General features: G+C 41.5%; 49 protein-coding genes, 2 tRNA genes and 1 pseudogene (1 of these 52 running past the window's edge). 14 read left to right on the plus strand and 38 right to left on the minus strand.

From position 1 onward, the window contains the following. Positions 1–4: 4 nt before the first annotated feature. Positions 5–81: transfer RNA gene (locus tag AN394_RS12985), tRNA-Pro, on the minus strand. A gap of 341 nt (positions 82–422) precedes the next feature. Between AN394_RS12985 and folD the strand changes: the two genes are divergently transcribed. Next, the gene (folD, locus tag AN394_RS12990; RefSeq protein ID WP_054553151.1) at positions 423–1,277 is read left to right on the plus strand and encodes a bifunctional methylenetetrahydrofolate dehydrogenase/methenyltetrahydrofolate cyclohydrolase FolD; all 855 of its coding nucleotides are present in this window, start codon (positions 423–425) and stop codon (positions 1,275–1,277) included. Positions 1,278–1,327: 50 nt separating this feature from the next. Here the strand turns inward: folD and AN394_RS12995 are convergent, their stop codons facing one another. Then, positions 1,328–2,212: a DMT family transporter gene (locus tag AN394_RS12995; protein ID WP_055021713.1), complete on the minus strand. Its 885-nt coding sequence runs from the start codon at positions 2,210–2,212 to the stop codon at positions 1,328–1,330. Positions 2,213–2,348: 136 nt separating this feature from the next. Further along, positions 2,349–3,728 carry a cysteine--tRNA ligase gene (gene cysS, locus AN394_RS13000; protein ID WP_055021714.1) on the minus strand — a complete coding sequence of 460 codons (1,380 nt, stop codon included), beginning with the start codon at positions 3,726–3,728 and terminating at the stop codon, positions 2,349–2,351. Between the two features lie 177 nt (positions 3,729–3,905). On the opposite strand from cysS, the gene AN394_RS13005 reads away from it, so the two are divergent. From AN394_RS13005 to AN394_RS13015, 3 genes are read left to right on the plus strand one after another with little or no spacing between them, the layout of a single operon-like run. Beyond that, on the plus strand, positions 3,906–4,397 hold the full coding sequence (locus tag AN394_RS13005) for a peptidylprolyl isomerase (RefSeq protein ID WP_054562080.1): 492 nt from the start codon (positions 3,906–3,908) through the stop codon (positions 4,395–4,397). Positions 4,398–4,451: 54 nt separating this feature from the next. After that, positions 4,452–5,186 (plus strand): UDP-2,3-diacylglucosamine diphosphatase, encoded by a 735-nt coding sequence (locus tag AN394_RS13010; protein ID WP_054562081.1) that lies wholly within the window; start codon positions 4,452–4,454, stop codon positions 5,184–5,186. Between the two features lie 50 nt (positions 5,187–5,236). Beyond that, positions 5,237–6,034 (plus strand): transporter substrate-binding domain-containing protein, encoded by a 798-nt coding sequence (locus tag AN394_RS13015; RefSeq protein WP_054562082.1) that lies wholly within the window; start codon positions 5,237–5,239, stop codon positions 6,032–6,034. On the opposite strand, the gene AN394_RS13020 is transcribed toward AN394_RS13015, so the two are convergent. From AN394_RS13020 to miaE, 3 genes are all read right to left on the minus strand, one after another. After that, on the minus strand, positions 6,027–7,928 hold the full coding sequence (locus AN394_RS13020) for a sensor histidine kinase (RefSeq protein WP_055021715.1): 1,902 nt from the start codon (positions 7,926–7,928) through the stop codon (positions 6,027–6,029). The genes AN394_RS13015 and AN394_RS13020 overlap by 8 nt on opposite strands. A 5-nt stretch (positions 7,929–7,933) precedes the next feature. Then, on the minus strand, positions 7,934–10,156 hold the full coding sequence (locus AN394_RS13025; RefSeq protein ID WP_055021716.1) for an EAL domain-containing protein: 2,223 nt from the start codon (positions 10,154–10,156) through the stop codon (positions 7,934–7,936). A 223-nt stretch (positions 10,157–10,379) separates the two neighbouring features. Next, positions 10,380–11,138 (minus strand): tRNA isopentenyl-2-thiomethyl-A-37 hydroxylase MiaE, encoded by a 759-nt coding sequence (miaE, locus tag AN394_RS13030; RefSeq protein ID WP_055021736.1) that lies wholly within the window; start codon positions 11,136–11,138, stop codon positions 10,380–10,382. 230 nt (positions 11,139–11,368) lie between these two features. Between miaE and AN394_RS13035 the strand changes: the two genes are divergently transcribed. Next, positions 11,369–11,968 carry a Yip1 family protein gene (locus AN394_RS13035; protein WP_054553157.1) on the plus strand — a complete coding sequence of 200 codons (600 nt, stop codon included), beginning with the start codon at positions 11,369–11,371 and terminating at the stop codon, positions 11,966–11,968. Positions 11,969–12,050: 82 nt separating this feature from the next. Here the strand turns inward: AN394_RS13035 and purF are convergent, their stop codons facing one another. From purF to AN394_RS13145, 22 genes are all read right to left on the minus strand, one after another. Continuing rightward, complete coding sequence (purF, locus tag AN394_RS13040; RefSeq protein ID WP_054562087.1) at positions 12,051–13,577, minus strand: amidophosphoribosyltransferase; 1,527 nt, start codon at positions 13,575–13,577, stop codon at positions 12,051–12,053. Between the two features lie 18 nt (positions 13,578–13,595). Further along, positions 13,596–14,090 (minus strand): CvpA family protein, encoded by a 495-nt coding sequence (locus AN394_RS13045; RefSeq protein ID WP_036969851.1) that lies wholly within the window; start codon positions 14,088–14,090, stop codon positions 13,596–13,598. 311 nt (positions 14,091–14,401) lie between these two features. After that, positions 14,402–15,055, minus strand: coding sequence for an SPOR domain-containing protein (locus AN394_RS13050; protein WP_055021717.1), 654 nt, complete (start codon positions 15,053–15,055; stop codon positions 14,402–14,404). An 11-nt stretch (positions 15,056–15,066) separates the two neighbouring features. After that, the gene (gene folC / locus AN394_RS13055; RefSeq protein WP_055021718.1) at positions 15,067–16,332 is read right to left on the minus strand and encodes a bifunctional tetrahydrofolate synthase/dihydrofolate synthase; all 1,266 of its coding nucleotides are present in this window, start codon (positions 16,330–16,332) and stop codon (positions 15,067–15,069) included. 25 nt (positions 16,333–16,357) lie between these two features. Next, positions 16,358–17,233 carry an acetyl-CoA carboxylase, carboxyltransferase subunit beta gene (gene accD / locus AN394_RS13060; RefSeq protein WP_055021719.1) on the minus strand — a complete coding sequence of 292 codons (876 nt, stop codon included), beginning with the start codon at positions 17,231–17,233 and terminating at the stop codon, positions 16,358–16,360. A 158-nt stretch (positions 17,234–17,391) separates the two neighbouring features. After that, entirely contained in the window at positions 17,392–18,186 is a 795-nt protein-coding gene (truA, locus tag AN394_RS13065) for a tRNA pseudouridine(38-40) synthase TruA (protein WP_054553162.1), read from the minus strand. Positions 18,187–18,327: 141 nt separating this feature from the next. Then, positions 18,328–18,660, minus strand: coding sequence for a Na+/H+ antiporter subunit G (locus tag AN394_RS13070; protein WP_054553163.1), 333 nt, complete (start codon positions 18,658–18,660; stop codon positions 18,328–18,330). An 8-nt stretch (positions 18,661–18,668) separates the two neighbouring features. Next, positions 18,669–18,938, minus strand: a complete 270-nt coding sequence (locus tag AN394_RS13075) for a K+/H+ antiporter subunit F (RefSeq protein ID WP_054553164.1) — start codon at positions 18,936–18,938, stop codon at positions 18,669–18,671. Beyond that, positions 18,932–19,468, minus strand: coding sequence for a Na+/H+ antiporter subunit E (locus AN394_RS13080; RefSeq protein ID WP_055021720.1), 537 nt, complete (start codon positions 19,466–19,468; stop codon positions 18,932–18,934). Before AN394_RS13080 ends, AN394_RS13075 begins: the two co-directional genes overlap by 7 nt. Then, a complete protein-coding gene (locus tag AN394_RS13085) occupies positions 19,468–20,985 on the minus strand; it encodes a monovalent cation/H+ antiporter subunit D (protein WP_055021721.1) in 1,518 nt (505 codons plus the stop codon). Before AN394_RS13085 ends, AN394_RS13080 begins: the two co-directional genes overlap by 1 nt. Further along, positions 20,982–21,326 carry a Na+/H+ antiporter subunit C gene (locus AN394_RS13090; RefSeq protein ID WP_054553167.1) on the minus strand — a complete coding sequence of 115 codons (345 nt, stop codon included), beginning with the start codon at positions 21,324–21,326 and terminating at the stop codon, positions 20,982–20,984. Before AN394_RS13090 ends, AN394_RS13085 begins: the two co-directional genes overlap by 4 nt. Beyond that, positions 21,326–24,118 carry a monovalent cation/H+ antiporter subunit A gene (locus tag AN394_RS13095; RefSeq protein WP_055021722.1) on the minus strand — a complete coding sequence of 931 codons (2,793 nt, stop codon included), beginning with the start codon at positions 24,116–24,118 and terminating at the stop codon, positions 21,326–21,328. The genes AN394_RS13090 and AN394_RS13095 overlap by 1 nt, the downstream gene beginning before the upstream one ends. A 211-nt stretch (positions 24,119–24,329) precedes the next feature. Continuing rightward, positions 24,330–25,532, minus strand: coding sequence for a hypothetical protein (locus tag AN394_RS13100; RefSeq protein ID WP_055021723.1), 1,203 nt, complete (start codon positions 25,530–25,532; stop codon positions 24,330–24,332). Then, on the minus strand, positions 25,516–26,394 hold the full coding sequence (nlpI, locus tag AN394_RS13105; protein ID WP_055021724.1) for a lipoprotein NlpI: 879 nt from the start codon (positions 26,392–26,394) through the stop codon (positions 25,516–25,518). The genes AN394_RS13100 and nlpI overlap by 17 nt, the downstream gene beginning before the upstream one ends. A gap of 128 nt (positions 26,395–26,522) precedes the next feature. Further along, complete coding sequence (gene pnp, locus AN394_RS13110) at positions 26,523–28,652, minus strand: polyribonucleotide nucleotidyltransferase (RefSeq protein WP_054562096.1); 2,130 nt, start codon at positions 28,650–28,652, stop codon at positions 26,523–26,525. 242 nt (positions 28,653–28,894) lie between these two features. After that, positions 28,895–29,164 carry a 30S ribosomal protein S15 gene (gene rpsO, locus AN394_RS13115; protein WP_054553172.1) on the minus strand — a complete coding sequence of 90 codons (270 nt, stop codon included), beginning with the start codon at positions 29,162–29,164 and terminating at the stop codon, positions 28,895–28,897. A gap of 110 nt (positions 29,165–29,274) precedes the next feature. Then, positions 29,275–30,219: a tRNA pseudouridine(55) synthase TruB gene (gene truB, locus AN394_RS13120; protein WP_054553173.1), complete on the minus strand. Its 945-nt coding sequence runs from the start codon at positions 30,217–30,219 to the stop codon at positions 29,275–29,277. After that, a complete protein-coding gene (gene rbfA / locus AN394_RS13125; RefSeq protein WP_054553174.1) occupies positions 30,219–30,623 on the minus strand; it encodes a 30S ribosome-binding factor RbfA in 405 nt (134 codons plus the stop codon). The genes truB and rbfA overlap by 1 nt, the downstream gene beginning before the upstream one ends. 110 nt (positions 30,624–30,733) lie before the next feature. After that, the gene (gene infB, locus AN394_RS13130; RefSeq protein WP_054562097.1) at positions 30,734–33,391 is read right to left on the minus strand and encodes a translation initiation factor IF-2; all 2,658 of its coding nucleotides are present in this window, start codon (positions 33,389–33,391) and stop codon (positions 30,734–30,736) included. A gap of 25 nt (positions 33,392–33,416) precedes the next feature. Further along, complete coding sequence (gene nusA / locus AN394_RS13135) at positions 33,417–34,916, minus strand: transcription termination factor NusA (protein WP_054553176.1); 1,500 nt, start codon at positions 34,914–34,916, stop codon at positions 33,417–33,419. Between the two features lie 38 nt (positions 34,917–34,954). Then, the gene (gene rimP, locus AN394_RS13140; protein WP_054562099.1) at positions 34,955–35,410 is read right to left on the minus strand and encodes a ribosome maturation factor RimP; all 456 of its coding nucleotides are present in this window, start codon (positions 35,408–35,410) and stop codon (positions 34,955–34,957) included. Positions 35,411–35,699: 289 nt separating this feature from the next. Further along, positions 35,700–35,776 (minus strand) — tRNA-Met (locus AN394_RS13145). Positions 35,777–36,019: 243 nt separating this feature from the next. On the opposite strand from AN394_RS13145, the gene AN394_RS13150 reads away from it, so the two are divergent. Then, positions 36,020–36,481, plus strand: a complete 462-nt coding sequence (locus AN394_RS13150) for a globin (protein WP_055021725.1) — start codon at positions 36,020–36,022, stop codon at positions 36,479–36,481. On the opposite strand, the gene AN394_RS13155 is transcribed toward AN394_RS13150, so the two are convergent. Beyond that, positions 36,476–37,249, minus strand: a complete 774-nt coding sequence (locus AN394_RS13155; RefSeq protein WP_055021726.1) for a DUF4124 domain-containing protein — start codon at positions 37,247–37,249, stop codon at positions 36,476–36,478. The genes AN394_RS13150 and AN394_RS13155 overlap by 6 nt on opposite strands. Positions 37,250–37,377: 128 nt before the next feature. Here AN394_RS13155 and AN394_RS13160 point away from each other — a divergent pair, with 128 nt between their 5' ends. The 4 genes from AN394_RS13160 to AN394_RS13175 all read left to right on the plus strand — a co-directional run bounded on the left by AN394_RS13160 (position 37,378) and on the right by AN394_RS13175 (position 41,764). Further along, positions 37,378–38,928 (plus strand): cryptochrome/photolyase family protein, encoded by a 1,551-nt coding sequence (locus AN394_RS13160; RefSeq protein ID WP_200910013.1) that lies wholly within the window; start codon positions 37,378–37,380, stop codon positions 38,926–38,928. 117 nt (positions 38,929–39,045) lie between these two features. Beyond that, complete coding sequence (locus AN394_RS13165; RefSeq protein WP_055021727.1) at positions 39,046–40,059, plus strand: hypothetical protein; 1,014 nt, start codon at positions 39,046–39,048, stop codon at positions 40,057–40,059. Positions 40,060–40,076: 17 nt separating this feature from the next. Beyond that, positions 40,077–41,243, plus strand: a complete 1,167-nt coding sequence (locus AN394_RS13170) for a peptidyl-prolyl cis-trans isomerase (protein ID WP_235576264.1) — start codon at positions 40,077–40,079, stop codon at positions 41,241–41,243. Next, complete coding sequence (locus AN394_RS13175; protein ID WP_055021728.1) at positions 41,240–41,764, plus strand: hypothetical protein; 525 nt, start codon at positions 41,240–41,242, stop codon at positions 41,762–41,764. The genes AN394_RS13170 and AN394_RS13175 overlap by 4 nt, the downstream gene beginning before the upstream one ends. A 39-nt stretch (positions 41,765–41,803) precedes the next feature. Here AN394_RS13175 and AN394_RS13180 read toward each other — a convergent pair whose 3' ends face one another. Then, positions 41,804–42,250, minus strand: a complete 447-nt coding sequence (locus AN394_RS13180) for an Hsp20 family protein (protein ID WP_054562102.1) — start codon at positions 42,248–42,250, stop codon at positions 41,804–41,806. A gap of 329 nt (positions 42,251–42,579) precedes the next feature. On the opposite strand from AN394_RS13180, the gene AN394_RS13185 reads away from it, so the two are divergent. The 3 genes from AN394_RS13185 to AN394_RS13195 all read left to right on the plus strand — a co-directional run bounded on the left by AN394_RS13185 (position 42,580) and on the right by AN394_RS13195 (position 45,365). Next, positions 42,580–43,038, plus strand: coding sequence for a TlpA disulfide reductase family protein (locus AN394_RS13185; RefSeq protein WP_235576265.1), 459 nt, complete (start codon positions 42,580–42,582; stop codon positions 43,036–43,038). A gap of 110 nt (positions 43,039–43,148) precedes the next feature. Continuing rightward, on the plus strand, positions 43,149–43,412 hold the full coding sequence (locus tag AN394_RS13190) for a GrxA family glutaredoxin (protein WP_054553185.1): 264 nt from the start codon (positions 43,149–43,151) through the stop codon (positions 43,410–43,412). Between the two features lie 147 nt (positions 43,413–43,559). Further along, positions 43,560–45,365, plus strand: coding sequence for a DEAD/DEAH box helicase (locus tag AN394_RS13195; protein ID WP_055021730.1), 1,806 nt, complete (start codon positions 43,560–43,562; stop codon positions 45,363–45,365). Between the two features lie 184 nt (positions 45,366–45,549). Here AN394_RS13195 and AN394_RS13200 read toward each other — a convergent pair whose 3' ends face one another. From AN394_RS13200 to AN394_RS13235, 8 genes and pseudogenes are all read right to left on the minus strand, one after another. Then, positions 45,550–47,109, minus strand: coding sequence for an AbgT family transporter (locus AN394_RS13200; RefSeq protein WP_054562105.1), 1,560 nt, complete (start codon positions 47,107–47,109; stop codon positions 45,550–45,552). Positions 47,110–47,257: 148 nt separating this feature from the next. Next, positions 47,258–47,536: a YfcL family protein gene (locus AN394_RS13205; protein WP_054553188.1), complete on the minus strand. Its 279-nt coding sequence runs from the start codon at positions 47,534–47,536 to the stop codon at positions 47,258–47,260. A 2-nt stretch (positions 47,537–47,538) separates the two neighbouring features. Further along, the gene (locus AN394_RS13210) at positions 47,539–48,681 is read right to left on the minus strand and encodes an ATP-NAD kinase family protein (protein WP_054562106.1); all 1,143 of its coding nucleotides are present in this window, start codon (positions 48,679–48,681) and stop codon (positions 47,539–47,541) included. Continuing rightward, positions 48,671–49,240, minus strand: a complete 570-nt coding sequence (locus AN394_RS13215) for an elongation factor P hydroxylase (protein WP_054562343.1) — start codon at positions 49,238–49,240, stop codon at positions 48,671–48,673. The genes AN394_RS13210 and AN394_RS13215 overlap by 11 nt, the downstream gene beginning before the upstream one ends. Before the next feature lie 90 nt (positions 49,241–49,330). Next, complete coding sequence (locus AN394_RS13220) at positions 49,331–52,507, minus strand: HD domain-containing phosphohydrolase (RefSeq protein ID WP_055021731.1); 3,177 nt, start codon at positions 52,505–52,507, stop codon at positions 49,331–49,333. A gap of 122 nt (positions 52,508–52,629) precedes the next feature. Next, positions 52,630–54,222 (minus strand): annotated as a pseudogene (locus tag AN394_RS13225) (HD-GYP domain-containing protein); the annotation flags it as partial. 944 nt (positions 54,223–55,166) lie between these two features. Further along, complete coding sequence (locus AN394_RS13230) at positions 55,167–56,330, minus strand: GGDEF domain-containing protein (RefSeq protein WP_054562109.1); 1,164 nt, start codon at positions 56,328–56,330, stop codon at positions 55,167–55,169. Between the two features lie 169 nt (positions 56,331–56,499). Then, on the minus strand, positions 56,500–57,150 hold the full coding sequence (locus tag AN394_RS13235) for a glutathione S-transferase family protein (protein ID WP_054562110.1): 651 nt from the start codon (positions 57,148–57,150) through the stop codon (positions 56,500–56,502). A gap of 101 nt (positions 57,151–57,251) precedes the next feature. On the opposite strand from AN394_RS13235, the gene AN394_RS13240 reads away from it, so the two are divergent. Beyond that, positions 57,252–57,671, plus strand: the 5' portion of a protein-coding gene (locus tag AN394_RS13240) for a LysR family transcriptional regulator (RefSeq protein WP_054562111.1). The gene runs 420 nt beyond the window's last position; only the first 420 of its 840 coding nucleotides appear in the window; the start codon lies at positions 57,252–57,254; its stop codon lies off the right edge, out of view.

Here is a 57,671-nt window from a genome sequence, read left to right on the forward strand (position 1 = left end):
AAAGTGGTCGGCGATGCAGGATTTGAACCTGCGACCCCTTGGACCCAAACCAAGTGCGCTACCAAACTGCGCTAATCGCCGATGCTTACCGTTGTTTGCGAGTGACCTCGTTAACAACGGGGTGCATAATAGTGATTTGACCGAGTCAGGTCAAACATTTTTTTAAGAAAATAATTCAATCGGTCACTTTTAGTTCATAATGGTTAAATATTGCAAATATAAGCTAAAATTTGAACTCTTTTTTATAAAGTAGCGCTTTATATAAGATTGCATCTTGGCGCTATGATGCTTTTCTGCGAAAATACGCAACATAAATAAATATGATCAAACAAACATGATTTGTGTATCCACGCCCCCTTTATTGGATAATCATATTTAGATGTATCAGTATCAAGTTAACTAACCCCAATTAAAGGTCACCCATGACGGCAAACATCATCGATGGTAAGGCAATAGCTAAACAAGTACGCAGCAATGTAGCAGAGCGAGTTGCAGAGCGTGTAGCGAATGGATTACGCGCTCCAGGACTAGCAGTAGTGTTAGTTGGTCAAGATCCAGCTAGCCAAGTGTATGTTGGTTCTAAACGTAAAGCATGTGAAGAAGTCGGCTTTGTATCTAAGTCTTACGATTTACCTGGCGACACAACTGAGCAAGATTTACTTGCATTAATAGATCAACTAAACGAAGACAAAGAAGTAGACGGTATTCTAGTACAGTTACCTTTACCTCAGGGTCTTGATGCTGAAAAAATTCTTGAACGCATCACACCACATAAAGATGTTGATGGTTTCCACCCTTATAATATTGGTCGTTTAGCTCAGCGTATGCCGGCACTTCGTCCTTGTACACCGAAGGGTATTATCACCCTACTCGACTCTACCGGTGTCCGCTACAAAGGTATGCACGCAGTTGTTGTTGGTGCGTCAAACATTGTTGGTCGTCCTATGTCACTTGAGCTTTTACTTGCAGGCTGTACAACAACGGTGTGTCATAAGTTTACTCAAGATTTAGAAACGCATGTTCGCCGCGCTGATTTATTAGTTGTTGCGGTTGGTAAACCTGAGTTCATTCCGGGTGATTGGGTTAAAGAAGGTGCTATCGTAATTGATGTAGGCATTAACCGCCTTGAATCTGGCAAGCTTGTTGGTGATGTTGAATACGATATCGCTGAACAAAAAGCACATTTCATTACACCAGTACCAGGTGGTGTTGGCCCAATGACTGTGGCAAGCTTAATCGAAAACACCCTTGAAGCGTGTGAAAAGTACCACAGCTAAGAAGAGCTAAATTATTGCAAAAGGCTGCCAATTGGCAGCCTTTTTTGCTTTTAATTGTTTTGTAGTTTGAACTGCCTAAGCTTTAGCATCTGGGGGAGCACTGAAAACACAATCATCAAAAACATTAATAGGTATTGCCAGTCTTGATATTGTTCGTTTATGAGTAAAACAGCGCATACTATTCCTGCGATTGGATTAGCAATAGTGCCGAATGAAAACTCAGCCACAGTCATGCGTCCTAATAACCAAACATACAGAATATAGGCGATAGCGGTATTGGGCACGATTAACCAAAATAGCGCAGAATATTGCAGCGCTGAGATAGGCTCAAATATCACTTGGTATTGTTCTGGGTGAAGTAAACTGCCATCAATAAACGCAGCCAATAATAAAATAGTGCCACCAATGATTAACTGCCAGGTAAGCACAACCCACCAATGTATATGCACCGACAAACTTTGTACTAAGGTGCTACCAATCACAATAGTCAGTAAGGCCCCAAATAAAGCGGCCACTCCCAATACATTTAATGACACATGTGCTGGGTCGAACAACAGCCAAGCCAATACCACCAGCGCTATAGCGCAAATTGCTTGAATTTTTGCAGGTCGCTGTCCTTTAGTAAGCCAAGCATATAACAAAGCCACAACTGGCACAGACACCATCCCTACCCCTGCTATAGCTGCAGGAAGATTCACTGCCATGATAAAAATAAAGGCAAAAAATAGCGCGATATTCACCGCACCTAAAGTCAATAAACTTGGCCACTGCGAACGGGTCGGCAAACTAGGTTTAAGTAATAAAAGTAATAACCCTGCAGGTAATGCACGTAATGCGCCTAATAAAAGTGGCGGCCAATCAGGTGTGGCATATTTGGTCACTGCATAGGTGGTGCCCCATAAAAAGGCGGGGATCATGGCAAGTAAAATATTCAATGTCTGTCCTTGTTAATACGAAGAGATGGCAAGGTAAAAGCTCAAGTACAGTTGAGGTCAATAGCTATATTGATTAAAAACAAAAAAGGTTGCCTCGTTGGCAACCTTTTTTATTGAGTTATGCTTCGATGAATAGTTAGGCTTTACGCCATGTTGTTTTTCCAGCTGAATCTTCAAGTACCACACCAAGCGCATTCAATGCATCGCGTGCTTCATCAGCTGCCGCCCAATCTTTGCTTGCGCGGGCTTCGTTACGTTTTGCTATTAACGCTTCGATATGTGCTACTTCGTCGTCAGCTTGGCCACCTTGTAAAAAGGCTTCTGGGTCTTGTTGTGCTACCCCTAATACCTCAGCAACACTGCGTAGTACATAAGCTAGCTTACCTGCTTGCTCTGCATCGCTATCTTTAACACGGTTTAGCTCTTTTGCTAATTCAAATAATACTGGTAGTGCTTCAGGTGTGTTAAAGTCATCATCCATCGCTTTTCTGAATTTAGCCACATATTCATTGCTAGCTAAATCGCACTCGATTGGCGTTACGCCACGCAATGCAGTGTAAATACGTTCAAGTGACGAACGTGCTTGCTCAAGGTTTTCTTGCGAATAGTTAAGCTGGCTACGGTAATGACCTGAAATTAAGAAATAACGAACTGATTCAGCATCGTATTCTTTTAAAACGTCACGTACGGTAAAGAAGTTGTTTAAAGACTTAGACATCTTCTCTTTATTAACCTGAACCATACCTGTGTGGATCCACGTATTAACGTACTTGCCGTTATTTGCACAGCATGACTGAGCAATTTCGTTTTCATGGTGCGGGAACTGTAAATCTGAACCACCACCGTGAATATCAAAATGTTCGCCTAAGTGCTTAGAACTCATTGCCGAACATTCAATATGCCAACCAGGACGACCCTCACCCCATGGTGAAGACCATGACGGCTCACCTGGCTTGGCTTTTTTCCAAAGCACGAAATCAAGTGGATCTTGCTTATCTTGTGCAACTTCAACACGAGAGCCAGCTTGTAGCATGGTTAGGTCTTGTTGTGATAAAGCACCGTACTGCTCAAAGGTTGATACATCAAACAATACATCACCGTCTGCAGCAACATACGCATGGCCTTTGGCAATTAAACGCTCAACCATAGCGATTATTTCATCCATGTGGTTTGTTACTGTTGGCTCAACATCCGGACGCAGCATATTTAAGCTGTCGAAATCTTCATGCATGGCTTTGGTCATACGAGTCGTTAAATCATTAATTGACTCACCATTTTCGTTAGCACGTTTAATGATTTTGTCGTCAACATCAGTGATGTTACGAACGTATTTTAAATCGTAACCGATGTGGCGTAGGTAACGCACAATCACGTCAAAACCAACGAAAGTACGAGCATGACCAATGTGACAGTAATCATAAATGGTGATACCACACACGTACATGTCGATTTTGCCATCAACAAGGGGTTTAAACTGCTCTTTTTGTCGCGTAAGTGTGTTGTAAATTTGTACCATTTATAAAATGTCCTTAACGGTGTTTCGAGATTCTCTATGGTAACACTTGCAAAGCCGCTGCTCTAGCGCTTTATCAATTGAATAAGCACTTTGTTAATCGTTTTAAACAAGCTCTTTGTTAATCAAAGACAACTACTATAAAATAGCCCCATTATTAAACCTGATATAGGAAACCTCATGGTTGTACTACACACAAACTTTGGTGACATCACTATCAAGATGCACGAAAGCGATGCACCAAACACAGTTAAAAACTTCTTAGAGTATGCGAATGCTGGCTTTTACAACGGTACTATCTTTCACCGTGTAATTGATGGCTTCATGGTACAAGGCGGTGGTTTTGAGCCGGGTATGGTTCAAAAAGAAGTAAACAACCCAATCGAAAACGAAGCAAACAACGGCCTTGCAAATAAAGTGGGCACATTAGCAATGGCACGTACGCCGGATCCACATTCAGCAACTGCGCAGTTCTTCATTAACGTTAACGACAATGACTTCTTAAACTTCAGCAGTGAAACATCACAAGGCTGGGGCTACTGCGTGTTCGCAGAAGTTGTTGAAGGTATGGACGTGGTAAACAAAATCAAAGGTGTTGCTACTGGCAGCGCTGGCTTCCACCAAGACGTACCTCTTGAAGATGTAATCATCGAAAAAGTAACGGTTAGCTAATTTAATCGTTTAGTCTTTTTAAGCGGGCCTTTGCCCGCTTTTTTGCGAGTAACCATGAAACAAAGTTATTTTATTGCCGACCTCCATTTAACAGAAAACCGCCCAGACATCACTGCGGCATTTTTTGATTTTCTTGATAGCAAGATTATTAATGATGACGTTGATGCACTGTATATTTTGGGTGACTTTTTTGAAGTATGGGTAGGTGATGACTATCAAACTGACCTTTCAAAGAGTGTTGCCGCACGTTTAAGCCAAGTCAGTGAAAGTGGTACTGAGGTGTTTTTTATTCATGGTAATCGCGATTTCATTATGCGAGAAGACTATGCAAAAAGCGCAAGTATGACTTTACTACCTGAACAAGTTGTTATTGATTTATACGGTACTCCAACAGTTATCTTGCACGGTGATGAAATGTGCACTCAAGATATTGAATATCAAAAGTTTCGTAAAAAAAGCCGTGGTTGGTGGTGGCCAAAACTAATGCTTGCTATGCCGCTTTGGTATCGTAAGAAGATTGCCCGCAACGCCCGCGAAAAATCAAAACAAAGCCAAGCTGGCAAAGCCTTAGAGATTTTAGATGTTACCGAAGATGCGGTTTTAGCCATGTTTGAAAAGCATCAGGTTGCTAATATGATCCACGGTCATACTCACCGCCCTAATGTGCATCACTATAAGCAAAATGGAAAAACACTAACCCGCACTGTACTGGGTGACTGGTATGAGCAAGGTTCATACTTAAGAGCTACTCCAGAGCAGCAAAAACTAGTCCATACGCCCTTTAAATAGCCGATATTTTAACTATGCTTTAACCAGTATTGTCAAAAAATGCATTATCTATGATGAGTCGGTTAAGCCTTTTATGTTGTTGTTTACTATTTAGCTTTTCAATCAATTGCCAAACTTGGCAACTGGTCACAGAGCCGTTTCCTCCTTATTTTATTGATAAGCCAAACAAGCCGGGCTGGCTGCACGAAGTCATCATCGCAGCACTGAAAACACAAAAACATCAAGCCACCATTGAATACACCCACTGGGGACGTGCTCTAAAGCTTGCCAAACGCCATAAACGTGTTGCAGTGCTAGGTGCTTTTTATACCAAGCAAAGAGCAAAAAATTTTACATATTCACCTTCATTAGCTACCGCACATACCGTGTTATTCAAGCGTGTTGATAGCAAAATTACCTACACAGGCTCTTTGTATTCATTAAAGCCATATACAATTAGCAAGGGTGAAGACTATGTGGTTAGTGAGCAATTTGAGCACCACCCAAACCTTAGCGTAGTAACAACGGGTAGCTTGGTTGAGAGCTTATTGCTATTAAAGCATGGTCGTGTTGATTTAGTTGCAGGCACAAAAGAGGTTGCCTTGTATTGGCTCGATAATAGCGAGCGCTTACAGCAAGCAAAGCAAACAGAATTAGAAATAGTTACCCCCTATCTTGCTACTCAACACTTACATGTGATTACTGATAAAAATCACCCTCAGGCTGAGTATTTCCAACAAAATTTATCTTTAGGTCTTAAAGCAATTACGGCGTCAGGCAAGCTTTTAGAGATACTGAAGCATTATGAACTGAATGAAAAAGAAATTAGTCACATTACGCAACTATATGAAAAAACCTATGCTAACTAATTTTGTTCTTTTTCAAGCGTGGCAAGGTTATCTTAAACTGCGTTGCGATTCCTTCAGGTAGGTCTTTGCTTGCAACTAGCTGGATTTTTCCGTTAAGAACACTCGTAACCCATTCATGCACAAGGTACAAACCTAACCCTGTATGACCATGGTTTCTAGATGTAGTCACGAAGGGGTCAAATAAGTTACTACGCAAAGAGTCATCAATCCCACAACCATTATCAGAAACGCTAATACAAAGGTCACCTTGTTGATTTAAATGTACATGCAATTGAATTTGTTTGTTATCAAGCTCGTCAAAGGCGTGAGAAATTGCATTAACGATTAAACTCTCAATAACCTGAGAGATAATCCCAGGGCGACTAACAATGTCTTTTTTGACATCGATTTTAGTTTCTATGGTTACTTTTGAAGCTTTAAAGCGGGATTTTAAACCAAGTAGTAGATCATCGATGACTTTTTCGATATTAAAGCTAATATATTGATCGTTTGACCGATCATGGGCCATTTCTTTAAAGCTCTTCACATGATCAATAGCCTTCTCTAAATTTACTCTTGAAAGCCTTAAATTATCGGCAACTTTTTCTACGCTTGATTCTAAAAACTGCTTAGTAAAGCCTTCATCTATTTTATCTTTGAGTTGTTGATTAATTAATTGTGCATTCGATAGTGAAATAGCAGCACCACCCAGTGGCGTATTCATTTCGTGGGCTACACCAGACACCATTAAACCGAGTGATGACAACCTTTGTGCTTCAATGAGTTCACCTTGTAGTTGATGCTGCTGTTTTATGTAGCGTTGTAACTTACTATTGGCTGTAAGCAGCTCCTGCTGTTCGTGTTCTAAGTGCGCTCTGGCTTTAATAATCTTACGTTGATCTCGATAACTGCGTTTCAGATATAAACCAGAAATTAATATCAAACTAATAGCACAAGCTAAAGCGATAATAAAAGATCGTAAGATAATCTCGTTTTGTACAGAATCATCCGCCTTTACCAGTACAATAATATCGTTTGTACCATTTGCGCTATTATTACCTAAGGTCATTTTTAAAAAACTAGTTGCATGACTGTGCGATGCAATAAGATCCTGATATTTCGGCAGTTGGGCGATTACTTGCCATAATGAGCTATCTTCATTTCTGAGTGTCAGCATAGGTTGCTCCAGCATAAACCCCCACTCTTTATCTTTGTGTGGATGTAACAACCAATAACCTTCGCCATTAATTAATTGTATTTGTGCTTGTAAGGTGCTGAGTGACTTTATTTGCTGTAAAGTTTTCGACAGGTCAAAATTGACAACCACTAACCCATCTAGAATAAAATCATCGCTTGTGGTTCGGTAAGATGCTCTTAATGTTGGTTCATACGGTGTAACAACTGCGCCACGCTCTACATTTAAATCTATTGGCGTGATATAAACTTCACCCTTCCTGTGCTCCATCCCCTCGGTAAAATAATAACGGCTACTTTTATTTTGTAACTGTTTTGTTGGTACTCGCTCCGCTTGCCCTGCTTTAAAGTTAACCCGATACCTTTCTTGGCCTTCACTATCTAGCCAACGTATTTGAGAAATGTTTTCTGCGGCTAAACCAAAGTTCACAAAATGGGTTTGTATTTGATGCTCAAGTAATGCGCTTTCACCACTTTGCTTTAATATATCATCGGCCACCAGCAACTTAACAACTTTACGTACATCACCAAGCTCCCTGCTTAGGGTATTGTGAGCGGCAAGTAAGGTATTATCTTGCAAAAGCATGACACTACTTTTTTGTATTTGGTATTGAATCACATAAACCATCAAGCTAATTAATAAGCTAACAGCAACCATGACCATAAATTTAAAAAGTAGACTTTTTTTCAGTGGCTTATATTGGCTTGTTACTTCTACCATAAAAGTTAATTAGACCTGCCCTTTAGCCACTGCAATGCATCATCATAAAACATGGGTTTTGCGTAATAGTAGCCCTGGCCTATATTACACCCCGCCTCAATAAGCCAGTTGTGTTCGGCTTCTGTTTCAATACCCTCTGCTGTTACTGCAAAGCCAAATTTTTCTGCCAGCAACATTATCATTTCGATAATGTGTTGGTTAGATTTTGACTCTTGAATATCGGTTACAAAGCAGCGATCTATTTTTATTATCTGCGCAGGAATTTCACTAATATGGGCAAGTGACGAATAGCCAGTACCAAAGTCATCAATACTAATTTTTATACCCAAGCCCGCAAAACGACATAAACATGTATTGATCTTTTCATAGTTAAAAATTGCTTGGGTCTCTGTTACTTCAAGCTCAAGTAACGAAGGTGAAATGCCATATTCCTCAATACGTGCCGCAATCTCAACAAAGTAATCATCGGCTAACAAATCAAACGTAGAGGCATTAAACGCGATTGGCAAACTAACGCCCTGCTCTGCAAATTGCTTAATCGTCTGCATTATTTTATCGAAAATAAGTTTATCTAACTCACTAATAAGTCCTGCAGTTTCGGCAAGTTCAATAAACTCATCGGGTCTGACAAATGTTCCATCATCTCTTTGCCATCGCGCCAATGCTTCAAAACCAATCACTTCATTTGTTGTTAAATTAACCTTGGGTTGTAGGGCTACTTGGAGCTCTTTGTTGCGTATTGCGGTGCGCAGCTCTTGCATCAATTCATAGCGCCGTGTAATCGCTTTGGTATTATCTAACGTATAATAGAGAAGCTCAGCTCTTTGTGTGTTTTCATCATTAAGAGTAGACTCTGCTAAATTGAATATTTGCTCTGCGTTATGATCTTCAAAGGCGATTAATTGCATAACTAAAATACGCACATCTAAATACTGTTTTACCCCATCAATTTCAAAAGATTGACGTTTTAAAGAGTCAACAACGCTTTCATCTTCAAATGCATGGCTTGACACTAAAACACCTAAACAATCACTTTTAAAAACAGCGATACGAGGGTGATACGGCGCTAAGGCTTGCAAAATATTCTCGCGCATTTTTAGATGTGTTTTTTTACAAAATTCATGACCAAACCGAAAAGACTTTTCGTCAAACTGAAGTATCTCAAACACCACTAACTGAGTTTCAGCTTGTTCGTATTTGTTCATGTTATCGATTTCGCGCTGGAGCCAGTTCCTGTTGGGCATGTTTAGCGTTATATCGGTGTAAGCAAGCTCAGTAAGGCGGTTCATCAGTGCAATATTCGAAAAGCCTGTACTGACATTTTCACTAAATACCTTTAGTAAAAATACATTATGCTCGTCGATGGGAACATCTGATTTAACAATCGTGATGTAATAGCTAACATCAACATCAGCGGTATCAAAATAAAAAACACTGTAATGCTCAGAAAACACATGCTCTTTTTTATCTCTTGCTAAAATATACGATTGCTGTGCTTCTTCACTGAGCACATCAGTGCTGAGCTCTTTACCATCAAGCCCTCTGTAACAACCGACACTAGTAAGAACTTTTGGGTGTTTATCAACGTGCTTTTCATTGCCAACGCATAATACGCCGCCTCCCTTAGATAGATGCAAAATTTTACCTATTTCATCTAGCACCGCATGAGAAAATGCACGTATGTCGTGTTTACTATTAATGCTTCTTGCCGCATCAAGTACTAACTGCAGTCCTTGTTTGGCATTTGAGATTTGCGAAATATATTGATACGTACGAAGATGGCTACTAACGATAGATTTAAGTTTATCTACCGTCATGTCAGACTTATTCCAATATTCGTCAATATCAAGCGATTGCATTACTTGTGGTTCGGGGGCAAAGCTTGGCTGCCCTGTTAATAGCACTATGCGTATATCGTTGTTGCCTAATACGTGGCGAATAGTATTCACAAGTCGTAGGCCTGAATCATCTTCTTCCATTACCACATCAAGAAATACAATAGCGATGTCTTTGTGACGCGATAACACAGACGATGCCTCTGACACTGAATTTGCCGTTAATACCTCAAGAGACTCATTGTTATCTAGAGATATGGCATTAAAACTGTTTAGTAATGCTTGTTGATAATTTAAGTCGTCTTCAACCGTTAAAACTTTCCATGTTTTTTGAGTATGCGATTGTTCAGAAGCATCTTCTTTAAACTCGAAAGGCACATTAGAATCACGCATGACTTCTCCTTTTAACAACTTATGATTCTATCTTACGAATGTTAATAGCAACCTAGGTCAAAGGTAGTGCAAGATTTTAAAAGATACAAATTATTTACTAAAACAATAAATGAATAAGTATTAGAAAAGTAATGAGAATTAGTTAATTTGAATAGGGGTAAAACCCACTAATTTGGCAAGATAAATGAACTAGAGCGCCAAACAGGCGCTCTGATTTAATATATTATGCAGGCACACCGCTGTGAAATTTAAAGTCTTCATCTGGGGTTGAAATAAGCTCAGCTTCAAGTTGACCAAAAAATTCAACACGCTCAGTAATATCAAACTCACTGATTTCTTGCGCAAGAGTTAAATAATCTTGGTAATGACGCGCTTCAGAGCGCAGTAGTGAGATATAAAAATCACCTAAGCGTTTATCAACATGTGGGGCTAATTTAGCAAAGCGCTCACATGAACGAGCTTCGATGTAAGCACCGATAATTAACTTATCTACCAAGGCATCAGGCTCGTAAGTTTTCACGTGGCGCAGCATCCCTTTGGCATAACGGCATGGGGTAATGCTTTTATATTCAATACCGTATTCATCCATGATCTCAAGGACTTGATAAAAGTGATGTAACTCTTCTTTGATTAGCATCACCATTTTATCAATGAGATCTTGCCCATAAGGTGAGTTAGATTTTGGGATCATTGATTTAGTCAGCTTGTTTTTATCTGCAAGCTCACGCCAATCTCCTTCTCGCTTATATACAAGCGTCTCAAATGGTTTTAACCACTCAAGCAACGCATCACTACTTTCTTTATCAACCGCGTACTTACGAATTAAAAACATGGCAGACTGAGCTGCTTTTAATTCACAGATAAGATGGTCGATTAAAACCACATCTAAGTTTTCTTTTTTGGTTGCCGCAGCAATCCACTCATCAGGCGTTTCGCACTTTAAAAAAGAATGAATGGGCGCTAATAAATCAGAATAAGGCACTGAATAACTTCTCATCAAAAATCTTAATTCGATTTTATCACATAAATTAGCCCGCGTTCCATGACCCACATCAGTGCAAAGTAATTTTCTATATGCACTAAAGAGTTACATTTAATCGGCTATATCGATTATTTCAGCTTCTTGACAAGATTTAATTACTGAACCATAACTTAATCAAAGCTGTACAAAAATAAAACAGCTCATATTCCTTTTTTACAGGGGCAATGATTATGATTCTAAACCACTTATGGGGCTTATACGCTCACCCACTCGAAGAATGGCAAACAATTGATAACCGTCACGAAAGCTTGCGCTATAGCTTATCGCACATTTTATTAATCGCCTGTATTCCTTCATTAATGGGCTACTATTCATCAGTTTATTTGGGCTGGAGTATTGGCGCAGGTGAGGCTGTATATTTAACCCATGATAGTGCATTACTTATCGCGGTTGCGATGTACTTTGCACTAATTGCGGGCGTTTTTGCACTGGCATATTTAGCTCATTGGATGGCAGTGACCTTTGGCGCAAAACCCACCTTTACACAAACCCTAGAGCTTGCAGCTTATACTGCAACGCCGGTATTTATGTCTTCATTTGCGGCATTCTTACCTGAACTATGGTTTGTGGTATGTGTAGGCCTTGTAGCACTGGCCTACTCAGTTTACTTACTCTACACAGGGGTGCCAATTTTAATGCACATTCCTGAAGAGCGAGGATTTATCTATGCCAGTTCAGTAGTCACCTGTGGGCTGATCTTACTGGTAATTATTTTAGCTGCGACAGCTATTTTATGGACTAACGGAATTGTCCACCCTATGTTTACTTAAGTTCATTGTTATTTTCCTTTCTTTCCATAAACAAAAAAGGAGCTGTGAAGCTCCTTTTTTATACCAATCAAATCAAGGCTGATTAATCAGCGCTGTTTTCTTCTTGGTTATGTAACTCTAAACTTGCTGACATCGCATTTTCACGAGTTGATTTCGCTGAATCATTACGTAAACGGTCAATGTGGTTTAGGTAATCTTGGTCGATATCACCTGTGATGTATTGACCATCAAATACTGATGTTTCAAAACGGGTGATTTCTGGGTTTTCTTGGCTTACTGCTGAGATTAAATCATCTAGCGATTGATAGATAAGACCATCTGCACCAATGCTGGCGTTGATATCTTCAACTTCACGGCCATGAGCAATTAGCTCAGCTGCCGATGGCATATCAATACCGTAAACGTTCGGGAAACGAATCTCTGGCGCTGCTGATGCGAAGTAAACGTTCTTCGCACCTGACTCACGAGCCATCTCAACGATTTGCGCTGACGTTGTACCACGAACAATTGAGTCATCAACAAGTAATACGTTTTTACCTTTGAACTCACGGTCAATGGCATTCAGTTTTTGACGAACTGACTTCTTACGCATTTCTTGGCCTGGCATGATAAACGTACGGCCAATGTAGCGGTTTTTAACAAAACCTTGGCGGTATGGCAGGTTAAGAGCTGATGCAATCTCAAGTGCTACGTCACATGATGTTTCTGGGATTGGAATAACCACATCGATGTCTTTGTCAGCCCATTCACGTGCGATTTTCTCACCTAACTTAGTACCCATGTTTACACGTGTTGCATAAACAGACATACGGTCAATTGTTGAGTCTGGGCGCGCAAAGTAAACAAACTCAAAGATACACGGCGAGTAAGTTGCTTTTTCAGCACACGCTTGTGAGAAAAGTTGACCATCTTCAGTTACGTAAATTGCTTCACCTGGTGCAACGTCACGAACAAACTCAAAGCCATCTGTTTTTAAAGCAACGCTTTCTGATGCAAACATGTACTCAGTACCATTTGCAGTTTCACGCTTACCAAATACTAATGGGCGAATACCGTTCGGATCACGAAACGCAACAATACCGTGACCAATGATCATTGCAATTGTTGCATAACCACCGGTTACTTTATTATTCACTTCAGTTACCGCTGTGAAGATATCTTCAGCATCAAGTTTTAGCTTGTTCGATTTACTTAATTCATGCGCCATGATGTTAAGTAAAATTTCAGAGTCAGATGTTGTATTAACATGACGGCGAGCTTCTGAAAATAATTGCTGCTTTAATGCTTCTGCGTTTGTTAAGTTACCATTGTGCGCAAGTGCGATACCAAATGGCGAGTTAACATAGAAAGGTTGCGCTTCAGACGAGCTAGAAGAACCAGCTGTCGGGTAGCGAACATGGCCAATACCAATTGTACCTTGCAGACGTTTCATATGGCGTGTATGAAATACATCTTTTACAAGGCCATTGGCTTTACGTAAGCTAAACGTGTTGTTTTCAATGGTAATGATGCCAGCTGCATCTTGACCGCGGTGTTGCAAAACAGTTAAGCCGTCATATAACGCCTGATTAACAGGAGAAGTTCCGACTATGCCAACGATACCACACATTAAATTTATCCTCGCCGATTAACGGTTTACAGAATTTAAAAAGCTCGAGTTGTTTTCGAGGTACGAGAAGAACCACTCAACAACAAAGCCAAATTCTGGAATCAAAATAGAGTTGCCCCACCAATGCGTATTAGGTGCACCGGTAAAAGCATCAAGAAAGAAGAGTAACGCGCTTACGACCAACACGCCACGAAGAGCACCAAACACTATGCCGAAAACACGGTCTGTGCCAGATAAACCAGTACGTTGTACAAGTTCACCTAAAATATAGTTTAGTAACCCACCCAACAGGAGTGTCGCAAAGAATAATATGGCTATTGCGGCTGCATTTCTTAAAAGGGGTTCTGAAATACTTGTTAGGAAGGATGCTAAATATTGGTAAAACAAACTAGAGATGATAAATGCGCCAGCCCATACAGCTAATGACATTGCTTCTTTTACAAAGCCACGTATTAAGCCGATGATAGTGGATAGTGCAATAATGCCAAGTATGGCGTAATCAACCCAGATCATAAGAACCAACTAGTCGTTAATTTGGGGCGCATTCTATACCCAAACCACCTGTGGATGCAAGAATTCAGCATGAGATAAAACGCATTTAGGCAAGGCATTGATTGTAGGGAATGGTGTCCCCTTGTCAAAATCAATAACGCAGAATAAATGCGTTTTAGCCATGCCCTTCGGGCGCTTCACAGGGCTTCCACTACTGTGTTGTGGCAATTTGAAAGGTACCTACATTCCTGCATCGCCACGCCTTGTATTGAAAACCCTGTGATAGCGCTGAATCATGGATCTACAGGTGGTTTGGGTATTTGGATGCCAGATCATTTTGTAATTTCAAACTGAGTAACTTTGCCGTTTAACTTGGTTAACTGCTTTAACTCAGGAAGCTTACTTTCTAACTCTTTCTTGCTAAGTGAAGGACCTACAAAGACTTTTGTCAGTGTGCCGTTCGGGGTTTTAATTGGGCGAGTGAAGGTTTTGAAACCATTCGCTTTTAATTTTTCTTGTAGTGATTTCACATTAGGTGCGTGAGAAAAACTGCCTAGTTGAATAACATAAGCCATTTGTGTGAGGTTCTCTTCTGGCTTACGGGTTGGCTCAGGCGTTTTAGCAGCTGGCTTAGCAGGCTCTTGCACTGCAACTTTCGGCTCAGCTTTGTTAATTACCGGCTCATCAGTTGAAGCTTCAACCATTTGCGGTACAGTATCAATTTGCTGGGTTTCATTTGCGACAAGATCAGCATCGTTTGCTTGCGTATCTTCAACCGGGATTTGCGAAGGTTGCTCGGCAGAGGCGACTTTATTATCAATCACCTCTTGCAAGTCTATCGTAGTGAACTCAGGGCGTTCAGGAATAGCTTTAAAGCCTTCTTTATAATGAACCTTCTCACCATCCAAAATGTTTGGAATGAAGACAATAGCCGCCACAACCACAATCGTGGTGCCTACTAAGCGATTAATAAACCCTGCGTTCACCGATTTCCTCTCTATTTTTTAAAGTAATTGATGGCTGCAGCCACAGTTATAAACGAACCGAACACAATCACTAACGTGTTTTCATCAACATTTGGTAATAACGTATCTAGCGCAGTTTCAACACTCTCATAGTGCGTACTAGGCGCTGTTGATGTGGTTTCGGCTAGTGCTTTAGCAAGATTCTCAACTTTGTCGCCACGAAAACAATCTAAGCTTGCTAACGACCACTGGTCAACAACATTTGCCACGGCCGACATTGCAGCCACTTTATCTTTATCTGCAAGCATAGCGACTAATGCATGAATTTTAAACCCTTGATCTTTATACACGCTTAATTTGCGTGCCAAATATCGAGCTGACTCAGGATTATGTGCAACATCGGTAAAAACAAGCGGCTGCTGACTTAACTGCTGAAAGCGCCCTTCTACAGTTAGATTCGCCAAGCAATCACGCACTTGTTGCTCACTTGGCAATAGCTCAAGTTTTGCAAGTAGGGTCAACGCGGTTGCTGCATTTTGACAAGGGATAGCAGGCTTAGCTAAGCGCCAATCGTTATCTTGATACTGCCAGTTAAAGCCTTCATTATCTTCTGTGAATATGAAGTCTTGGCCTGATAGCACCATATCAGCGTTAATTTCATTACCATAATCAGTCACTGTATGCGGAATAGCTAAATCGCCAACAATAGCAGGTGTATTGGTACGGAAAATACCGGCTTTATCGTAACCAACAAGTTCTCGAGTATCACCCAGGTATTCTTTATGGTCTAAATCTATGGTGGTGATCACACAAGCATGCGGGTTCACGATATTAGTCGCATCAAAACGGCCACCCAGCCCCACTTCTAGCAGCACATAATCAACAGCGTGACGTTTAAAAATAGCCAGTGCGCCCAGAGTTCCATACTCAAAGTAAGTAAGCTGCGTGTCACCACGGCCTTTTTCGAGCATATCAAAAGCATCAACATGGAATTGATCGTCAAGCTCTTGGCCATTAATACGTACGCGCTCGTTATAACGAATAAGATGCGGCGAAGCATAAGTACCCACACTGTAACCCTGTGCAAGTAATAAACTTTCTAGGCAACGGGCTGTAGTCCCTTTACCGTTGGTGCCTGCAATTAGGATTATTTTGCTTGATGTATCGAGTAAGCCGACTTGGTTTGCCACGCGTTCTACGCGCTCTAAACCCATTTCGATATTAGCAGGATGGACACTTTCTAAATAACAAAGCCAATCATCAAGGCTTGATGATTGGCTAGGAAGGATTTCTGTCATAGCGTTTAATCAGTTAAGCTGAAATTTACGCTACTCTATGCTCTTGTTCAGTAGAAGGCAAGTTCATAAATTTCGCTAAGATACGTGCAAGGGTGTCACGCATTTCACGACGGTCTACAATCATGTCGATTGCACCATGCTCTAGCAAGAATTCACTGCGTTGGAAACCTTCAGGAAGCGTTTCACGCACTGTTTGCTCAATTACGCGAGGACCCGCAAAACCGATAAGCGCTTTAGGTTCAGCAACGTTTACATCACCAAGCATTGCCAGTGATGCAGATACACCACCCATTGTTGGATCAGTTAATACTGAAATAAACGGTAAGCCTTTTTCGCTCATTTTTGCAAGTGCAGCACTTGTTTTAGCCATTTGCATTAATGACATAAGAGCTTCTTGCATACGTGCGCCGCCTGATGCAGAGAAACAAATAAGTGGCATGTCGTGCTCTAAACATTGATCTACAGCTTCAACAAAACGAGCACCTACTACTGACGCCATTGAACCACCCATAAACGAGAACTCAAATGCAACAGCAGCAACAGGAATGCCTTTTAGGCGGCCCTTCATTGCTACAAGTGCGTCTTTCTCGCCACTTGCTTTTTGTGCTTGGGTAATACGGTCAGAGTATTTTTTAGAATCTTTAAACTTTAATACGTCTTTTGGTTCGTGCTCTGCACCAATTTCTTGGCGGTCAGCATCATCTAAAAAGTTTTCAAGACGTTTACGGCCACTTAAACGCATGTGGTGATCACACTTAGGACACACGTTGAGTGCTTTTTCTAATTCTGCTTTATATAAAATTGAATCACAGTCTGTACACTTAGCCCAAACCCCTTCAGGGATTTCTTTACGACCTGACGATTTAGTCGTTTTAGGTAAGATTTTTTCTAACCAACTCATTTGCAACTCTCTTAATGCTGTTCTGTGTCGCAGTCTGTTTAATTGGAAACACTCGCTTGTGTTTCTGATAACAAATAAACAGACAGATTTTTTCAATTAAAACATGAATTACCCGCAGACGATATAAAAAACTGGTCTTAGTAGTAGTCTACTAAAGTCTAACTGTCTGAATCAGGTAAAAACAAAGGCCCTAATGGTGTTTTAGGAATGCCAAAATGTTCTGGGTAATCCACATCAACTAAGTAAAGGCCAGCGGCTTTTGCTGTTGCACTTGCCTTAGCGCGCTCTTTTAAATCGAGTAATTCTTTTAACCACACAGGTTCATGCTTATGAAGACCAATGTCCATCAAACACCCGGTGATGTTTCGTACCATGTGATGTAAAAACGCATTGGCTTTAATATCAATGATCACATAATCACCTTGGCGTTTTACCGATAAATGGTGAATAGTACGATTAGCTGTATTTGCTTGGCAGTGTAGTGCTCTAAACGAAGTAAAATCATGCTCACCTATTAAATACTGACAGGCTTCTTGCATTTTAGTTTCGTCTAATGGGTGATGAAAATGGGTCACCCCTTCACTCATGATAGCGCCGCGATAGGTGTAATTATAAATCACATAACGATAGCGACGTGCTGTGGCACTAAAACGAGCATGAAAGTCTTCGCTTACAGGCTTGGCAAAGCGAATAGCAATATCTTTTGGCAGTAAGGTATTCATACCCATCGTAAACGCGACCATTTCACGCTCAGCGTGAGTATCAAAATGGATCACTTGCCCGGTGCCATGTACACCCGCATCGGTGCGGCCTGCACAAACTATTTCGACTGGATGATTACAAATACGCGACAACGCCGTTTCTACTTCTTGTTGTACGCTATTGACGTGTGATTGACGTTGCCAACCACTGTAACGCGCGCCGTTGTACTCTACTCCAAGTGCTACTCGCATAATGCTCTATTTACCTACTGTACTAAATGACGGGGCATTTTATGCGATCTACGAGCGCAATAAAAGCCACAGTAGTAGATCACATTGTTCTTATTAATTAGATATCACACCAATTCGCTTAACTATTATTGCGAGCTGGTATTAATCTTCTTCGATGTTATCGAGGCCCTTGGTGCCATCTTTAGCACGAAGCTTGTGGTGGATGGCTGATTTGATCAGCATATAGCCGCTAATAGGTGCGGTGATCAGTAAGAAAATCGAAATCAAAATTTCTTTCACACTGATGCCATCGTGGGTGTAGCTAAAATACACCATGGCAGCAATTAGCAATGATGCCATGCCAAGCGTTGTTGCTTTAGTTGGACCATGTAAACGCATAAAAAAGTCAGGCATTTTCACAAGTCCGATTGAACCTATAAGAATAAAGCAACCACCAATTAATAATAAGATTGATACAATCCATTCACTCATCATTCGTTACCTTATTCAATAATATCGCCACGCAGCAGGTATTTACATACCGCTACAGTGCTCACAAAGCCAAGCATGGCGATTAATAATGCGGCTTCAAAATATAAATCGGTGCCCATGCTCATGCCATATAGAATAATTAAAGCAATGGTATTTATGAACATAGTATCTAAAGCCAATATACGATCAGGTACCGACGGCCCAACAATTAAACGCCATAGGTTTAACAGTAACGATATGGCTATCATTGCAAAAACAATTAGAAAAACGGTATCTAGCATCGAAAAATCTCCTTAAGCGGTGCTTCGTAGCGCTGCTTAATAGTATTAATTAACGCTTGTTCATCAGCTAAATCGAGTACATGGATCAATAAGTAGCGCTGTTGAATTTCTTCGCCCTCTTCGAGTGACTCAGGAATAGGATAAACCTCTGCGCTCACTGTACCTGGTGTTAAAGATACTGTGCTGGCCAAAATAGTGATTGGCATTTCATGGCTTAAATCCAATGGCACTTTGATAAAACCTGGGCGTAACTTTTTCGTTGGTCCAAGGATCAACAGAGCAACTTGTATGTTAGCAGTGACAATATCGTACAGCACTAACAATAAGTGCCTAAACGCAAGACCTGGCCTGACAATAAGAGGCTGTGGATCACGAAATGGGAATGTGATCCACGGAATAGTAATAGCAAAAAATGCAGCTAAAAACAGATGTCCTGGCGACACACTATTATTTAACAACAGCCATACAATGAATAATAAAACACTGCGAAATGGTGTTGGCAACCAACGAAAGCGAGATTCTAAACGCATTATTGGCCTCCTTGTAATACAGCGTTGATGCTAGTGTTGATATCAAACAACTGCTCTGACGTTGCTAACATATAGTCTGAAATCGGTCCTGCAAATACAACCATTAATGGTGAACACGCAAGTAATGCAACTACAGCTATCACTTTAACAGGGTGTGCTTTAGTGCCTTCAATTGCTTCACTGTCTTTATGGGTGTGATCCCAAAATAAGCTGGTACCGGCTCGTGAAACCGCCACTAATAACGCTAAACTAGAAACTAGGTAGATTGGCCAAAACAACATGGCTTTTTCGCTATCTAACGTGCTCTTTAAAATCCATACTTTGCCGACAAAGCCAGATAACGGTGGCATACCAACAACAGCAAGTGCAGCCACTACAAAACAAGTACCAAGTAAATATGGCTGTGCAACGGCGCGCCCTGCAACTAACCGGTCAGCAACTTTACCACGTTGCTGAGCAATTAAATCCGCAATTAAGAATAGTGCAGCGCAAATAATGGTTGAATGCACTAAGTAGTAAAGTAATGCAGCTGTTGCAGAGACATTCTGAATCGCAACCAATGCCACTAAAGTACCCACAGATACAACCACCAGATTCGCAATAAGCTTTCTAAAATCTTGACTCGCTAATACACCAATACCACCCATCACTATGGTCGCTAGTGCTAAGCCCCATAACCAAGGCTGTGCCATGTGAGCGAGTTCGCCAGCATTATCACCAAATATTACGGTATAAACGCGCAACATGGCATACACACCGACCTTGGTCATAATCGCGAATAATGCAGCAACTAATGGCATTGCACTGGCGTAGGTATTCGGTAGCCATAAATGTAACGGTAATAACGCGCCTTTTAACGCAAATACCACGATTAACAGCAAGCCACCAATTTTAGCAAGGTAAACATCATCACCCGTCAGCTGTGGTACTTTTTGCGCTAAATCAGCAATGTTCAATGTGCCTAACACACCATAAAGTACACCCAGCGCAATTAAGAATACGCTTGAACCAATCAGGTTTAAAATGACGTACTGCAGTGCAGCTCGGGTACTATGTTTGTTGCCGGCATGCATCAATAATGAATACGAAGCAATCAACAGCACTTCAAAAAATACGAACAGGTTAAATACATCGCCAGTTAAAAAGGCGCCATTTACACCTAACACTAAAAAGTGCACTAACGGATGGAAAAAGCTCCCTTTTTTATCATCGCCTGCACAGCTATAAAGCACCACAACTGCACCAAGGAAACTGGTAAGTAGCACAAGTAGCGTTGCTAGCCTATCGGCAACCAGCACAATACCAAATGGTGCAGACCAATCACCGATTGCGTAAACAAGCGGTGCGGTACTATTTACGTGAAATAATAAATAAGCACTGACCAATAGTGTGACAATCGACAAAATAACCGACGAAACACGACGAATATGTAAGTTTTTACCACATGGCGGCATGAGTAAAATCACCCCTGCCAACATCGGAATTAAAATTGGTAAAGAAGCTAAATGCTGAATCATTTTTGCTCCTTCGATGACTTAACAAGGTGACCATCAACATGGTCATTACCCAAGTCAGCACGGCCACGAATCGCTAAAATAACCACAAAAGCGGTCATCGCAAAGCCAATTACAATGGCGGTTAAAACCAGTGCTTGAGGGAGTGGATCGGCATACTCACTGCCTGTACCAAGTACAGCCGCTTTGTTAATAGTTAAACGACCTGAAGAGAATAAAAACAGGTTAACTGCATACGACAACATAGTCAGGCCGAGTACTACCGGGAAGGTACGAGCCCGTAATATTAAGTAAATTCCGCATGCAACCAGCACGCCGACGCATGATGCGTACAATACTTCCATTAAATATTTACCTCTTGCTTGGGTGTATCAGCAGTTAATTTACCTAAACTTGCTAAAATCATCAGCGTTGCACCTACAACAGTTAAATACACACCTAAATCAAATACGATAGCACTAGCAAGTTCTGTCTTGCCGACTAGCGGAATATCAAAATAATCAAACCAGGTTGTTAGGAATGGACGTTCGAAGAACCAACTTCCAATACCTGTAAACAATGCAATAGCAATACCTGACGCAATAATCTTACGATAATTCACGTCAAATCTGTCTGCAATCCAGTGCGAACCATTAGCCATATATTGCAAAATAAATGCAATCGCGGTAACCAGTCCTGCAATAAAGCCACCACCTGGTAAGTTATGACCACGTAAGAAAATATACGCTGACACAAGTAATGCAAGTGGTAACAAGCTTTGTGAAATACTCGACAATAGAATTGGGTAACGCTCTCTTGCCCATGGGCGCCCTTCACTATCACTTGCTGGCATAAACAGCGGCAAGTTAATAAGAAGCTTATAAATACCTAACGCAGCAATACCCAATACGGTAATCTCACCTAGGGTATCAAAACCCCTAAAGTCAACGAGGATAACGTTTACAACGTTAGTACCACCACCGCCAGTTTTTGCATTGGCAACAAAGAAGTCAGAAATTGACTCAAGTGGTCTTGTCAGGAGTGCATAACAAATACTCGCCACAACCACACCAATTGCCGATGAGATACCTAGGTCACGCAAAATACGCAATGAGCTTGATTCTTTCGGAGTACGCTGTGGTAAAAAGAACAGTGCGAGCATCAGTAGCATTACCGTGACAACTTCAACGGTTAACTGAGTCAGTGCTAAATCAGGCGCAGAGAATCGAGTAAATGCAACAGATACCATCAGGCCTACGATTGAAATCATAATCAAAGATATCATTCGTGAGCGATGCCAAATAACCGTTGCCAGCGCACCAATTATTAGTAAGCCGGCACCAATAGCATTATGGAAATCGATTGGCGTTAACTCACTTGCTCCTGCTAACTGGCGCATTTCAAATAAAGGCCAGCCCGCACACATAAGCACCACAGCAATCATCACAAAGGCATAGCGCTGTAACGAGCCATTTTCGATTCGTTTAATCTTTTCTTGTGACCATTTAATTAAGCTATATAAGCCACGCTCAAAGCCTTTCTTAGCATTCAAAGTTGGCAATGAAGCTTGGAAGTGGAACAGGTGCTTACGCTGCACATAAATCATCACGCCCACGCTTGTAGCAATAAAGCTCATTAACAGCGGTAAATTAAAGCCATGCCATACTGATAGCTTATAATCTGGGGCTGCATCGCCGAGCACTGCATAAGACGCCGAAGCTAAAATATCACTTACTGCAAAGTGCGGGAACATACCGACGAGTAAACACAGCACAACCAAAATTTCGATTGGTACACGCATATAGCGTGGTGGCTCATGAGGCTGTTTTGGCAAATCGATTGGGTCGCCGTTAAAAAACACGTCGTGAATAAAGCGTGCTGAATACGCGACAGAGAGTGCACCAGCAATAGTCGCTAACACTGGAATTAACCAAGACATAGAGCCAAGCACTTGCTGATGCAGTGTTTCGGCAAAGAACATTTCTTTCGATAAGAAACCATTTAACAGTGGCACGCCCGCCATGGCTGCCGCTGCTACCATAGCAAGTGTGGCGGTATACGGCATAAAGCGCCACATACCATTGAGTTTACGCATATCACGGGTGCCAGTTTCATGGTCAATGATACCCGTTGCCATAAATAACGACGCTTTAAAGGTTGCGTGGTTAATAATGTGGAAGATAGCAGCCACTGTAGCAAGCTCAGTGTCTAAACCAAGCAGTAAGGTAATTAAACCTAAATGGCTGATTGTTGAATAAGCCAGCAAGCCTTTTAAATCATGCTTAAATAACGCGATATAAGCACCAACCAATAAAGTCGCCAGACCCGTCATTGCTACTAAAATAAACCAAGTATCTGTGCCTGATAGCGCAGGATAAAAACGCGCTAATAAAAAGATACCCGCTTTAACCATGGTTGCAGAGTGTAGGTAGGCACTGACTGGTGTCGGTGCCGCCATCGCATGTGGTAACCAAAAATGAAATGGAAATTGTGCAGATTTGGTAAATGCACCTAAAAGCACTAATACCAACGCAGCCTCATAAAGTGCATGAGATTGAATAAGCGCTTTGCTTGCTAAAATCACATCAAGATTATAGCTACCAACAATATCACCAATTAGTAATAAACCTGCTAGTAACGCAAGACCACCGGCACCGGTAATAGCAAGTGCCATACGTGCACCTTTGCGAGCTTCTGACTTATGCCACCAATAGCTAATCAATAAGAACGAGCTAATACTGGTGAGCTCCCAGAAAAACCACAGCTGGATCACATTATTCGACATCACGATGCCGACCATTGCGGTCATAAATAGCATTAAATAGCAGTATAGCTTTGGCATTGAGTCGCTACTACTTAAGTAATAACGCGCATAAAAAATCACCAGGGTACCGATACCCAAGATCATATATAGAAAAAGTAACGTTAAACCATCAAGTCGAAACGAAACTTGCATGTTTAAAAGAGGGATCCACTCAGCAGTGTAGCGAATTGTTTCACCAGAAAAGACTGCAGGGGTATACGAAAATACAATTCCAAGGGCAATCAAAGGCGCTAACATGGTCAAAGCAGTGCTTTGGTTACGTGTTAGTTTTGAAGTGCAGGATGAAATAACACTGCCGATTAAGGATAACAGGGGTATCCAGAGCAAAGTCATAATTAGGAGCCTTTTAGTGTCATAAGAATATCAATACCGCTCTAGTTTTAATTAGTTGCGTACTGTTCATTTGGATGGTTAAAAGTTGGCTTCAAAAAAAGCTTACAATGCGTATAGTTATACTGATCAGGTGCTATTTTGTCTATAGGAGACACACCTATTTGCACAACATTTAACCGCTTTGCATACTAAAATAGCAATAAATAGACGATTAGTCAGAAAATTTCTGCTCTTTGGAAGCTGTTGTAAACACTGGCTTTAAGCCTAAAAAGGCAAAATATTCAGAAAACCGAATCGGCTTTGTTAAGGGCTGGTTAATTTGTTTTTGCCAAAGCTCACGGTATTGCTCAGACAAGCTCATTGTTTGGTACTGCATAATCGACCAATTAGGGCTTGGTTTATAGGCTAACTGATTGCTACAAGCGATACTTTTTTGCCAGCCTTTTGGTGGGGAAACCTTATTTGCAATAAACAGATTTGGTGCAACCAGCCCCTGTTGCTTACACAGCCACTGTTGTTTTTGCTCTGGTAAAGCATACTCATCTTCAAAGCCATTGAAATGCATTAGCTCATGTAAAAATACCGCATAAGATTGCGATGAATTGATATGCATAATCCCGCCAAGCACATTAGCAGCCCCTTGCTTTGACATCATCACAATAAAGTCAAAACCTTCAGGCCACGGATACGCTGCCGCATTTTGCCAGTTACACTTAAGCGCCCCACTACTATCATCACAACTAAACTTATCAGCAACATAAACAACGTCAGTAAAACAAAAGCTGCCTTTTGCAGGCTCAGGCGCTTTACTGTATTGCTGCTTATACTGCTTTAAAGTATCAATACCCTTGTAATGATCTGTCATCATTAAAATATTAAATTGGCACTGACTGCTTGCTTGTACACTTGATGTTGATAAGGCTAATTGCTGTTGCTGCGCATAAGCTGGGTCAATTTGAGCTGGCGGCATTTGTTGCTGCAACAGCCAAGCTTGCTTGGCATTTCCCTCTGGTAACTTGCCAGCTTTACCTAGGTAACTTATATCGAGCCACTGGTTTGCTCTGACTAACTGCTCCGCTAAGGTTTGTTGCTGATCTGAATTGAATTTAGCAAAGTAAGGCTGCCACCATAATTTTGCTGCGGTGTAATCATGTTGCTGCAAAAACCTGAGCGCAAGCTGATACGCCGCATTACTATCATTAAGCGTTGCTAACTGGCGAAGCTGTGAGTTACTCAGCACTAAATGCTGCAAATTAATGGCGCTGGGTGCCAAATGATAGATAGCTATTGCTTGTGAAGGAGTAGTATTTGCGTAATAAGCGTAAGCGGGAATAAAACGAGACACTGAGCTTGGTACGAAACCCAAGCTCAGTAATAGAATAGCAGTAAAAGAAACCTTAGCTTGCGTTTTCACCAGCCATTAACTCAAGCTCTAAGCGGGCATATTTGTATTCAACAAACTCATGCACATTGGTGGCAAGGGCAAGTCTAAAGTAATCGGCAGCAAGATAGTTATCACCCGCCGCTTGATGCATCTTCGCTAGGTAGAAATAAGCTTCGCATAAGCGGTGCGCATACTCTTGCTCTGAAGTTACACCTTCAATAATGCCAGATAAAAACTCAAACTCACTGATATCACCTAAATAAAGTGCCAACAGTTGGTAACCCCATTGAGACTCATCAACACCCTGCGAGTTAGCTTTTAAATCAATTAAGGCCTGCGCTTTATCAGCTTCTGATTGGGCTAAATAAAGCCATAACACACGATAAGGATCGCTCGGTGAACGATTTAAAAACTGCTGTAAATCATCTTGTGCAAGTGATGGACGGTCACCATAGTAAAGGGCAATACCACGATTTAAATAGGCATACTCGTGTTGCTCGTTAAGCTCAAGTGCCGAATCAAAGAACTCATAAGCTTGTTCATACTGCTGCATTAGTGTGTGATGAATGCCTAAGAAGTTATACACTTCTGCTAGGTCTGGTTTGAGCTTAATCGCACGGTTAAAGTCAATACGCGCCAAGGTCGACATACCTAAGCTGTCAAATAATACACCGCGATCATAATAAAGTTTGGCTTGTTGCTCTGCACTTAAATCAGCACGGTTTAGTAGTTCAGAATAGCGAGCAATCGTAATTTCGTTACGAAAATCAGGTGCTAATGGTGCAGTAAAAGGCACATTAACAATAGGGACTGACTCAGGTTGTGAAGTTGTTTGACATGCACTTAAAGAAAAAATAGCCACAGCGGTCAATGCTAAGTGTTTAAAAATCATTAAATTCCTTAATACCTGAATTCTCTGTAGACAAAGGCGAAGCGGATAGGTTTCATTAAAGCATAAAAAAAGGGGCTAAACAGCCCCTTTTTCTTATATCCAGCAAATAACTGGTTATTCAATCATCATTAAGCGTCTTTAGACTCTTCTGCTTTTTCCTCAGCAGCTGGTTCCATTGCTTCTTTGATGCTTAGACGTACACGACCTTGGCGATCTACTTCAAGAACTTTAACTTTAACTTCTTGGCCTTCGCTTAGGTGGTCAGTTACGTTGTTAACACGCTCTGTGCTGATTTGTGAAATGTGCACTAGACCGTCTTTACCCGGAAGGATATTAACGAACGCACCAAAATCAACGATACGTACAACTTTACCAGTGTAGATAGTACCTACTTCTAGCTCAGCAGTTAATTGCTCGATACGCTTGATTGCATCGTTTGCGCTGATGCCATCAGTTGCAGCGATCTTGATTGTACCGTCATCTTCGATTTCGATCGTTGTGCCAGTTTCTTCAGTAAGTTGACGGATAGTTGCGCCACCTTTACCGATAACTTCAGCAATTTTCTTCGCAGGGATTTGCATTGTGTAAATGCGAGGTGCGAATTGAGATAACTCTTCAGAAGGTGCTGCAATCGCCTCGTCCATAACACCTAAGATGTGTAAACGTGCTGCTTTCGCTTGTTTAAGAGCGATTTGCATGATTTCTTTAGTGATACCTTCGATCTTGATATCCATTTGTAGTGCAGTGATACCGTTTGAAGTACCCGCTACTTTAAAGTCCATGTCACCTAAGTGATCTTCATCACCCAAGATATCTGAAAGAACAACGAAATCGTCGCCTTCTTTAACTAGACCCATCGCGATACCAGCAACAGATGCTTTAATTGGAACACCTGCGTTCATAAGTGCTAGTGACGTACCACATACTGATGCCATAGACGATGAACCGTTTGATTCAGTGATTTCTGAAACAACACGGATTGAGTATGGGAAGTCAGTAAGTGTAGGTAGTACCGCAGCAATACCACGCTTAGCTAGGTTACCGTGACCAATTTCACGACGCTTAGGAGAGCCTACAAAACCTGTTTCACCTACGCAGAACGGAGGGAAGTTGTAGTGAAGCATGAAGTGATGCTTGTTAGTACCTGTTAAGTCGTCGATTAACTGTGAATCACGTTCTGTACCAAGCGTTGCAGTTACAAGTGCTTGCGTCTCACCACGCGTGAAGATTGCAGAACCGTGAGTACGTGGTAAAACACCCGTCATTACGTCTAGTGCACGAACCATATCTGGTTCACGACCATCGATACGTTTTTCACCAGCGATGATACGACCACGAACGATTTCTTTTTCTAAAGAACCGAATAGTTTGCCAACTTCTTGCGTATCTAGCTCTTCGCCTTCAGCAAGTTCAGCTGTTAATGTAGCAACAACTTCTTCTTTCGCTGCACCTAGTGCTTCTTTACGCGCTACTTTGTCAGTGATGCGGTATGCTTCACCTACTTTATCAGCAGCAATTGCAGAGATTTTCTCAGCAAGTGTTACGTTTTTCTCTGGTGCAGTCCAATCCCAAGCTGGTTTACCCGCTTCAGCTTTGAACTCGTTGATTGCGTTGATGATAGCTTGAGATTGCTCATGACCATAAACAACCGCACCTAACATCACGTCTTCAGATAGTGTTTCAGCTTCTGATTCAACCATAAGTACTGCGTTATCAGTACCAGCAACAACTAGGTCTAATTGGCTTTCTTCAAGCTCAGCTAGTGTTGGGTTAAGTACGTATTCACCGTTGATGAAACCAACACGTGATGCACCGATAGGACCATTGAATGGAATACCAGAGATAGCAAGTGCTGCTGAAGTACCAATCATAGCAACCATGTCAGGTTGGATTTCTGGGTTAACAGAAACAACTGTCGCGATTACTTGTACTTCGTTTACGAAACCGTCTGGGAAAAGTGGACGGATTGGACGGTCGATTAGACGAGCGATAAGTGTTTCGCCATCGTTAGGACGACCTTCACGCTTAAGGAAACCACCAGGGATACGACCCGCAGCGTACATACGTTCTTGGTAGTTAACTGTTAGTGGGAAGAAGTCTTGACCTGGTTGTGCATCACGCTTACCAACAACAGTAACTAATACTGAAGTGTCGCCAATGCTTGCTAGTACTGCGCCGTCTGCTTGACGAGCGATAGCACCTGTTTCTAGGGTCACAGTGTGTTGACCTAGTTGAAATTCTTTAATAATTGCTTGCACTTAAAAATGTCCTTTAAATGTAAAAGCAACTCAGAGCTGTGCTCCGAATTGGTAAAAAATAGTCCATCAAAGTACCAATTACAGTACTTAATTGTGCTTATGAAAACACGATTAAGTACTACAATTGGCAATGATGTTTTTTAATATCTAAGCAGTATCCACTACCTAGGTGTGCGCTAGTATACCTTTCATGCGCGCACAAAAAAAGGGGCTAAATAGCCCCTTTTCTCGTAATCTAGTTCTTAGCGACGTAGGCCAAGCTCTTGGATTAACGCAGTGTAACGTGCAATGTCTTTACCTTTAAGGTAGTCAAGCAGTTTACGGCGTTGGCTTACTTTGCGAAGAAGACCACGACGTGAGTGGAAGTCGTGCTTGTGGCTAGCAAAGTGACCTTGAAGCTTGTTGATATCGAAAGTTAGAAGTGCAACTTGTACTTCAGGTGAACCAGTGTCGCCTTCAGCGCGTGCAAATTTAGCGATGATTTCAACTTTTTCTTGATTGCTTAGTGACATAGTAACTCCAAAAATTAATTTAAATTGTGTTTTAGCCGATCACTAATTCAGCCAAAACGATTGAGCGGGGCGTATTCTACCCAGCTTTGCTAATAACTACAAGGTAATCTTTACTCAGGCAGTTGATTTGATAAGCCACGCTTTGATTTTAAATGACCGTCTTTATGACGCTCACCGGTACCAATGAACACCCCATCAGCCATTACCTTTACCACACCATCTGGTACAGGCTTACCAATCACGACTGTTTGACCATGACTAAATGCCACGCCCTGCTCTTGAGTAATCTCAATCACAGGTAAATCAACCAAAGCAGTATCCATTGGCAATAGTAGCTCATCTAGGTAGCTTGAAGGCGCAACATCGTCTGCTTTTGCCTGCTGTAGCTTTTCTTCAAGTTGCTCAAGAGTGACCATTTTTTCACTTGGATAATGGCCAACTGCACTGCGATGCAACATGATGACATGCGCACCACAGCCAAGCTTTTCACCTAAGTCGTCAACAATAGTACGAATATAAGTGCCTTTAGACACATGTGCCGTCATTTGTACTTCGTTATTAGCTTCATCAAACTCATCAAGCGTTAAACTAAATACATTAATTTTTCGACACTTACGCGGTACTTCGATACCTTCGCGGGCATATTTATACAAAGGCTGACCTTGGTATTTTAGCGCAGAGTACATCGAAGGGTATTGATCCGACTCACCTAAGAAACTGGCAATTTGCTCAGCTAATTGTTCACGGGTGACCGATACGTCGCGCGTTTCAACCACTTCACCATCTGAATCAGAGGTAGTGGTTCGCTCACCAAGTTTGGCGCGTACAACATAGGTTTTGTCAGTATCAAGCAAGAACTGGGTAAACTTAGTCGCTTCACCAAAACAAATAGGCAGCATACCCGTCGCAAGCGGATCAAGCGCACCGGTGTGGCCTGCTTTTTGAGCAAAGTAAATCCCTTTTGCTTGCTGCAATGCTTTGTTTGATGAAATACCTTGCGGCTTATTAAGTAATAAGATGCCGTCAATAGCACGACCTTTACTGCGTCTAGCCATTAGTCTTTAGTGCCTTCTTCGCTGTCATCTTCGTCAACATGCTTGGCATTGTCTTCACGAATAACTGAGTCAACCAAGTTTGAAATACGCATACCTTCCATAAGCGAGTTATCGATCACAAAGCGTAACTCAGGCATGATGCGCGCACGAATACGTTTACCTAATAAAGAACGAATATAACCCGTTGCTTCATTTAAGATTTTAGCGCTTTGCTTGGCTTTATCTTCATCATCAGTGTTGAATACTGTGATGAATACTTTTGCGTAAGATAAGTCGCGAGATACCTCAACCGCAGACACTGTCACCATACCTAAGCGTGGATCTTTGATTTCGCGTTGAAGAATAACAGCAATCTCTTTTTGAATTTGCTGTGCAACACGATCAGTGCGAGAAAATTCTCTCATTTCATTTCACTCTAAAATAATAACTTATTGATGTTAAAGAATAAGTTAATTTAATTACGAATACACAAATGGGGGCTAGGCCCCCATTTAAAGCAATAACTTAAACGAAATTAAAGTGAACGTTGTACTTCAACCGTCTCGAATACCTCGATTTGGTCGCCAACTTTAACATCGTTGTAGTTCTTAACGCCGATACCACATTCCATACCGTTACGAACTTCTTGTACGTCATCTTTAAAGCGACGAAGTGACTCAAGTTCACCTTCATAGATAACCACGTTATCACGAAGTACACGGATAGGCGCGCTACGCTTAACGATACCTTCAGTAACCATACAACCTGCGATTGCACCAATCTTAGGTGACTTGAACACGTCACGAACTTCAGCAAGACCAATGATCTCTTGCTTGAATTCTGGTGCAAGCATACCTGACATCGCTTGTTTAACTTCTTCAATCAGGCTGTAGATTACGCTGTAGTAACGTAAGTCTAGGTTTTCTGACTCAATTACTTTACGAGCTGATGCATCAGCACGTACGTTAAAGCCTACAACGATTGCGTTTGACGCCGCTGCAAGCGTTGCATCAGTTTCAGTGATACCACCTACACCTGAACCAACAATCTTCACTTTAACTTCATCAGTAGAAAGCTTAGTTAATGAATCAGCGATTGCTTCAATTGAACCTTGTACGTCAGCTTTAAGAACGATGTTAACTTCTGATACATCGCCTTCAGCCATGTTCGTAAACATGTTTTCAAGCTTCGCTTTTTGTTGACGAGCAAGCTTCACTTCACGGAACTTACCTTGACGGTAAAGTGCTACTTCACGCGCTTTACGCTCATCTTTAACTACTGTTGCTTCATCACCAGCAGCAGGGATACCAGATAGACCTAAAATCTCAACTGGGATAGATGGACCCGCAGACTTGATGTCTTTACCGTTCTCATCTTTCATCGCACGTACACGGCCATATTCAAGACCACAAAGTACGATATCACCTTGGTTAAGCGTACCAGACTGAACTAGGATTGACGCAACTGGACCACGACCTTTATCTAGACGCGATTCAATTACAACACCTGCAGCCATACCTTCAGCTGGCGCAGTTAGCTCAAGTAGCTCAGCTTGCATTAATACCGCTTCAAGTAGGTCATCAATACCTAAACCAGTTTTCGCAGAGATGTGTACAAACTGTGTTTCACCACCCCACTCTTCTGGGATAACGTCTAGTTGTGCTAGCTCGTTCTTAACGCGATCTGGGTCGATGCCTTCTTTATCCATTTTGTTTACTGCGATGATTAAAGGAACGCCAGCAGCACGCGCGTGCTGAACCGCTTCTTTAGTCTGTGGCATTACACCATCATCCGCAGCAACTACTAGGATTACGATATCCGTTGCTTTAGCACCACGTGCACGCATTGATGTAAACGCGGCGTGGCCTGGAGTATCTAAGAAAGTAATCATGTTGCCATTCGTTTCAACGTGGTATGCACCAATGTGCTGAGTAATACCACCGGCCTCACCAGAGGCAACTTTTGCTGAACGAATGTAGTCAAGTGTTGACGTTTTACCGTGGTCAACGTGACCCATTACTGTTACAACCGGTGCACGAGGAATCGCTTTACCTTCTTCGCTACGGTCGTTTAGAACTTTCTCTTCTAATTCGTTTTCTTTAACGATAATAACCTTGTGACCCATTTCTTCAGCAACAAGCTGCGCTGTTTCTTGGTCAATCACTTGGTTGATGGTAACCATGTCACCCATCTTCATCATCGTTTTAACAACTTCAGCACCTTTAACTGCCATGCGTGATGCAAGCTCAGCAACAGTGATTGTTTCACTGATACGAACTTCGTTTTTCACGTCAGCTGTTGGTTTTTGGAAACCATGTTGTAAAGACGTTGGTGCTTTAAGCTTGCCTTTCTTACCTTTAGGACCGGCAGCCTGTTTATCTTTTTGAGGTCCTTTTTTCTTTTTCTTACGACGAGCGCTATTCTCTTCACGTGCATCAGATTCATCTTCTGCTTCACGTGCGTAAGTTGAAGTCGTAAGGTGGTGATCAGCGTTTTCTTCACGCTGCTTACGCTCTTCTTCTTCCTTTTTCCAGCGAGCTTCATTTTCTTCAGCTAGCTTTCTTGCCTCTTCTGCTTGACGTTTCGCTTCTTCTTCAGCTTTTCTCAATGCGGCCTCTTCTGCTTCTTTTTGCAGACGCTCAGCTTCGGCGCGATCTTGTTCAGACTTAGCACTTTGCTCTGGGGTCATCTGCTTCTGTTTCGCTTTACGCTCAGCTTCAGCTTTACGTTTAGCCTCTTCTTTGGCTTTACGCTCAGCTTCTTCTTTCGCTTTGCGCTCTGCCTCTTGTTTCGCTTTAAGCTCCTCAGCTTCTTGCTGGGCTTTAAGCTCTGCTGCTTTACGTGCAGCTTCTTCTGCAGCTAAACGCTCTTCTTCTTGCTGTTGCTCAATGGCGCTTTTCTTAACGTAAGTACGTGTTTTACGTACTTCAACTTGCACAGACTTCGCTTTACCTGTAGAGCCAGTTACGCTTAGCGTACTTTTGCTTTTACGTTGCAAAGTCATGCGAGCTGGGCCTTCTGAGCCCGTGCCGCCGTGCTGCTTGCTCAAGTGATCTAATAACGTCGACTTTTCAGACTCAGTTACCATATCACCTGCTTTTTTAGAAATACCGGCTTGTTCTAGCTGCTGTAGTAATTTATCAACAGTTGTACCAATATCTCCGGCTAGTTTTTCAACATTTACTTCTGCCATAGTGTGTAATACCTCCGTTAATAAATTACTCGTCTGCGAACCAACAAATGTTACGCGCAGCCATAATCAGCTTGCCAGCTTCTTCTTCTGAAAGTTCAGTGATGTCTACTAACTCATCAATGCCTTGCTCAGCTAAGTCTTCAAGTGTTACTACACCTTTACTTGCCATAACAAATGCAAGGTGACGCTCTAAGCCTTCAAGCGCTAGTAGGTCTTCTGCAGGTTCTGCACCTTCTAGGCTTTCTTCAGTTTTAAGCGCTTTCGTTGTTAATGCGTCTTTTGCACGTGAACGTAAGATATCAACTGTTTCTTCATCTAAACCGTCAATTTCTAAGAATTCTGATGCAGGTACGTAAGCCACTTCTTCAAGTGTTGAGAAACCTTCGTTGATAAGTAAAGTTGCAAACTCATCATCGATATCTAAGTATTCAGTGAATAAGTTGATTAGCTTATCTGATTCAGCTTCGTTCTTCGCACGCATGTCATCAACTGTCATTACGTTTAATTCCCAACCAGTTAACTGGCTAGCAAGACGAACGTTTTGACCATTACGACCGATTGCTTGTGCTAGGTTATCGGCTTCAACAGCGATATCCATTGAATGTGTATCTTCGTCCATTACGATTGACGCAACTTCTGCTGGTGCCATTGCATTGATAACGAATTGCGCTGGGTTGTCATCGTAAAGAACGATATCAACACGCTCACCACCAAGCTCAGTTGAAACTGCTTGTACACGTGCACCACGCATACCAACACACGCACCTACTGGGTCGATACGTTTGTCGTTAGATTTTACCGCGATTTTTGCACGAGAACCTGGATCACGTGCAGCTGCACGTAGTTCAATCATCTCTTCGCCAATCTCTGGCACCTCAATGCGGAAAAGTTCCATTAGCATTTCTGGCTTAGAACGCGTTACAAATAACTGCGCGCCACGTGCTTCTGGCTTAACTTCGTAAAGAAGACCACGGATACGGTCACCTGGACGGAAGTTTTCACGCGGTAACATATCATCACGGTAGATAACCGCTTCAGCATTGTTACCAAGGTCAAGTACGATTGCATCACGGGTTGCTTTTTTAACAACACCTGTTACTAATTCGCCTTGTTGATCTTTGTATTCTTCAACCACTAATGCACGCTCAGCTTCACGTACTTTTTGTACGATAACTTGCTTAGCCATTTGTGTTGTAATACGGTCAAACTTGATTGACTCAATTTGTTCTTCAACGTAATCACCTAATTGTAGGCTTTCGTCTTCAACCTGAGCCGCTTCAAGTGTGATTTCGCTGTAAGGGTTTTCTAAAGAACCATCTTCAAGAACTTCAGCAATCTTCCAACGACGGAATGTGTCATAATCACCTGTTTTACGGTCGATTGATACGCGAACTTCGATTTCGCCATCGTGTTTTTTCTTTGTTGCAGTCGCTAATGCGAACTCTAACGCTTCAAAAATCTTTTCTTTTGGAACCGCTTTCTCATTGGAGACGGCTTCAGCAACCAATAATATTTCTTTTGCCATGGGTTATGCCTCGCTTGCCCTATTCCTTCGCACTCGAATTAAAACTTTGCGATGATGTTCGCACGTTCAATGTTACTAAGCATAATCATATGCTCAGCGCCATCTGCTGAAAGTGTGATCATATCACTGCTAACTGATACTAAATCGCCTTTAAAGTTACGACGACCATCTTGCGGAAGCTTTGTACGCACGCGTACTTCTTCTCCTTGCGCCTTCTCGTAGTGATCTTGTTTGAATAATGGACGATCAACACCAGGAGACGAAACTTCCAAATCATATTCATTTGTAATTGGGTCTTCGACGTCTAAAATTGCGCTAACTTGACGACTAACGTCGGCACAATTGTCAACCGTAATCCCTGCATCGTGATCGATATAAACACGTAATGTAGAGTGGCGACCAGCTTGCACAAACTCAAGACCATGTAACTCAAAGCCTAACATTTCAACGGCCGGTGAGAGCATGGCTACTAAATCTTGCTCAAGTTTTGTCACGAAAATCCTCCATACAAACAAAAAAAGGGCATATAGCCCTGAAATACTGAGTTTAATAATGATTTAAAATCACCGCCAAGCAGATACAACAACGCCCCGAACCAAGCGGGGCGTCACACCTAAAGCATAAAACTGTGTGGCCTAGGGCCAAGCTTGGTTGCGAGTCAGTCACCTGACTAAATTAAACTAGATAGCCTAAACGCAAAACGCGCATTACCAGAATGCGCGACTTCATACAGTAAAAATTACTGTGCATACTAAGTACACTTACAATGCCTTAGCATGTATTTGGTTGCGGGAGCCGGATTTGAACCGACGACCTTCGGGTTATGAGCCCGACGAGCTACCAGGCTGCTCCATCCCGCGCCAATAGATATTAAAAGTAACTTAATATCATTTAATCGAGTGTTAAACACCTCAATTCAATGGCGGCTATTATAAGCATGTAGCGCTCAATTAGCAACCTTCCTACATGAATTAGTTAGACTATTTTTTGCCTAAAAATTTTATGACAACCTTGTCATAAAATTTCCCATAACTGAAAATTCTCGTCTATATTTAGTCATATAATAAGAACAACCTATAGCCTTGGCTATTAAGCGATTTACTATGAGTCTATCTTCATTTCAAAAAAGACTGTTACTACAAGATATTGAATTGCTAAAACCGGATTTCCATCAGTTTACAAGCGCATATCATCGCAGTCTTAGTACTCGTCAATTAACCATGACAGTGCCTGAGCAAGAAAGCATAACTAAGCGCAGCTATATTCTTTACTGTGCGCTCAACAAAGTAGTAAGCCACCTCGATGACTTACAGCAAGTCACGCCGTTTATTCATTATTTAGCGAATAACTTGAGCTTTTTAAACGTATCATTTGAAGATATCGATACCCTTTGCGATGCCTTTATTGATACGCGCAAATCGTATATTCACCACATTAGTGCGCAATTACATCAAGCTTGGCTGCAAGCTACGAGAATATTTGCCAACATCGTAAAAAGTTACTTGTTTGCTTATTCAAATGTGGTGTCGTTTAGCGCCTATTGCCCAGCACGCTTAAGCTCATAGTTTGGTCAATTCGCTGTTGAGCCTATCTATTTGTTTTTGTTCAATGGCGATTAAGGTATTAAAACGACTCGTTAAAGCTGTCATTTTGTCAGCTAGTGCGTTATCGCTATTCGCATCAGCTAAATTACGAGGGTGGCTACTTAGTTGTTGCTCAAGCTCTGACATTTGCATGTTTAACTCACTTTGATAAGTATCTATTTTATTTTCATGCTCTGAAATTTTACGCATAATTTGTTTCGAGCGAATAAAACTAGCAACCTCATTATTAGCAACCGTATTTGCAGATGAAGTTAACGTGTATTTTTCAGCAGTGAGTCTATCAATACTACGCTGCTCACTGTCGATAAGCACGCCGTAACGCTCAGATACTGCGGTCATTTGTTTGGCGATTGCAGCTTGTTTTTTAGCCCCCACCAAGTTACGTAGCTGAGCATCTGATTGCTCAGTTAAAGCCACTATTTCCCTGTCCATTTTGAGCTTGAACGTATCAATTTTATTGTTATGTTCTGCTATTTGCGCATCGATTTGCTTTAAGCGGATATAACGGTCGACCTCTGCGGTATCTTTACCTGCTGATGATTGTGCAGCATTATCTGACGCGCCCGAAAGGTGTGGATTTTGTTCTTTAATGGTAATCAACTTTGCATCTTTGCCACAGGGCTGTTGGCTAAATTCAGCAACACCGTTTTTCTCACAGTGATAAACAGTGCTGTGGGCCAAAGGGCAAACTAACAGGCTTATAAATAGTAAATGTAAATTAATTTTCATCTCGACCCTTCCTTAGTAGTGACTCATTAAAAATGCCACTAATGTACCTTTTATAGACTATATTTATCGATCTATCTTTGTGATTGCTTCGTAGTTACCTAGATTACTTGCGTCAAAGGCTATTAGAAGTGCAATACACCACCTTAAGATTTATTTTTGGCGATCAACTTAATGCAAGCCACAGCTGGTTTAAAGAAAAATCACAACCAGACACGCTGTATGTCATCGCCGAATTAAAACAAGAAACCAACTACGTAAAGCACCACCTGCAAAAAGTGGTCGCCTTCTTTGCTGCAATGGAAAACTTTGCTAATGCACTGACAAAAGCGAATTTAAACTGCCTGCATCTGACACTCGATGACACACAAGATGATGACTCACTACCAGAGCTACTGACCCGGTTAGCTAAGCATTATCAATGCCAGAATATTGAGTACCAATACCCAGACGAATATCGCCTTAAAAAGCAACTTGCAGACTTTTCACAGCAGAGCGAATTTAATGTCAATGCAGTTGATTCGGAACACTTTCTACTACCTTTTAATGATATTGACCAGCACTTTAAGCCAAATAAGCCAGTAAAAATGGAGTTTTTTTATCGTGCTATGCGCAAACGTTTTAATATTTTAATGGACGATGATAATCAACCTCGTGGTGGCAAATGGAATTTTGATCAGCAAAATAGAAACAAGTTAAAACCCAGCGATCTTAAAGAAATCCCAGAACCTTTATGTTTCGGTCACGATGTTAGCAACATCCTTAAACGAGTAGAAATGCACAAACTAAACACCTTTGGTGAGTGCAGCGATACGTTAATTTGGCCAACCACACGCGCTGAAGCAAAGCAGTTACTCGATTTTTTTTGCGATCATTTACTGGTTCATTTTGGTCAGTTTCAGGATGCTATGACATGCCAGTCCCAGTACCAATGGTCTTTGTATCACAGCCGTTTATCGTTTGCCCTTAATACTAAAATGCTGCACCCGATGCAGGTCATCGAGCAAGTGTTAACTAGCTTTGATAAGCAACCTATTGATATTGCGCAAGTTGAAGGTTTTATCAGGCAAATTCTCGGTTGGCGCGAGTATGTACGTGGTATTTATTGGCAAAATATGCCTGATTACGCCAGCAAAAATGCCTTAAATGCAAAGCGCCCCCTACCCGACTATTTTTGGCATGGCAAAACAAACATGAATTGTATGCACCATGCCATTACACAAAGCCTGCAGACAGCTTATGCACACCACATACAACGTTTGATGATCACGGGTAACTTTTGCTTATTAACCGCTATTGAGCCAAGTGAAGTAGATGAATGGTATTTAGGTGTTTATATCGACGCCATAGAATGGGTAGAAATGCCCAACACTCGGGGAATGAGCCAATTTGCTGACGGGGGATTAATTGCCACTAAACCCTATGCTGCCAGTGGTAATTACATCAACAAAATGAGTGATTATTGCAAACACTGTAGTTACAACATCAAAGAAAAAGCCACTGAGGATGCTTGCCCATTCAACAGCCTATATTGGCATTTTATGTTAGAGCACGAACAACAGCTATCACAAAACCCACGTATCGGTATGATTTATAACAACTGGTATAAACAGGATGAATCTGTACAGCAAGCCACTCTCAAACGGGCTAACTGGTGCTTGGATAATTTAGAAAAACTGTAATGACAAAGTACCATATTGGGTAAACTTGTTAATTAAATGTTTAATTATTTTGTCACTCTAGTGTAATCACGCTCTTTTTTAATAGCGCTGCATATTAAATAACACTTTGAGGACACAATGAAAAAAACACTTATTAGCGCAGCGTTTTTAGTTGCATGCAGCAGTAACGTACATGCGTTTAGTCAAGAAACCCACAAACGTATAGTGATTGATGCCGTTAACTACATGCAACAACACCCAAGCACAACACAATACGCTGCGTTAGTCAGCTATGCTCAGCAAAATAATATGACTGTCACTCAACTTGGCGAGCTACTTGGGCAAGCAGCCTATGACGTCGATGATTTTGAGGACACTTTTTTTTGTGGTGCTATTACAGGTTCTTGCGTTCAAGCACCAGTTTGGGGTGCTGCGGAAAGTATTGTGAAATACACCAGTTATTGGCACTTTCAAAATCACACGCAAGGTGCTGATCAACATGGCAACGACTTTGGCGGCTACAACTATCAAAGTCTAACAGTATGGGGAGCGGTTGATAATCTCGCAGCGACATGGCTCAAAGGTGATTACCTTGATGATGGTAAAGGTGGTGAAACAGGCTGGTTCAATGCTGACTCTTCAAAATATAATAGCTATGGCGTTACTGAAGCTCATTACCGTATAGATAGCCAATCAAGTTACAGCATGTATGATGACTTTGAGGATATGCCATTCCAACCTATCGATAACTTAGGGCAGTACTGGTATCAAAGTTACTTACAAAGCGGTAATCCACAGATTTTAGGTTTTGTATTTCACACCACCGATTTACTCCAACCTCATCATACTTGGACAACCTCCGATTTAAATCACTCAAGCTGGGAAAGTTGGGTGAATGATTATTACGACCAAGAAAACCTCAACGATCCAGCCCTTGTTACACAAGCTATGACGACCTTTGCGGCATTAGATACACAATCAACTGATGTACGCCCTTTGTTAACCCAAGGTGGCGCATTTTCGTATGCTCAAGGTGGGATCGTGTTAAATTCAGAAGATCATTACGACCGACTCGATACTGCAAAACAAGTGGTTCCTCATGCGATTGCGATGGTGGTTCACCTACTTAATCATGCCATGGTTGCTCGATAATGCGTGGGCTTTACATTTTGACAGCACTGCTAGGTTTGCTTTTTAGCAACCTAGCAGTTGCTGCGTTTAATCAATACACGGAATCTGAAATTGATCTCATGTGGCAGGTCTACAAAGAGCAAAGCCCTGATATTAGCAAACAGCAAACACGTGCACGTCTATACGAGAATCAATTTTTACTTGAGTACGCACAGAAAAACATGCCAGAGCTTGTAGAGCGCCAAGCGAGTGTTGGCTTTTCAACTCATTACCATGTAATGCGCTACTTAGATAATCTGTTTATTCATCAGCTAAATCTTACCGATAAACCTGCCACAACTGGGCTTAAACCATTTGATCAACACTGGTTGAAAATCAACTTAGGGCAATACCCGCTGAATGGTCAGTACAGTGATGCCCAAATCAAACAATTCAATGCTATTAAACTCAATTTGTTTGAAAACTCAATGACGCTGTACGAATTTATGGCGCCTCTTTCTATGCAGACTCGCTTTCGTTTGCATCAAGGGGATAGCGACTTGTTCAAAACCGAAATTTTAAAACATCGACAATTTATTTTGCATTTAAAGCAAGCTGACACAGTCTTACAAACACAGCAACTTTCGCTACCCCATCTTTATTCTATAGCCAAGGGCGATATCTTAAGACCTTCGATTCAAAGCTGGTTAGGCATAAAAGGTATTATGCATGTTGATAGTCCTGTGTTAACTAGCTTAGAAAACACGGTAACTGGCACCGAAATCCAGCAATATTACCAGCAACACAAAGAACGATTTCATTATCTAAAATCGGTTAAGGCCCATGGCGGCGAATTTACCGATAGAGAGGCGGCGTTAGCATTTAGAAAGCAAGCAGAATCAAGCTCGATACAACACGCACTAAAGCAATTAAATCAGCCCGATATTTACGCTCAATATAAAAACCACTTAACCCGAGAGCAAAAACGAAATTGGGCAGTACAATTAGCATTCACACAAAAACCTCAACAATTGAGTGAAGTAATACGCTCACCGAATGGTTTATGGGTAGTAGTAATGAGCTACGATCATACTTTTGGCTACTTTAGCGCAAATGACGAAACCGTTCGCTATCAAGCTAAAAAGGCCATCGCAATTGAAAAAGCCAAAAGCAGCTATCAACAAAAATGGCTGGCTTGGCAAACACACCATGGCGTTAAGCTATGAAATGGTTAGCTTTAGCACTCATGGTACTGTCCAGCGCTGCCGTTGTTATTCATCTGCAAACTCACCCTATTAGTTTAGCACCTGCTGAAAAAGTACCGGTGTCCGTTGAGGTTGAAAAAACAGATGTTCATGATCAGCAAGCACTGACCAGCACGCTCGAAAAGCAAGCCCACCCAGCTACAGAGCAAATCGAAAATGCCAGCATTAAAGCGATAATCACAACACCTGATTATATAGCCCCTATTGCAAAGCAAACCCTGCAAGCAAAGCGGTTTACAGGTGATCTTAATGATCACAAAGCGTATCAGACATATCATCAAGCGCAGCAAACTGAACTAGAACTTCGCTTTATTGATGCCGCAGAGAGTAAAATTGCTACTCTCGAATCCCTTCTAGAACGTGGTAAGCAAGCGGGGTTGTCAGAAGGTAAGCTTAATGAAGCCGAAGATAAAATTGCGGCTTTAAAGACGATGCAAGCAGAATTAGTTGCTAAGCATAACGAAAAAAGCCGCCTCAAATGAGGCGGCAAAACTAACTAGGGGAAACAATGCTGTTGGGTATTACTTGTTTTCGAGTAATTTACCATTACCGATTTCGATTTTACGTGGTTTTAAAGCTTCTGGAATTTCACGCTCTAAATCGATACTTAGTAAGCCATTTTCAAGGTCAGCGCCAAGCACTTTAACGTGGTCACCTAATTGGAACTTACGCTCAAAGTTACGCTCTGCAATGCCTTGGTGAATGAACTTACGTTCAGCATTATCTTGTTTATCAGCTTTAGTACCGCTGACTTTCAATGTGTTGTTTTCTGACTCAATGGTCAATTCACTGTCACTAAAACCTGCTACAGCCATAGTGATACGATATTTGTCTTTATCGAGTGCTTCGATGTTGTACGGAGGAAAACTTGGCTGCTTGTCTGTGCGAGCTGCCGCATCCATTAATGATGCTAAATGATCGAAACCGATGAATGAACGATAAAGTGGTGATAAGTCTACTGTACGCATAATTATATCCTCATATTTAAGCGATATTTTGTTAGTACTCTTCTATTGAACCAGTGCTAACAAAGTTAAATTAATACTATATATTTCAATTACTTTAGTTTGTTTGGGACCCATCAGGCGTCCTCACTAAACTATTTATGGGCGGGTAAAATCTTTTCAAGATTTTTAGCAAAAAAAATTGTAATTTTTTTAAATCAATTGAAATTTTAACCCCCTCAAACTGGTCTGAATTAGTTGATTTTAAAGGGCTAACAACGTACAAAATAACAATGAAAAAAAATCCAACTTTTTTAAAAAAATTTATCAATGTGCTAAAAAATGTCGTGTTAATGGCAGTCGTTGTGTATGCCGTGACCGCATTTCAGCAACGTAATTTACTCTCAACTGATAAAACTCCTGCCCCCTATTTTAATTTAGCCACGCTAAAAAACCCGACAGAGCGGATGACCATTGCACAATTACAAGGAAAGCAAACAGTGGTGTATTTCTTTGCGCCTTGGTGCTCAATTTGTCGTTACAGTATGCCAAATTTAGAAAAGGCTCATCAGCAAGGTAAGTTAAATGCCATAGCAATTGCCCTTGATTACCAAAACATTACTGAAGTTAAACAGTTTACCGATTCACTCGAATTAACAATGCCGGTGTTACTTGGCAGTAAAAGTACAGGTCAAGATTATAAAATCAGTGCCTACCCAACTTATTATGTTATTGATGAGCAATTGGCCATTACTGCGCATTCTATGGGTTACTCAACAGAACTTGGCCTTAGGATGCGCACACTTGATTAGCTCAATCGCTTTTAGTGAGAAAAAACAGAATAGTGCAATCGATTTTATGCGCTGTTTTTATTCATTTAATCCGTTAAGATGATAAACACATTCAAATCGAGGAGAGCGATATGTTAACTGTAATTTTTGGCCGTGAAGGCTGCCCATACTGTGTTCGTGCAAAAGACGTTGCTGAAAAACTAGCAAATGAGCGTGACGATTTTAAATACCGTTATATCGACATCATTAAAGAAGGCATCAGCAAAGCAGATTTAGAACAGTCTGCAGGCAAACCTTGCCCAACCGTACCACAGATTTTTATTGACCAAGCCCACATTGGTGGCTTCACTGAATTCGAAGCATACGCTAAAGAAAATTTAGGGTTATATCAATAAATTGTAAACGTGGTTGATTTTGGTAATTTTAAACTGATTAAATTATGACCAACATCAACCACATACAAATTAGTTGTAATTTATACAAGCAATTGCATTGTATTTCCTATACAATGCGCGCCTCTTTAAATTCGTTGAGGCGTATTAATGTCAGAACCAGTCACGTTTGAATCTCTAAATCTTTCTCCTGCAATCCTTAAAGCAGTTGAAGAGTTGGGTTACAAGACTCCATCTGAAATCCAAGCTCAATGTATACCGTTATTGCTAGAAAGAAAGGACGTACTGGGACTAGCGCAAACGGGTACAGGTAAAACAGCAGCATTTGCACTGCCGTTACTAAATAATATTGACCCGTCTGTGAAGCAGCCACAGATCCTTGTTTTAACGCCTACGCGTGAACTTGCGATCCAAGTAGCTGAGGCATTCGAACAATATGCTAAGCATACTCGTGGTGTTGAAGTTTTAGCCCTTTATGGTGGCCAAAGCTATAGCATCCAACTAAGTGCACTTCGTCGTGGCGCGCAAATCATTGTTGCAACGCCAGGTCGCTTAATTGACCACATTAACCGTGGCACAATCAAGTTTGAGAGCTTACAAGCCCTTGTTCTTGATGAAGCAGACGAAATGTTACGCATGGGCTTCATTGATGATGTAGAAAGCATCATGGAGAAAACGCCACGTGAAAAGCAAACATGTCTTTTCTCTGCGACCATGCCTAAGCAAATTCAAAATATCAGCAGCAAGTACATGAATGAGCCTGAGCAAGTTCATATTTCTGCGCGTAACTCAACTGTATCAACGGTTGAACAAGTATTTTGGAATGCACACGTACACAAAAACAAAGCTATCGTTCGCTTCTTAGAAGCAGAGCAATACGATGGTGCAATTGTTTTCGTACGTACACGTAACGACACGGTACAGTTAGCTGAATTACTTGAGCGCGAAGGTTTCTCTGCGGCACCACTTAATGGTGACATGAACCAACAAGCACGTGAACGCACAGTAGATCGTTTGAAAAACGGCCTAGTTGATATCGTTATTGCAACAGACGTTGCTGCACGTGGTCTTGATGTAGACCGTTTAAGCTTAGTAATTAACTACGATATTCCACAAGATTCAGAAGCCTACGTTCACCGTATTGGCCGTACTGGTCGTGCGGGTCGTCAAGGTAAAGCGATTCTTTTCGTAAAACATAACGAGCGTTATTTACTTAAAAATATCATTCGTCATACGAAATCTGATATCGCACAAGTTGATTTACCAACAGCTAAAGTTGTTGAAGAAAAGCGTATTAAAGCGCTTCAAGACAAGCTTACAATTGCTCTTGAAAACAAAGACATCACTTTCTATAATCAAGTTGCTGCTAACATGGCAGAGAAACTTGAGCTAAGTACTGAAGATTTAGCAGGTGCATTACTTTGTTTAGCGCAGCAACAATCACCAATCAAGGTTGAAGAAGTTAAAGTTCAACCACGTGGCGAACGCAATGAGCGTCGTCGCAATGAACGTGGTGATCGTGGCGACCGCCAAGGACGCGAGCGTAAACCTCGTGAGCCGCGTGAGCGCAACAGCCGTAACATGGGTCCTATGGATACTTACCGTATCGAAGTAGGTCGTGAGCACGGTGTACAAGTTAAAAATATCGTTGGTGCGATTGCTAACGAAGCTGATATCTCAAGCAAGTTCATTGGTGATATTCGCTTACATGATAATCACAGTACGGTACAGTTACCACAGAACATGCCAAAAGATGTGCTTGATCACTTCCAAAAGGTATTTATCTGTAAACGTCCGATGAATATGACGCTAACGCAAGACCAAGGTCCTGCGGCTCCTCGCTCTGAGCGCCCAAGCGGTGATCGTGGTGATAAGAAGCGTAACTTCAAAGACCGTGGCGAAAAACGTGGTGGCCCTCGTAAAGAGCGTCGTCCAGTGAGCTTCACTGCGAACTAATCGAAGCTGTAAGCTGTAAGCTGTAAGCTGTAAGCTGTAAGCTGTAAGCTGTAAGCAATAAAAAACCTTGTCATGAGAGTGACAAGGTTTTTTTGTGTCTGTAGTAAAGCTGTCAGCCGTCAGCTATCAGACTTCAGTTTTTTAAAACCTCAGTTGGATGACTGAGGCTTTGTTACTCTAATCGTTATGAGCCGATGGCTGGGTATGCATAGCTTGATTGAAGACCTAGTGGAATACCTAAGCCCCAGTACGCGAGTAAGAAGATACTCCAACCGATTAAGAAGGCGATTGAGTAAGGTAACATCATCGCGATTAAGGTGCCGATACCGGTGCCTTTTACATACTTTTGGCAGTACACAACAACCAGTGGGAAGTATGGCATTAGTGGCGTGATGATATTCGAACTAGAGTCACCTACACGGTACGCAGCTTGCGTTAAATCAGGTGAAATACCCAGTTGCATCAGCATGGGAACAAAGATTGGCCCTAATAGCGCCCATTTTGCTGAGCTTGAGCCAACAAATAGGTTCACGAACGCCGTTAAGAAGATAATACCTACTACAGTGACTGAACTTGGCAGAGCCATTGCTTTTAATAGTTGTGCACCTTCTATAGCAAGTAATGCACCTAGGTTTGATTTACTAAATGCAGCAATAAATAACGCACAGAAGAACGCCATAACAATATAGTAAGCCATACCGCTCATCGCTTTACTCATTGCATCTATCATATCTTTAGAGCTTTTAAAGGTACCCACGGCAAAACCGTAGACGGCACCTGGGATCCAAAACAGTAAGAAGATAAGTGGCACAATTGATTGCATTAACGGCGAGCGGAAATTAGTTAACGAGCCATCACTGCTGCGCATTGCTGAGTCGGCTGGCGCTGAGACAAACCAAAGTAGCGCAAGGCCTGCAATCATCACTGTGCTTGCAATATAGAACGCACGTTTCTCATCACTGCGTGCCTCATCAAAGGCAGGTAGGTCTTCGGTATCTCCATCAAGTGGCGTGTTCTGTAAACGCGGCTCGATGATTTTATCTGTAATATACCAGCCTAATAAGATAATAAATAAGCTCGAAGCTGAGGTGAAAAACCAGTTATTAAGCGGGTTAATCGCCATATCTGGGTTAATAATTTGCGCCGCACTTTGGGTAAAGCTTTGCAGTAACGGGTCAATCCCTGACGGAATAAAGTTTGCGCTAAAGCCACCACTTACCCCAGCAAACGCAGCTGCAATACCTGCAAGCGGATGACGCCCCATCGCATAGAAAATAACCCCAGCAAGAGGGATAACTAGTACGTAACCGGCATCAGTTGCGGTATGGCTGACAATCGCCACTAAAATAATAGATGGTGTTAAAAGCTGCTTAGGCGTTACTTTTAACATTAATTTAAGGCCGGTATTGATAAAGCCAGAATGCTCAGCAACACCAACACCTAACATAGCAACCAGCACTACACCAAGCGGCGCAAAACCAGTGAAGGTTTTAACCATCGAAGATAAGAAGGTGGCAAGGGAGTCCCCTGCTAATAGGTTATTTACAACGATGGCTTCGCCAGTGCGCGGGTCGATTGCATCAAATGTAGTGCCCGAGAAAAGCCAAGATAAAAACCAAATAAGTAGCATGGCGACTAAGAATATAATCGCCGGATCAGGTAGCTTGTTACCTACCCTTTCTATGGTATTTAGAAAACGTGCGATTGCACCACTTGGTGCCTGCACATCATTATTGTTATTCATTTTCAAATTCCCTGGAAAAATATCTCATTAACCTTAACGTATCTAACTACTAAGGTAAATTTTAAGTTAATGGGATTACCTGATAAAGGTAAAGTGATTATGTAAAAAAAGCGACACAGGTCGCTTTACAGAGTTTTATTTAATTAGATTAGGCTGCAAGTGCTTTAACTTCATCCCATAAGCGTACAACAAGCTCTTTATCTTCTTCGTTTAGCTCACCGTTGCGATAAGCTTTAACTAGGCTAGATTCAACTTGATTGTTTAACTCATCAATCGATAAGTTTAATTCTTCTACTTGTGCATAGCCTACAGCTAAGTCAAAGTGACCACGTAAATAACCACCAGCAAATAGCTCGTCGTCTGTTGCTTTATCAACTAAATCATCAAAATATTGCTGCGCTGCATCAATATAACTTACTAAACTCATTGTTACTTCTCCTCTGGGTGCAGCCCATCTTGATGACCCACTGCATACATAATATGGTCATTGAAACCTGTGGTTACGCGAATATAACCACTTAATTCATCGTCTAAGTCACTGTCACCAGTATCGGCAATCAGTGGTCGGCCATTTAAAGCCTGTAATTTAGTTTTAGTGGCTACAACAATAATATTATCACGGCCAATAGCACGAATAAGTGCAGGGCTTAATTGCTGATTACCTCGGCCGAAGATATGGCCTTGGCCACCAATTAAGGTGATCACCAATTTGGTTTCTTTACCTTGTGTGAGTTCAAGTAATTGCTGAGCAGTTAAATCCTGCGCGATAAGCTCTTGGTCTGCCACTAAGTCTACACCTAGCAAGGTATTTTCAAGACCCATTTCTTCCATAATTGCCGCGACTGTAGAACCACTGCCCATCACATATAAGCAGTCTTCATCCATTTCACTAACAACATAGGCAGCTATATCGGCAAGCACTAATTCATCGGTTTCTTTACCGCCATTTTTCACTGCCTGTACATATCGTACTTCACTAGGCACTTGCATTTCACCATAGCGCTTAGCTTTTACCGTGCCTTCGCGAAATGCTTCTTCGTCGATATCCATCACATCAGCATCGCCAAGGCTTACAAGTTCACCTTTAACTAGCATCTCAACAACACGCCCAGCAGCTTTTGGGGTAATAGCATAAACCCCAGAATGAATTTTACAGCCTGCAGGAATACCTAATACAGGAGTGCTATCGCCAACCGCATGGCAAATATTGCGGGCAGTACCATCGCCCCCCGCAAATAAAATAAGGTCAACACCTTGCTCAACTAATAGCTTGGCAGCCTGCTCTGTGTCATCTGGGGTGGTGATATCGTTTGTTTGGTAAATAACTTGGCTTTGAAAGCCTAGTTGCTTTGCCGTTTGCTCGCCCATTTCACCGTTTACAGTGTAAATGATTAAGTCATCTTGATGGGCAAGCAGCACTTCAAGTGCCGCTCGGGTGCGTAAGTTTGCTTTTGGCTCAGCACCAAGTTGCATTGCTTTTGCGGCGGTATCTGCGCCATCACTGCCCTTTAGTGCGACACTGCCACCTAAGCCGGCAACCGGATTTACAATCAAACCTAATTTAAACTGCATCAGATAAAGCTCCTGGGTTGCCATGAAAATCGCGCTGCCACGTAAACTGAGCAGCCGATAGTGGCCATGGGGTTTTATAGAAATCACTCAATGCTTTAAGAAGTGCTGTCGTGCGCTGATTAAAGCCAGATGCTAAAAAGCTCAACACTTGCTGGTGAACTCGCGCTTGAAAATCGAATCGACAGGTTTGCTCGCCATTTAAATTATCAACCGATACATTAAAATCAAAACCTGCTGCAGTACTGAGCGCCCACTCTATAGCTTGGGGCTTTACTTCAACTGCTTCAAATTCAGCTTGCTGGTGCTTATCACGACCATCTGGGCAATACCAATAGCCATAATCTTCTTTTAACCGACGTGCCTCACCAGCCACCAGCCAATGGGCAATTTCGTGTAAAGCACTGGCATAAAAACCGTGGGCAAACACAATTTGGTGATAAGGCGTTTGCTCATCAGCAGGCAGGTAAATAGGTTCATCATCACCCTTTATCAAACGCGTGTTATGGCTTTGATAAAAGGTGCTTTCAAAAATAGCGATTAAGTCAGCAATCTGATGCATACGGCTTGAATTCATCTCGTTAAAAGCGTCACTAAAAACGAGGCGAATTGTACGGACTTTTCACTCTAAAGTAAAAGCAACCGCCCTCAGTTACAGGTATTTTGCGATATCAACATCATCGATTTGCTCTGGGTTTAAATAGCGTTTTGCATATTCAAGGTAAATACCTGATGTTAAAAATAATTTGAACACATCTTCATCAACATGCTGATCGGCTACCATCTTGGCTAAAATATCAATGGCAACACTGAGTGGCTTGGCTTTTTTATAAGGTCTATCGGCAGCGGTTAATGCTTCGAAGATATCAGCCAGCACTAGCACACGCTCAGGTATCGATAAATCATCTGCAGATAACTTACGCGGATACCCCGTGCCTTTTAGAGTTTCGTGATGGGTCGAGGCATAACGTGGCACCCGTGCTAATTCTTCAGGGAACGGCACATTATCGAGCATTCGAATGGTACTGATAATATGCTCATTAATTTTAAAGCGATCTTCATTTGTTAACGTACCGCGCTGAATTTGCAAGTTATACAGCTCACCTAGATTATACTTGTACTCAGGAATGCTTACTTTAATGCCTAAGCGCTCGTCATACTCAATAGGTTTATCATGGGTGATCAGATGTTCAGGCTTATCTGAAAGTAGCTTTTCAGTAACAGGCAACTGCTCATCATTACTATGAACGCGTAGTTCTTCAACTGGCGAAAGGCCTATTTTATCGTCAAAATGTCGCTGCCACGTTATGTTACTGAGCGCCTCTAAACGCTTAAGGCTTGCTTCATCCATAAACTCGCCACCCACATTGCACGCAGCGATAAACGAAAAATCACTGCGTAATTGTGCTTGGCGTTTGCCAAGCTCGGCCTCAAGCTCTGGTTGCTTTTCTGGTGAGCTTTGCAACGCTTTTAAATAAGCGATTTCTGCATCTCGCCATAGCACTTCAAAACGTGTACGCACTTCATGAATACGGTTATAAATGGTTTCTAACTTAGTGCCTTTGTCGACGATATGCTCTGGGGTGGTGATTTTACCGCAGTCATGTAGCCAAGCCGCGAGGCTAAACTCTCTTAACTCGTCTTTATTTTTAAAGGCAAACTCTTTAAAAGCGTGTTCATTGGAACTTGAAGCCGCTTTGGCCAACATAATGCCCAGTTCTGGTACTCGTTCGCAGTGCCCTGCTGTATAGGGCGATTTATCATCGATGGCCTGCGCAATAAGCTCAATAAATGATTCCATTAAGGCTTTTTGATTTTGCTCATGCTGCTGAATAGATTGACTCATTTGCACCATGGAGTTGGCCAGGTTATTGATTTCTTTAATACTGCTTTTTAACGTTGAAACTTGGTCAAACTGACGCCGCTTTATCTTTAAGTTTTCGCCCTCTAAGGTCTTAATAGGTGCAACAATGGGTGAGGCAAAAAACCACGACACCGGCAATACCATAATTAAGCATGCGGCAGTGATAAAAATAGAGAGCTTAATTTTCTCACGGGTAGAGCTTAGTACCCCCTCTTTCGGCACCACTATCGCTAAGTAATCGCTATTAATGCCCCCTTCTGAAAGCGGAGTGATATACACGTACTTTTCAATGCCATTTAGGGTCATCAAACGTAAATGGGCAAAGTTTGTTTCATCTGTAATTAAAGTTAGAAACTCAGGATATGGCACAGTGCCAATAACTTGTGTTTGCTGACTGGCATCGCTCCCTAACCACTTTCGCTCAAGAGCAGCAATGTACGAATTTGGCAACTGAGTGATTGCCATATCAACTAAATCTTTAAGCGCTGCATCCTCTGGATGAAACAATAAATGCAGGGTATCGGGAAGTAGATCATGGCTATAACTATCAAGTTGATTGTACTGAATACCATCAATAAAAAACTGCTTTTGGGTGTACTTGAATACCGCCTCGTTATCTAAACCAGCATAGACGCGCCCTTGGCTTACTGCATCAAGCACCGCTTTAGTACTCGGTAGCTCAACAATATCGATGTCGGGAAAGTGCTCTTTGATCACTTTAATCACCGACCAGCCCTCGCCTATAGCCAACTGTTTGCCTGCTAACTGCTTCATAGTAACAATTGGTGTGGACCCTTTTGCTGTAATGATACTGAACGGTAAGGTCGCCATAGTTTGGCTCATAAGACCAAGCGGCTCATTGGCAGGCGTTTTAAAAATAGGCTGAATAATGTCTATTTCATCTTTTGCAAATTGGCTTAAAAACTCAGCCCAGGTAAAGCCATTAATAAAAGTCACCTTAATTCCAAGTAACTCAGCCAAACCATTAATATAATCAATGCTATAGCCTTTTGGGTTTCCGCCAACACTAAAGTCCATTGGTGGCCAATTGGTTTCGTTAGAAACACTTAAATAAGGGTACTTCGCCAATACACTTTGCTGATCTTCAGTAAGAGGCAGTTTTTCAAGCCTTGGCAATAGTAAGCCATTTTTTTGTTGGTTAGAGGCAACAATTTCACCTTCTTTATTGTAAATATACAGCTCACTTAAATACTGACTGCTCATTTTACTTTGCTGTTTACTTAAATACTCAGAGATGCTCGATAAGCTCACGTCTAACGCCAATACACTGTTTTCTCTTGCCGACTTTATCGAATAGGTTTGCCCGGGAGCTTGTAGGTGGGTGAAAAAATACGGCTTGGTTTTATTGACTCGGGTCGAGTTTGCTTGCTTAAACCACAAACGCTCTCGCGGATCATAGCTGGTACTCTTTGTTTGAGAGATACGCAAATTAAATTGCTGATCAAAGTAATGAGTATGCTGAACACGCTCAGCCCCTTCGCCGGTAATGTGGATCACGACCCAGCGATCTGCTTCGATGGCTTGCAACTGCTGGCGAACAATTTCACTACTTTCTAAATTAATTAATTCATAAAAGTCACCATTTTCATAGCCGACATATAAGGCATAAAACAATGGATTGAGCTGCATGATTTCGCTCATGACATCTCTCAGTTCACTTTTATCTTCGCTGTCGGCGCTGATAAGGCTGCTGTTTTGTACCATCACACTTAATGTGTTTTCTGACTTTTCATTCACCCCAGTAAGGTAATCAGCAACGGAGCCGGTGGCTAAATTAAAGTTTTTAACACTGGCTTCTAAAGCCATTTTTTCACTGAAATAATATTGCAGGCTAATTGCAATCAGGGCTGTTAATGAGGTGGCTAATACGAACACCGCGACAACGGTAAGACGAATCGAGAAACGAATTTTTTGTTTAAGTTTTTGAAAAGCAGATACCAGCACTTATGCATCTCCTTGCAATGCTTTGTTCGTAAATAATATTAGCTTATATAATCTTTATACACCAATAACTTTGTATTACAAACAAAAACACTGCAATATTAGCCTAAAGCATAAGCAAATAATTATCTTAGATATTTTTGAATATCGACCGAATCGATTTGCGACTCATGTAAAAACTGTTTTGCATATTTTAGGTATATGCCTGAAGTTAAAAAGAGCTCAAATACGTCACGGTCAATGTGATCGTCATCGACCATTTTCGCTAAAATATCAATAGCAACACTCAGAGGTTTCGCTTTTTTATAAGGTCTATCTGCTGCGGTTAATGCTTCGAAGATGTCAGCAAGTACTAACACACGTTCAGGTATTGATAACTGCTCAGCGGTTAATTTTCGTGGATAACCGGTGCCTTTTAAGGTTTCGTGGTGGGTTGACGCATAACGCGGAACTTTCGCTAATTCTTTAGGGAATGGCACACTTCCAAGCATACGAATTGTGCTGATCACATGCTCATTGATCTTAAATCGGTCTTCCGCTGTTAACGTGCCCCGTGCAACCGACAAGTTATACACTTCGCCGAGGTTATATTTATACTCAGGAATGACCATATTAATGCCCAAACTCTCTGGGTACTCAACGGCTTTTTCGTGTGGAATTAAATCACTTGGCTTATCGCTTAGCAGTGACTCTTCGACAGGTAAATGCTGATTCTTCAAATCAGCCATACGCATTTCTTCAAGGGGCGATAAACCTAAACTAGCGTCAAAATGACGCTGCCACTTAATGCTAGCAACCTCATGTAAACGAGACAGCTGCTCTTCATCCATAAACTCACCACCAATATTACAGGCAGCAATAAAGCTAAAGTCTGCGTGTAACTTTTCAGTTTGTTGCTCAAGCTTTTGCTTAAGCACAGATTGCTGCTCTGGGTGCGCTAATAGTTGCTCATAGTAAGCAATTTTTGCATCACGCAGCAGCACTTCAAACCGGGTGCGTACTTCATGAATACGGTTATAAATGGTTTCGAGCTTAGTGCCTTTATCAACAATATGCTCTGGTGTGGTGATTTTACCGCAATCGTGCAACCACGCTGCTAAACGAAACTCGCGTCGCTCATCAGGGGTTTTAAAGCTGAACTCAGAAAACGCCTCATCTGTTGAACCAGATGCTGCATCAGCAAGCCAAATACCCAGCTCTGGCACCCGCTCACAATGCCCTGCCGTATAGGGAGATTTATCATCAATGGCTTGCGCAATAAGCTCAACAAAGGACTCCATCAGCGCTTTTTGAGAATCTTCATGTTGCTCAATGGAGCGACTCATATCGACCATCGAACTAGCTAAATAATGAATTTCTAAAATATGGCTCGAAAGCGTTGATACCTCATTGTAATCGCGCTGTTGAATTTTTTTATTCTCACCCACTAGTTTAAGTATTGGATTAACGATTGAAGAGGCAAAAAACCAAGAAACGGGCAGCAGCAAGAGTAAAAATAAACCCGTGACTAAAATTGAAATTCGTATTTTTTCTTTAATTACTGCTAATACATCATCTTTAGATACCAGTACTGTAAAATAATCCACTTCATCAGATTGCATATCGCTACTGAGCGGCAGAGGCAGCACAAACATGTACTTTTCTATCCCCTTTTCATGGACGCTCAGCATTTTACCAAATTGATGCGTTTTATTGGCAAGCCCTGATTGCTGCTCATCTAATTTAACTAACTGGGATAAATCAGCAAAACTATGCTGATGGCTTTGATTTTTACTGCTCGCAATAATCTCGCCATCACCCCGATAAACATACATTTCACTTTCAACTAAGTGCTTCATTTTAGTTTGTTGTACGGTTAAGAAGTGATTCAAACTTGCACTGGCAATATCAATCGCTAATACATCACCTGTTTGCGCTGATTTAATTGCATAGGTATAACCTGGTACATCAAATACGTTAAACACGTACTGCTCAGTTTTCGTCACCGAAGTACTGATTGCATCCTGAAACCAAACACGGGTGCGCGGGTCGTAATCTGTCGCTTTAGTGTCTCTTTTACGAACGTTGAGCGACTCGTCTAAATACGTGGTTACTTGCTTACGATCGCTGCCCTGCCCTGTAATTTGATACACCAGCCAATGATCGTCTTCATCAAGTTGAAACGATGAAGGAAGCTTGGCATAGCCTTTTAAATTAATAACCTGTAATAAGTCGCCATTAGCATGACCAAGAAAAAGCGAATAAAAGTCTGGATGGCGCGTTAAAATTTCGAGCAATACATGCTGTAAAATCTCTTTATTATCTTGGCTATTCGAAAAGAGTCGCGTGTCGTGGATCATCACGCTCAAGGTATTATCGGCACGCTCATTGATTCGGGTAATGTGATCGGCTATTTGTTGGCTAGTTTGTTTAAATTGCTCAGATTTAGTTTGCAGTATCAGCTTTTCACTAAAGTAATAATGCAGACTAATCGCCACCACGGCTGTGAGTAAGCTTGCAAGGACAAATACCAGCAGAACACTGGCCCTAATTGAAATTTTATACCCTTTATCGTGGCGTGTTAGCATTCGCGACTCCTTGCTTGCTAATCTAAGAAAATAATCTGATTAAAGATTATACCGAAATGACTATAAGGTACATGTTTTAACTCATATTAAAGCTGTTAAAGTTTAATAACTAATTGATTACGCCCAGCATCTTTAGCCTGATATAGCGCAGCATCAGCCCTTGCAATTACTAACTTTTGTTCTTCTTCTCGCATCACAGTCAAACCAAAACTTGCTCGGATCGGTAGAGATAACCCCTCAACTTGGAACATCTCAGCATTCAGCCGTGAGATCATACTATTAATAATGACAGTAGCATCTGGCACTGAACATAATGGCAACACAATAACAAACTCTTCACCACCGAAGCGATATACATCATCTGAGGTACGCAACGACTGCGTTAAAAATGCAGAAAAATATTGTAATACCACATCTCCTACCTCATGACCGTGGGTATCGTTAACACGTTTAAAATAATCAATATCTGCCAAAATGACGCACACCTGTTTTGACTCACCCTGTTGCTGCTGAGTGAGCCTTTGGTACTCTGGGTAAGCATTATCAAAAGCGCGTCTGTTTGGCAGTTGAGTGAGTGAGTCTCTAAGTGCTTGGGTTTTCATTTCGTGAGCAAGTTGCGCAAGCTGAGCATTTCTGACAAATAGCTCCCTACGGATAATATGTTCGTGAGCAGCCATGATCATGCCTGCTAAGTTAGCCGCCAGATGCGCTAAAATGACCATATAAAGAGAGTGGTTAGAAATTTCTTTATTAAAATAGATAACAGAGATAGCAAGTGCACTATATAAAGTACTTAAAAATACAGATAACTTAATTGATACTAAGGTCGAAAAGTAAAATGTAATCAAAATGATTAAATCAAAAAACATATGCAGAATGTAAAAACGTTCATAAGTAATAGCCATAAACTGCATATTCAAAAATAAGAACAGCATAAATACAGATATCACCAAACGAAATAACTGGATAGTTTTGATATAACTCAGACCAAAAGCACTAAGTACGCATACTGAAACCATAATAATTCGGCCAGTTAGAGCAATATCAGGCCAAAATGAAGCTTGAATAATCATCTTATCGAAGAAGGTTACAAGCGTGGTAACTAAAGCAATTATGCAGCAAAAAAATTGCGCTATTTTTTTATCTTGTGCAAATTTACTTTGTAAAAATATTTGCTCTACCTGCAGCGACTTAAATTGACAGGCATAGCGATCTATCGTCATATCTTGATTAAATAATTTTGCTGCAAAAGCGCCCATAAATAAATGCCTACTACGAAAGGGGGGTGTTCGATTAAAGAGCAACTACTCTAGTATAGAGTGTATATTCACTAATTAAACTAGTATTTTTGTATAAAAATACTACAAAAAACCCCAAATAAAAGTATAGTAGACAATAAATTAAATAGGAAAATATTCTAAATTTCAGTTAGTTGATTTCTTCACCCGCTTCATCACAGTCTACAATATCGGTTTCTTTAAGGGCTTCGCTGATCCAGCTTTGCATTACCGAGCAACTAAGTACGTGCTGGCAATAAGCTTGTGCAGCATGCGAAAGCTCCACCTGATACGTTTTGAAGCGCAGCACCACAGGTGCAAACATCGCATCAACAATAGAGAACTCACCAAATAACCATGCATTAGGGTAACTTTGCTGCTGAGCAGAAAATATCTCATCGATACGCGCAATGTCTTTTTTAGCTTGCTCTGATAATTCAACATGCCTGTTAGCGCGAATATTCATTGGCATTTCACTGCGAAGTGCAGCAAAACCAGAGTGCATCTCAGCCGCTAGACTGCGCGCTTTTGCTCTTTGGGCTATTTCACTAGGCCAAGCAGCACCATTTAGATAAGCATCATTGATGTATTCACAAATAGCGAGTGAATCCCACACGATTAATTCAGCATCAATAAGGGCCGGCACTTTTTGCACGGGAAACTTACTTTTTAATGCTTCATAAAACTCAGGCGTATCTAAAACTAATTGCAGCTCTGTAAAAGAGATATTGAATTTACTCAGCAAATACCACGCCCGCAATGACCAAGTTGAGTAGTTTTTATTGCCAATAAATAATTGCATTGTGCTTCCTTTAACGTTTAGATTAGGCTCACTATAAAACAGCAATTGGGTAATTACTCGCCAATTGTTTTTATGCTACCTATAAGAAAAGCTGATACATTATGGATATTGATGCCCTCAGAACTTTTTGTGCCTTTGTTGATACAGGCAGCTTCACCCGCGCTGCAGCACAAATTTGCAGAACCCAATCTGCGGTAAGTATGCAAATGAAAAAGCTTGAACAAGACCTCGCAAGTCCGCTATTTGAAAAGCAAGGCCGTCAGTTGGTGCTAAGCCATCAAGGCCACCAGCTAGCAAGCTATGCAAAGCAATTGATAGCGCTTCATGATGAAGCCTTTAAGCAATTAAAAGCAGGCACTGGCAATATACGTGTGCGCATTGGTTGTCCTGATGACTATGCCCACTCTTTACTACCAGAGCTTGTTGATGCTTTACACCAACAGTTTAATGCACTGGATTTACAAATAAGCTGCGCCCCTAGTACTGAGCTCAGAGCCAAACTAGACCAAGGTATGCTCGAT

The organism is Pseudoalteromonas sp. P1-26, from assembly GCF_001401795.1.
Classification (GTDB): domain Bacteria; phylum Pseudomonadota; class Gammaproteobacteria; order Enterobacterales; family Alteromonadaceae; genus Pseudoalteromonas.

What these genes read in the sequence shown, in the direction of transcription:
- folD (WP_054553151.1), top strand. Translation starts at nt 423, where the DNA reads ATGACGGCAAACATCATCGATGGTAAGGCAATAGCTAAACAAGTACGC.
- cysS (WP_055021714.1), bottom strand. Translation starts at nt 3,728, where the DNA reads ATGGTACAAATTTACAACACACTTACGCGACAAAAAGAGCAGTTTAAA.
- AN394_RS13005 (WP_054562080.1), top strand. Translation starts at nt 3,906, where the DNA reads ATGGTTGTACTACACACAAACTTTGGTGACATCACTATCAAGATGCAC.
- AN394_RS13010 (WP_054562081.1), top strand. Translation starts at nt 4,452, where the DNA reads ATGAAACAAAGTTATTTTATTGCCGACCTCCATTTAACAGAAAACCGC.
- AN394_RS13015 (WP_054562082.1), top strand. Translation starts at nt 5,237, where the DNA reads ATGATGAGTCGGTTAAGCCTTTTATGTTGTTGTTTACTATTTAGCTTT.
- AN394_RS13020 (WP_055021715.1), bottom strand. Translation starts at nt 7,928, where the DNA reads ATGGTAGAAGTAACAAGCCAATATAAGCCACTGAAAAAAAGTCTACTT.
- AN394_RS13025 (WP_055021716.1), bottom strand. Translation starts at nt 10,156, where the DNA reads ATGCGTGATTCTAATGTGCCTTTCGAGTTTAAAGAAGATGCTTCTGAA.
- AN394_RS13035 (WP_054553157.1), top strand. Translation starts at nt 11,369, where the DNA reads ATGATTCTAAACCACTTATGGGGCTTATACGCTCACCCACTCGAAGAA.
- purF (WP_054562087.1), bottom strand. Translation starts at nt 13,577, where the DNA reads ATGTGTGGTATCGTTGGCATAGTCGGAACTTCTCCTGTTAATCAGGCG.
- AN394_RS13045 (WP_036969851.1), bottom strand. Translation starts at nt 14,090, where the DNA reads ATGATCTGGGTTGATTACGCCATACTTGGCATTATTGCACTATCCACT.
- folC (WP_055021718.1), bottom strand. Translation starts at nt 16,332, where the DNA reads ATGACAGAAATCCTTCCTAGCCAATCATCAAGCCTTGATGATTGGCTT.
- accD (WP_055021719.1), bottom strand. Translation starts at nt 17,233, where the DNA reads ATGAGTTGGTTAGAAAAAATCTTACCTAAAACGACTAAATCGTCAGGT.
- truA (WP_054553162.1), bottom strand. Translation starts at nt 18,186, where the DNA reads ATGCGAGTAGCACTTGGAGTAGAGTACAACGGCGCGCGTTACAGTGGT.
- AN394_RS13070 (WP_054553163.1), bottom strand. Translation starts at nt 18,660, where the DNA reads ATGATGAGTGAATGGATTGTATCAATCTTATTATTAATTGGTGGTTGC.
- AN394_RS13075 (WP_054553164.1), bottom strand. Translation starts at nt 18,938, where the DNA reads ATGCTAGATACCGTTTTTCTAATTGTTTTTGCAATGATAGCCATATCG.
- AN394_RS13080 (WP_055021720.1), bottom strand. Translation starts at nt 19,468, where the DNA reads ATGCGTTTAGAATCTCGCTTTCGTTGGTTGCCAACACCATTTCGCAGT.
- AN394_RS13085 (WP_055021721.1), bottom strand. Translation starts at nt 20,985, where the DNA reads ATGATTCAGCATTTAGCTTCTTTACCAATTTTAATTCCGATGTTGGCA.
- AN394_RS13090 (WP_054553167.1), bottom strand. Translation starts at nt 21,326, where the DNA reads ATGGAAGTATTGTACGCATCATGCGTCGGCGTGCTGGTTGCATGCGGA.
- AN394_RS13095 (WP_055021722.1), bottom strand. Translation starts at nt 24,118, where the DNA reads ATGACTTTGCTCTGGATACCCCTGTTATCCTTAATCGGCAGTGTTATT.
- nlpI (WP_055021724.1), bottom strand. Translation starts at nt 26,394, where the DNA reads ATGATTTTTAAACACTTAGCATTGACCGCTGTGGCTATTTTTTCTTTA.
- rpsO (WP_054553172.1), bottom strand. Translation starts at nt 29,164, where the DNA reads ATGTCACTAAGCAATCAAGAAAAAGTTGAAATCATCGCTAAATTTGCA.
- truB (WP_054553173.1), bottom strand. Translation starts at nt 30,219, where the DNA reads ATGGCTAGACGCAGTAAAGGTCGTGCTATTGACGGCATCTTATTACTT.
- rbfA (WP_054553174.1), bottom strand. Translation starts at nt 30,623, where the DNA reads ATGAGAGAATTTTCTCGCACTGATCGTGTTGCACAGCAAATTCAAAAA.
- infB (WP_054562097.1), bottom strand. Translation starts at nt 33,391, where the DNA reads ATGGCAGAAGTAAATGTTGAAAAACTAGCCGGAGATATTGGTACAACT.
- nusA (WP_054553176.1), bottom strand. Translation starts at nt 34,916, where the DNA reads ATGGCAAAAGAAATATTATTGGTTGCTGAAGCCGTCTCCAATGAGAAA.
- AN394_RS13150 (WP_055021725.1), top strand. Translation starts at nt 36,020, where the DNA reads ATGAGTCTATCTTCATTTCAAAAAAGACTGTTACTACAAGATATTGAA.
- AN394_RS13155 (WP_055021726.1), bottom strand. Translation starts at nt 37,249, where the DNA reads ATGAAAATTAATTTACATTTACTATTTATAAGCCTGTTAGTTTGCCCT.
- AN394_RS13165 (WP_055021727.1), top strand. Translation starts at nt 39,046, where the DNA reads ATGAAAAAAACACTTATTAGCGCAGCGTTTTTAGTTGCATGCAGCAGT.
- AN394_RS13175 (WP_055021728.1), top strand. Translation starts at nt 41,240, where the DNA reads ATGAAATGGTTAGCTTTAGCACTCATGGTACTGTCCAGCGCTGCCGTT.
- AN394_RS13180 (WP_054562102.1), bottom strand. Translation starts at nt 42,250, where the DNA reads ATGCGTACAGTAGACTTATCACCACTTTATCGTTCATTCATCGGTTTC.
- AN394_RS13185 (WP_235576265.1), top strand. Translation starts at nt 42,580, where the DNA reads ATGGCAGTCGTTGTGTATGCCGTGACCGCATTTCAGCAACGTAATTTA.
- AN394_RS13190 (WP_054553185.1), top strand. Translation starts at nt 43,149, where the DNA reads ATGTTAACTGTAATTTTTGGCCGTGAAGGCTGCCCATACTGTGTTCGT.
- AN394_RS13195 (WP_055021730.1), top strand. Translation starts at nt 43,560, where the DNA reads ATGTCAGAACCAGTCACGTTTGAATCTCTAAATCTTTCTCCTGCAATC.
- AN394_RS13200 (WP_054562105.1), bottom strand. Translation starts at nt 47,109, where the DNA reads ATGAATAACAATAATGATGTGCAGGCACCAAGTGGTGCAATCGCACGT.
- AN394_RS13205 (WP_054553188.1), bottom strand. Translation starts at nt 47,536, where the DNA reads ATGAGTTTAGTAAGTTATATTGATGCAGCGCAGCAATATTTTGATGAT.
- AN394_RS13210 (WP_054562106.1), bottom strand. Translation starts at nt 48,681, where the DNA reads ATGCAGTTTAAATTAGGTTTGATTGTAAATCCGGTTGCCGGCTTAGGT.
- AN394_RS13215 (WP_054562343.1), bottom strand. Translation starts at nt 49,240, where the DNA reads ATGCATCAGATTGCTGACTTAATCGCTATTTTTGAAAGCACCTTTTAT.
- AN394_RS13230 (WP_054562109.1), bottom strand. Translation starts at nt 56,330, where the DNA reads ATGGGCGCTTTTGCAGCAAAATTATTTAATCAAGATATGACGATAGAT.
- AN394_RS13235 (WP_054562110.1), bottom strand. Translation starts at nt 57,150, where the DNA reads ATGCAATTATTTATTGGCAATAAAAACTACTCAACTTGGTCATTGCGG.